Here is a 55,125-nt window from a genome sequence, read left to right as displayed (position 1 = left end):
CACCCGCCCTGAACCCGGCCGCTTCGGATCGTCTTCCTTGGCCGCGATGGTGGTGCGCGTGCGGATCGTGTCGCCGATGAACACCGGCTTGATGAAGCGCAGCCGATCATAGCCATAGGAAAACGCGACGGGGTTGATGACGGTTGCCGTCAGCCCGATGCCGACCGAGAACACCAGCGTGCCATGCGCAATGCGCTGGCCGAATGGCGTCGTCTTCATGAACTCGGCGTCCATGTGGTGCGGGAAGAAATCGCCGGTGTGGCCGGCATGGACGATGAAGTCGGTCTCGGTGATGGTGCGGCCGCCGGTGAGGCGCGAGGAGCCGATCTCGTAGTCCTCGAAATACTGGATCTGTTCCATCAGGGTCTTTCCGCGATCGGTGTCGCTGGTGCCGCACTCGACTGATAGGCGGCCTCGACCAGCGCCATCGTGCTCCACGCATCCTCAACTGGACTGATCAGCGTAGCATCTTCTCCGATAGCAAAACGCTGGACATTGGCCATGCGGCCAACGAAGGCGTCGGGGAACCACTCGCCGGCGAGCGGCACCGCGACCCAGTCCGTTCCGCCTTTCGGATGGATCTCCAGCACATCCGGTTCGCCTGTGGGATAGTCGAGATTGAGGCCGAGCTTGAGATAGGCGGCGCCCTCGGTGCCACAGATGCGGAACTCGCAGGCCTGGTGCCGGCGGCCGAACTTGTGGTCATGATTGATCGACAGGGCGCAGCGCACGGTGTCGCCATAGTCGAGAATGGCACTGGTGCGCGTCTGCGCCACGGCATGGTTGGGATGGCCAAGCGTCTTGGCGTGGACACCTCTGGGGTCGCCGAGCAACTGCCGGATCAAGTCGAGATAGTGGATTGAGTGCATGGCGATCTCGACGCGTGGCGCCTTGAGCAGGAATTCCCACAGCTCCCACGGCGTCGCCAGCGCCAGCCAGGCGTCGAAGTCGACGACCTCGCCGAGCCAACCCTTGGCGATGGCGTCCTTGAGCGCCAGCATCATCGGTGCGAAGCGCAGCTGGAAGTTCACCGCCGCATGCAGCTTCATGGCGCGGCAGATTTCGAGGATCGCCGTCGCCTCGGCAAGGTTGCTGCCCATCGGCTTCTGGATCAGCGCCACCGCGCCATTGGGCAAGGATTTCAGCACATCGGCATGACGCGACGGCGGCGTGGCGAGATCGAAGATCGCACCCTCGACGGCAGCAGCCTCCTCGGCCGAGCGAAAGGCTGTCACACCCCATTGGCTGGCCAGTTTTTCAGCTCTGGCGTGGTCCGGATCGTAGAGGCCGGCGACCGGAAAACCTGCTTTCCGGTAGGCCGGGAAATGCGCGTCGCCGACGATCGATCCGGCGCCGAAGGTGACTATCGGCCGGGGCTTGGAGGGTTTGGGCCAGGACTGGACGAGCAAGGCAGGGTCGAAACCGCCTTCAGTCATGATGGAAGACCTCATCCATCTCGGCCCACCACTCGCCTTCCTTGCGCGTCGCCAGCGGCTCCTGGCAAGGCATGCAGACAGCCCACCATTCTTGCGTCTTCGGGTCGGCCGCCATCTTGGCCATGTCGGCTTCGTAGTCGCTACCGTGGTATTCGAATGTGCTGAACAACAGGTTCTCCGGCCGCTTCAGGTAGATCGAATAATTCTTGATGTTGCAGGCCGAGATCATCGTCAGCACGTCAGGCCACACGGCGGCATGCAGGCGGACATACTCCTCGACCTTTTCCGGCTTCAGCCCCAGAACCATTCCCATCCGCCGCATGCCCGTCTCCTATCTGGTGATCGCCGTGGTGAATTCGGCGATGCTCATGGCCTTGACCGCGTCCCAGTCCCAGTCGATGCCGATGCCCGGCTCGTCGGGCGCCAGCGCCTGGCCATCCTCGATGCGCATATGCTTGCCAGTTAACTGGTCGAGTTGCGGAATGTACTCGACATATCGGCCGTTCTGAACAGCGCAGGTCAGGCTGACATGCAGCTCCATCAGGAAATGCGGACAGACCGGAATGTCGAAGGCCTCCGCCGCGTGCGCGATCTTGAGCCAGGGTGTGATGCCGCCGATGCGGCCGACATCGACCTGGACGATCGAGCAAGCGCCTTTCTGCATGTATTCACGGAAATGGCGGATGGAGTAGAGCGACTCGCCAATCGCAATCGGCGTCGGCGTCGAGTTCGACAATCGCACATGCCCGTCGATGTCGTCGGCCGGCAGCGGCTCCTCGATCCAGGCGAGGTCGAGCTCACGCAGCCTTGCGGCGCGCCGGATCGCCTCGTCGATCGAAAATCCCTGATTGGCGTCGGTCATGATCTCGTAGCCGTCGCCGACCGCCTTTCGCACCGCCGACAGGCGGGCAAGATCTTCCGAGCCGTGCGGCCTGCCGATCTTCACCTTCGAGCCGCGAAAGCCCTTGGCCTTTGCGCCCAGCGCGTCGTCGACCAGCGCCTGCGTCTCGATGTGCAGCCAGCCGCCCTCGGTCGTGTAGAGCGGGCAGCGATCCTTGGCGCCGCCGGCCAGCTTCCACAGCGGCAGGTTCTGCTTTTTCGCCCGCAGATCCCAAAGTGCGGTATCGATCGCCGCGATCGCGATGGCCGTGATCGCTCCGATGGTGGTGGCATGGGTGGCGAATTCGAGATCGTGCCAGATCGCCTCGATCATGTCGGGGTCGCGGCCGATCAGGCGCGGCACCAGATGATCGGACAGGAGCCGCATCACCGACGAACCGCCAGTGCCGATCGTGTAGCTGTAGCCGGTGCCGACCGCGCCGTCGGAATCGGTGATCGTGATGATCGGCGTTTCCTGGCTGACGAAGCTCTGGATCGCGTCGGTGCGCTTGACCTTGGGCACAAGGTCCACCATCCGCAGTTCGACTTTCTCGATTCTGGCCATGCCGATCAGCTCCGCAATGTCTTTCCGGTCTCAGTGGCAAACAGGTGAGCCTGCGACATGTCGAGGCTCATGGCGATCCGCTCGCCCGGCCTCAGCGGTCTCGGGTTCAGCATGCGTGTCACCCAGTCTTCGCGGTTGAATTCGACGAATACCAGCGTCTCGTTGCCGAGCGGTTCGGTGACCGTGATCGGCAGTTCGATCTGATGGACATCGGCAGCACCCCCGGAGCTGATACCATGCCCGGTCGGATAGATGTCGTCCGGCCGCAGTCCGAACACGACCTTGTCGCCAGTCGCGACATTGGCCTTGAACTGGCCGGGCAGTGGCAGTCTTTCGCCGCTGGCGAAAACCATCTGGCCGTCATCGATCGTCGCCTCGTGCAGGTTCATCGGCGGCGAGCCGATGAAGCCGGCGACGAAGCGCGTCGCCGGCCGCCGAAAAACTTCGTCAGGCGTGCCGACCTGTTCGATATGGCCGTCGCGCATGATGACGATGCGGTCGGCAAGTGTCATCGCTTCGACCTGATCATGGGTGACGTAGATCACCGTCGACTGCACCTTGGCATGCAGCTTCTTGATCTCGGTGCGCATTTGCGTGCGCAATTTGGCGTCGAGGTTGGAAAGCGGCTCGTCGAACAGGAACACATCGGGGTCGCGCACGATGGCGCGGCCCATGGCGACGCGCTGGCGCTGGCCGCCCGACAGTTGCGACGGGCGGCGGTCCAGCAGCGTGTCGAGGCCGAGGATGGCCGAGGCCTCGGCGACCCGGCGCTCCATGTCTTCCTTGGCCGCCCCCGCGATCTTCAGCGAGAAGCCGAGATTCTCGCGCACCGTCATGTGCGGGTAGAGCGCGTAGGATTGGAACACCATCGAGATGTTTCGCGAGCGTGGCGGCAGGTCGTTGACGACGCGCCCGCCGATCTCTATCGAGCCGGCGCTGATCTCTTCCAGTCCGGCGATCATGCGCAACGTCGTCGACTTGCCGCAGCCGGACGGGCCGACCAGCGCGATGAACTCGCGGTCGGCAATATCGAGATCGATGCCGTGCACGATCCCGATGTTACCGTAGCGCTTGGTTAGCTTGGAGAGGGAGACGGTTGCCATTGGATCAGCCTTTCACCGCGCCGGAGGTCAGGCCCCCGACAAGGTGTTTCTGGACGATGTAGGTGAGGGTGAGCGCCGGGATGATCATCACCACGGCGAGCGCGCACATGCCGCGCCAGTCGATGGTGAACTCGGCGGTGTAGTCGAGCAGGCCGACCGGCAGCGTCTTGGCGCTTACCGACCGGGTCAGCTGCGAGGCCAGCGCGAACTCGTTCCAGCAGGTCAGGAAGGCGAAGATCGCGGCCGACGCGATGCCCGGCCCGGCGAGCGGAAACTCGACCTGCCAGAAAGCCTGCCAGCGCGTGCAGCCATCGATCTGTGCCGCTTCCGCGAGATCCTTAGGCACCTGACGGAAGAAGCCGTCGATCAGCCAGATGGTGAACGGCACGTTGAGCGCGACATAGGCAAGGATCAGCCCGAAATGCGTGTCGATGATGCCAAGCCGCACGTAGAGGAAGAACAGCGGCAGCGAGAGCGCGATGCCGGGCACCGTGCGCGTCAGCATCAGGCCAAGGAACACGCTGGACTTGCCGCGGAAGCGGTAGCGCGCGAAGGCATAGCCGCCGGCCATGCCGATGGCCACCGCAATGACCGTCGAGGTCACCGAGATGATCAGCGAGTTGCGGAAATATTCGATGACAGGGATGCCACCCTTGCCGATGCCGCTGAACATCGAGACATAGGCGTCGAACGAAATCTCCTGCGGGATCCACACCGGCGGCTTGGCCATGATCTCGACGGTCGGCCGCAGCGACGAGATGACGATCCACAGGCCCGGCAGGCAGATCGTCAGCATCGCCAGGAACAGGCCGATGCGATAGACCACGCTGAGCAGGCGGCGCTTCAGGCGGGCGGAAGAATTCTCGTCCATCTTCACCACTCCGCACCGATCTGCGTGCGCGCCGCGGCGAGCTTGTTGAAGAAGTAGACGGTGAAGGCGATCGACAGCAGGATCGAGAAATAGGCCATGGCGTTGGCCATACCCATGCGCCCGTCGCTGTAGGCGGTGCGCGCCACCAGCGTCCACAACAGCTCTGTGCGGCCCGCCGGTCCACCATCGGTCATGATCTTGACGATGTCATAGGCGCGCGCCACGTCGAGCGAGCGGATGGTCATGGCGATGTAGGCGAAAGGCATGACGAACGGCCACGTCACATAGCGGAACGTCTGCCACGGCGTGCAGCCGTCGACCCGCGCCGCCTCGATCGGCTCCTTGGGCATGGCGAGCAGACCGGCGAGGATCAGGATGGCGAAGATCGCGGTCGACGACCATATCTCGGCGATCGAGATGGCGATGAAGGCGAGATGGCCCTCGATCAGCCACGGTATGGCGTCTTGCGTGATGCCGAGCGACTGCAGGGCATTGTTCACCAGGCCAATATTGTCATTGAACATGAACTTGAACTGGAAGCCGACGAGGATCGGCGAGAACATCATCGGAAACATCATCAGCGTGCGCAGGATGCGCTGGCCGCGCGTCGCCTTCTCGACCAGCATCGCGAGGCCGAGGCCGAGCAGCATTTCAAGATTGAGCGCGATGGTCAGCAGCAGCACCGTGCGGCCGAAGGCCCACCAGAAATCGGTGTTGGACAGGATCGAAATATAGTTCCGGATGCCGATGAAGACGTAGAACGTTTCGGGTCGCGTCAGGCGGAAAGGCGTGAAGCTGGAATAGAGCGATAGCAACAGCGGGATCACGACAACCGCCGCCAGCACGATCGTGGCCGGAAGCAGCAGCAGGAATGGCGCGGATGGCTTGAAGCCCTTCATCAGAATCCTTGAGGTGCTTGCATTTGGACGGCGCTGCGTGGGCCGGGAGCGAAGGTTAGCGTAAACCGCCTGCATCCCGCGAAACGCGATCACCTCCCCCATTCATGATGGGGGAGGCAGCCTCGGGAGTGGTTTCTACAGCTTGCCTGCGTCCTGGAGGATTTGCGTCGCCTTGACGGCAGCTTCATCCAGTGCCTGCTTCGACGTCTTGTCGCCGAGGATCGCCGCCTGTAGCTCGGGATAGACGGCGTTCGAGATCTCGATCCATTCAGGCGTCTGCGGCACGGCAAAGGCGTGCTTGGCCTCCTCCTGGAAGGCGGTAAGAACCTCCTTCTTGTAAGGATCGTTTTCGGCCTGCTTCAGGTCCCAGTCCCAGACCGCGGTGCGGGTCGGCAGCGGACCTGCGGCGGCCTCCAACTTCTGGCTGTCTTCGTTGGTCAGCCACCAAACCAGGGAAGCCGCGGCCTCCTTGTGGGGGCAGTTCTCGGTCACCGAGAAGCCATGGAAACCGGACCAGCCGGTGCGCTTGCCCGAAGAGCCCTTAGGCGCGACCTTGACGCCGACATTGCCGGCGACCTTCGACGATTTCGGATCGTTGAAGAAGCCGGCCCATCCCGGCCAGTCGAGATTGATGGCGACGGTGCCCGAAGCAAAGCCCTGGCCGAGATCGTCCCAGAGATAATTGGTGGTTCCGGCTGGCACGGCCTTGGCCTTGTAGAGGTTGACGAACCAGTCGAGCGCCCGGACGCCAGCCTCGGAATTGAAGACCGGCTTGCCGTCCTTGTCGAGATACTCGCCGCCCTCGGCGACGACCATCTCGAAGAAGCGGCCGTTGATCGCCTCTTCCTTGCCGGCGAACTGCGTGCCGTAGAAATTGGGCGGATTGGCGAAGAACTCGGCCTGGTCGGTGACTTCCTTCCACGTGTCCGGCGGCACCAGGTCATAGCCGTATTTCGCCTTGAACTTGGTCTTGTTGTCGGCGTTCTCGTACAGGCTTTTCTGGTAGTAGAGCGCTGAAACGTCGAACTGGGCGCGCGGCAGCATCTCCAGCTTGCCGTCGATGGTAGCCGACTTGATGGTCGACGGCACGAAGGCGTCTATCTCTGCCTTGGGCAGCAATTTGCTCAGGTCGGTGTAGAGGCCCGTATATTGCGGCGCGAAGGATGAATGGTTCCAGCCGACGCACCAGTTGGTGCTGCCCGAAGCGATGTCGGACTTGAGCTCCTTGTCGATGTCGAAGCCGTTCTTCTTGGTCAGGATGTTGACCTTGGCGCCGGTCGCCTTTTCCCATTCGGGAATGCGCTCGTAGAGTTTTTCATATTGCTGGCCGCCGATCAGCTTCACGTCGACGGTCACGCCTTCGAACTTACCGGGCAGGTCGCCGGCAAGGGCAGCGCTTGCACTGAATGCAAGCAACAATGCGCCGGCGGACACGCCGGAAAGCAGTCTGTTCATTGGTATCCTCCCTTGGTGCGCCTCAGCGGCGACCGCAACTCGTCTGATGACAAGAAGTGCTACATTCATATACAAACAAAACATTCATGGATACGTCAAGGCGAAATTTGTTTCCGCCGGACGCGTTGCTGCGTATATGAAGGGTGAAATTCACTGGAGGGATGAGTCATGGACGACAGCGAAGACGAGCGTTATCGCGCGCCGGCGCTCGACAAGGGGCTCGATATCCTCGAACTGCTGGCGGGCGTTGATGGCGGTCTGACGCAGGCCGAAATCGCCAAGAAACTCGACCGCAGCCCCAACGAATTCTACCGCATGCTGGACCGGCTGGTGCGGCGCGGCTACGTCACCAGGCTCGACGGCGACCGCTATTCGCTGACGCTCAAGCTGTTCGGCCTGGCGCAGTTGCATGCTCCGGTGCGGCGGCTGGTTTCCTACGCCACGCCGCTGATGCGCGAACTGGCCGAGACTTCGCAGCAGGCCAACCAACTCGTTGTTTTTGATCGTGGTTCTGCCGTCGTCATCGGTCAGCAGGAGGCGCCGAACTATTGGGGCATATCGATCCGGGTCGGCTCGCACATCAGCCTGTTCGACACCGGGTCGGGGCACGTGCTGCTTGCCTTCCGCTCGCCGGAAGAGCGGCAGATGATGATATCGGAGCATGTCCGCAGCACCGACAAGACGGCGCAATCGGCCGAGTTCTTCACCCGTCTCGACCAGATCCGCGACCGCGGCTACGAGATGATGGCTTCGATGCAGACCGCCGGCGTCTTCAACCTCTCCGCCCCGGTGCGCAGTTCCGACGGCAAGGCGATCGCCGCGCTGTCGATTCCCTACATCACCGTCGTCAACGCGCCTTCGGCGCCCGACATCACAAGGACGATCGAACTGCTGCTGGTCACGGCTGGAAAGCTGTCGCACCTTGCCGGCTCCGCAGTCGGCTCATCGGCATAAATTCTTATTTGAATGAAGAATTCTTCCGTGAGATGATTTGAAAAGCCGGAGGAGAAGCCAGCCATGATAATCGACACCCATCTGCATCTCATCGATCGCTCGGCCCTGCGCTATCCCTGGCTCGCCGGTGTGCCCGCGCTCAATCGCGATTTCTCCTATGAGGACTACGCCGTGGAGGCGCAGCGTGTCGGCATCGAGCGCGTGCTGCATATGGAGGTCGATGTCGATCCGGCCGACATCGAGGCCGAAACCGTTCGGGTCGAGGGGCTGTCACGGCAGCCCGGCAGCATGCTGGCCGGAGTGATCGCGTCCTGCCGGCCCGAAGAGGCGGACTTTCCCGCCTATCTCGAAAGGCAGCGAGCAAACCCATTCGTCAAGGGCTTCCGCCGCGTCCTCCATGTGATGCCCGACGAGCTCTCGGACGGCGCCGTGTTTCGCGACAACATCAAGCGGCTTGGCGGCACCGGCCTGACCTTCGATCTCGTCGTGCTGCCGCACCAGATTCCCAAGGCGATCGCGCTTGCCGACCTGGCGCCCGACGTGCAGTTCGTCCTCGACCATTGCGGTGTGCCCGACATCAAGGGCAACAGCGAACATCCGTGGCGCGAACACATGAGCGAGATCGCGCGGCGCCCGAATGTGGTGGCCAAGATTTCCGGTGTCGTCGCCTATGCCGATGCCGGCAACTGGGCGGTTGAGACGCTGCGCCCTTACGTTGAGCACACAATCGGTGCGTTCGGCTGGGACCGCGTTGTCTGGGGCAGTGACTGGCCGGTCTGCACGCTTGGCGGCGGGCTGTCGACCTGGGTGGCGGCGACCCATGCGCTGCTTGTCGGTTGCAGCATTGCGGAGCGCGACAAGCTCCTGTCCGCGAATGCCCGCAAGCTGTGGCGGCTCGACTAGCCCAGTTGCGTCGCCGTCGCGTCAGATCGTCGTCGAGACGTGCCGTTCGCGGCCATAGAGCGAGACCAGCAGCACGATGATGACGCCGAGCGCGGCCTGCACCGCGGACGGCTGGAAACCGAGGCCGATCAGCAGCGTGTTGATCTCGGTCAGCACCAATACGCCGGCGATCGTACCGAGATAGCTGCCCCGGCCACCGACAAGTGCTGCGCCTCCTACGACGACCGCTGCGATGGTCTGGAACAGATAAGGCTGGCCGACATCGCCATAGGCCGAGCCGGTGAAACCGAGCAGCAGCACGCCTGCCACGGCGGCGAAGAAGGCGCTCGCCGCATAGGTGACGACCCACATGCGAACCGGATCGATCAGCGCCAGCGGTGCCGCGCCCGGATTGCTGCCCAGCGCGTAGAGCCGCCGACCATAGGGCGTCCGCTCAAGCACCAGCACGACGAGCGCCGCCAGCACGACCAGGCTTGGCACCAGCCACGGAACCGGCAGTGGCCCGGCCGATCCGCCGATCGACACGAAGCTGGAAACCGCTTGCGGCGCGGAGCCTGAGGGGAAGCCGGCTGTCCACAGCAGCACCAGCCCTTGCACGACCATGCCGATGCCGAGCGTGACGATCAGCGGCTGTATGTCGAGGCTGCGCGAGATCAGCCCGTTCAGCCCGCCGATGACGAGCGCCAGCACGCCGACGAGGCCGCAGACCAGGACAAAATTCCAGCCATCGCCATAGAGCTGCGCGGCCACGACATTGGCAAAGCCGATGACGAAAGGTATCGACAGGTCGATGCCACCCATGATGACGACCAGCGTCTGCCCGATCGAGGCCACGGCGAGCAGCGAAGCGAGCACAAGCATGGCGCGTATCGCAAACGGCGCCGAGTAGCCGGGAATGAGAACTGTGCCGGCGAGATGCAGAAGGGCAGCGACACAGAAGGCCCCGACGACGCGGGCGTTGGATGTGGCGAACAGGTTTCGGCGCAAAACCATGTCAGCGACCCCTCATGGAAAAACGTTCCTGAAGCGCGGTCAGCATCACGGCCAGCACCAGTATCGCGCCATAGGCGATCTGCAGCACGAAGGTCGAGACATTGAATGTCGTCAGCACGCTTTGCAGGAGGAAGATGTCGATGGCGCCAATGGCGGCACCGGCGACGCCGCCACGGCCGCCGGCCAGGCTGACGCCGCCAAGCGCGACGGCGGCGATGGCGATCAGCGTGTAGGTCGGCCCGATATTGGGGTCGGCGGAGCCGATGAGCGCGGTTAGCATCAGTCCGGCGCATCCGCTGAAGATGCCGGTCATGACATAGGCGATGAAGCGCACGCGCGTGACATCGACGCCGGCGGTGTAGGCGGCACGGTCGTCGCTGCCGACTGCCATCAGTTGGTCGTAGTAAGGGGTGCGCCGCACCAGCCACCAGGCAATGAACATCAATGCCAGCGGCAGCATCGACAGCGAGCCGGACAGTGCCTTGAGCCAGGCCGGCGCCGGGCCGATCGGCGCTGGCAGGATCGTCAGCGTCACACCGGTCAGGATCAGATAGGTGCCGAGCGTGGCGACGATCGGCTGGATGCGCACGATGGTCGCCAGAAAGCCGTTCGCGGCACCTACCAGCGCGCCGACGAGCAGCGCCGCCGGAACGAGCACCAGGGGCGATGAGATGCCGGCGCCGAGGAACAGCAACTGGATCGCAAAAGCGTTGACGAAGCCCATCAGCGGCCCGACCGAAATGTCGATACCGCCACGGCCAGCGAGGATGACAGGCGTGGAGGCGATGGCCGCGCCGATCAAGGGCGCAGCCAAGCCGACCAGTGCACCCCAGGAGCCCGGCTGGAACCGCCCCGGGCTGAGGATGAGATTGACCGCGAGCAGAATGACCAGCAGCACGACCGCGAAGCCGACGTTTCGCCCAAGGGACAGGAGACGCGCAACAGGGCTCATGCCGCACGTCCGAACATGGCTGATATGACGCTGTCAGTGGTGAGCAGGTCGCCGGCGATCTCGGCCGCGACCTCGTTTTCGCGGAACACCAGCACGCGATGGCACAGGAGAAGAATCTCCTCGATCTCGCTGGACAGGATGACGAGCCCCATACCGTCGGCGGCTAGCGCGCGAAAGACGTCGTAGAGAACGTGCCGCGTCGCCACGTCGACGCCGCGCGTAGGATCGTTGAGAAGCAGGATCGCGGGCTCCAGCGCCAGCGCGCGTGCCAGCAGCACCTTCTGCTGGTTGCCGCCCGACAGGGTGGTGATCGGCGCATCGGGCCGGGGGGCGACGATCGACAATTTTTCACGGTAGATATCGTAGCGCGCCTTGCGCGCCGCCGGGCTGATCAGCCCAAGCCGCGTATCGCGCGGCAGTGTCGAGACGGCGAAATTGTCGAGCACCGACTGCGTCGGAAAAATGCCGTTCGCACGCCGGTCGCGCGGCAGGTAGGCGATGCCGCTGGAGACGGCCTTGCGGAAGCCGGTGATCTTGCGAGGCTCACCGGGCAGGTCGAGTATGATCGAGCCCCCATGCGGCGGCTCCAGGCCAGCCAGCATCTTGAGGAACAGTTCCTGGCCGTGGCCGTCGAGGCCGGCAAGGCCGACGATCTCGCCCGGAGCGATCGCCTGCGTGATCGAGCTGGCGCCGGGCGCAATAATGAGGTCACGAACTGTGAGGGCAGCGCGATCAGCCATGCGCCAGCTCCGCCGCCGTGCGTGGCGCCATTGCCTTGAGAAGTTCCGCAGGTGTCGAGGCGCCGCGCTCTTCGGTGCGCACGACGCTGCCGCCACGCAGGATCGAGATGCGATCCGAAAGCGACATCACCTCATCCATGCGATGGGTGATGAACAGGATGAGGCAACCTTCGCCGGCCAGCGCGCGCATCAGGGAAAACACGGATTCGCGATCGGCGAAGTCGAGCGCGGCGGTGACCTCGTCGAGGATCAGGATTTTTGGATTGCGCACGATCGCACGAGCGAGAACGACAAGCTGTTGTGCTGCGAGCGGCAACAGGCCGGCTGGCATGTCGAGAGACACGTCGGTGACGGCGAAGCGTTTCAGCGCGGCGGCGGCCCGGTCGCGGCGCTCGTTGCGGGGAACGACGCGCTGGACCAGTCGGTCGAGGCCGAGCAGGATGTTGTCCATCACGCTGCGGTCCGGTGCGATCAGCACCTCCTGGAACACCGTGGCGAAGCCTTGCGCCTGGAACGCCGACGGGCTGGCGCAAAAAAACGGCTTGCCCTGCAGCAGGATCGCGCCGCTGTCCGGCTGGACGATGCCGGACAGGAGCTTGACCATGGTGCTTTTGCCCGAACCGTTCTCGCCCAGGATCGTGTGGATCGTCCCCGCCCGGAACGCGATCGACGCGTCCGCGAGCGCGACCGTCTCGCCGTAGCGTTTGGATATGTTTTTGATTTCAAGCATGTCGTGTTTCGATGCTGGCAAGCCGGCTCCGCGAAGGGAACCGGCTTGCTGAGAGGCTGGTTCGCGCAGGCGTCACTTTGCGCAGGGGTCTGGCACCTTCGAGTAATCCCATCCCTTGGTCGGCGCCGGGTTCGAGAAATAGGCATCGAGCCATTCCTCCGGCATCGGATCTTTTGGCGGGATCGGGAAGATCGAGACGGCATCGGTCGTCATGCAGTCCTTGTACCAGGCGCCGAGATCGGCGCTGTGCACCGGCGGGATCGGGATCAGCAGCGTGTTCAGCTTCGGCTTCTGGCCGTCGAGCATGCGCTCGCCGACGCGGAACAGCGTCTCGGCGGTCCAGTGCGGCAGCACCGCATGGCCTTCGAAGCGGTACTTGTCGGGGTTGGCCTTCCAGTAGCCCAGCGCATCGCCGGTGATCGAGCCGGTGATCAATGGCGCCGGCCGGCCGGCTTCAGCGAAGGCCTCGGCGACGACGCGGCTTTCGCTGCCGGTCGTCCACACCGCATCGATCGGCGCCGGATTGGTGGCGATCGCCTGCAGCACCACCGTCTTGGTGACGTTGGCCGTCCAGTTGCCGTTGACGTTGCGCGAGATCTTCAGCTTTGGATTTTCGGCCAGCGCCTTGTCCGCGCCCTGGCGCTCCTGCACCACGATCGGGTGACCGGCAATGCCTTCGACGAGCAGGATGCTGGCACCGTCCGGCTGCGCCTTGCCGATCGCCGTCATCATGTCATAGCCCCAGCGCGCATAGTTGGAATCGACATTGATCGCGTTCGGGCTGGTCACCGAACCGGCCGCGGTGATGAACGGAATGCCGGCCTTGGCGGCGGCATCAATGGCATCATCGAGTGCCGTCGCCGAGCCCGGGATCGAGGTGATGATCGAGCACTTCTTGTCGATAAAGGCGCGGATCTGGTTGATCTGCTGGCTGGCGTCGTTGTTGGAATCCGACACCTCGAAGCTGGACACCGTTCCGTCTGCGATCAGCCCGTCGACAAGGCGCTTCAGCTCCTTGGTCACCGTCACCCGCCATGGATTGCCCTGGTAGGATTCCGAGTGGCACCATTTCCACGGCTTCGGCGGCGCGGTGAAATTGTCCCAGGCCGAGGGCAGCACCTTCTGCGGCGCGCCGTCATACTGCGCCTTGAGTTCGGTCGGCAGCCCGCCGATGACCCCTTGCACATCCTGCGCAAAGGCGGTCGTTGCAAGCGAGGCAAGCGCCGTTGCGGCCAGCAGGCCGCGGATCATTCCTGTCATCTTGTTCTCCTCCGTTCGGTTTCGTTCAGGCTCCTCCACCGGCAGCGCCGGACACCTGCGTCGGAGAACTTTCCCGAAACAGGCGATTGAGATCGGCAACGACCTCGGCGGCTTTGTGCCGGGAGGTCATGCCGGAAAGGATGCGGTCGGACGCCGCCTGCTGAAACGCCATGTAGCCATCATGGCGTGGCCGCACCCATGCGCCTTCCAGCGTCGCGCGCGTATCCCGATAGAAATTGCCGGTCGCTTCATTGACGGTCTGGTCCTCCCAGGCCGCGGCATGGCCGGGCTGACCGCCGGCAGCGGCATAGGCGCCGCGCTGGACGTCGCCGCTCGCGGCCCAGTAGGCGAAATCGATCGCGGCATCTCTGGCCTTGGAAAAGGCTGATACGGCTATCCCGGTGCCGCCGAGCGCTGAGCCGATGGGGCCGCTATAGCCAACGACCGGGATGTCGGCGAACGCCAGCCGGTTCGCGCGAAAACCCGCCATTGCATAGGAAACGTAACCGTAGATCAGCGGTGCACAGACGATGCGGGAGCCAGCCTCCGCCATGCGCTCCGAGACGGCAATCGGATCCATCTCGAAACACGCAGGTTCGACCAGCGATGCGATCTCGCGCATCGTCTCCAACACTTCACTGCCGGCCTCAAGATCAATGAGATCGTGGGACGGATCGGTTGTGCAGGAATGCCCGAGATTGCCGGCAAGCGTGTAGAATACCATCAGCACATGAGGGGGGCGCAACGGCAGCAGCACGCCGCCTTGCCGGGCGAGATCGAGCACCTCGCTCCAGCGCGCCGGCGGCGCATCGAGCGCATCCGGCCGCCATGCCTGGACTTGGGCCGCCGCGTCGATAGGAAACGCCCATTGCCGTCCCTGCCATGTGTAGCTTGGATAGGACCGGCCGACACTGCCGGAACTGAGGGCAGCACGCTCCGCCTCGCGGCCGGCTATATCCAGCGGCTCGAGGCAGCGCTCAGCCGTGATCTGGCCGACATGCGGATGGTCGATGACGATCAGGTCATAGGCGCGCGCCAGCTCTTCGACCGGGAAGGATTCGAAATCCTGCAGCGAGCGCTTGTCCCATTCGATGGCAATACCGGTCTTCTGCTCCCAGAGAGAGGAGCAGGCGACCATCGGATCGTAGCCGCGCGGATGGCTCCAGGTCATGCCTTTGAGCTTGGGCGAACTCACAGGCCGAACTCCGCGCGGATTGCAGCACTGTGCTCGCCGATGCGCGGTGCCGCCCGATCGACCTTGGCTCTGACGCCATCGACCCTGAGCGGCGAACTGGTGGTGAGGATCGAGACATCGTCTTCGCGCGTCACCGTCTGCAGCATGTCGAGCGACTGGAAGCCCTCGCTTGCCAGCATCTCCGGCCAGGTCAGCACCTTGGCGCACCAGATGTCGGCGGGTTCGAGGATGGCAAGCCATTCGTCGATGGTCTTGGTGGCGATCCTCTGCGCGATGATCGCCTTGATGTCGTCGCGCGCCGTGAACCACGATGCGGGCTTGTCGCGATAGGGTGCCAGCGCGCTGAGCGACAGCAGATCGGCCAGCTTGGGGATCGGCGTCATGGCGATGGCGAGATAGCCGTCCTTGGCCGGGTAGACACCGTAAGGCGCCGACAGATAGGCATGCGCGCTGCGGAAGTTGGAGCGCTTGGGCAGGCGGCGGCCATCGTTGAGATGCGTCGTCAGCACCTCGAACTGGAAATCGACCAGTGCTTCCAGCAGGCTGGTCTCGATATGGCTGCCCTGGCTGGTAATGCCGCGCCGCACCAGTGCTGCCAGAATGCCTTGCGCGCAGGCCGCACCCGCCAGCATGTCGCCGATGGCAAGTCCGAACGGCACCGGCCCCTGGTCCTCGTCGCCATTCAGCCACATCACGCCGGAGCGCGACTGCGCCAGCAGGTCCTGGCCAGGGCGTTTGACCCAAGGACCGTCCTCGCCATAGCCGCTGATCGAGGCATAGACCAGCCGCGGATTGATCTTGCGGACCGCCCCATAGTCCAGGCCGAGCCGTTCGATGACGCCCGGCCGGAAATTCTGGATCAGCACGTCAGCCTTGGCCAGAAGGCCGCGCAGTACCGCAAGATCCGCCTCGTTCTTGAGGTCGATAGCGAGACTTTCCTTGGCCCGGTTGATGGCATGGAAGATGGTGGAATCGCCGCCGATCTCGGTGTCGCTGAGATAGAGCCGGCGCGACAGGTCGCCGCCATCCGGACGCTCGATCTTGATCACACGGGCGCCGAGATCGAGCAGCCTGAGTGAGCAATAGGGCCCGGACAAGAACTGGCTCATGTCGACGACGACGAGACCGGCGAGCGGCAATTCGGCTGCTGCCGGCATCTTCACTTCTCCGTCTTGCCGACGAAGTCGGCCGGGTTGCGGTACTTCACCGTCTGCAGATGCTCGCAATAGAGAACGAGCTCGCCCTCGCCCTTGAACACTTCATAGCTGGCACGGATCAGGCCCATCTCCTTGTAGCGGGGCTTCTTGTCGAGGTTGGAGCGGATCGAATAGATCGTATCGCCAATGAAGACAGGCTTTATGAAGCGGAGCTTGTCGTAGCCGTAGGAAAAGGCGTTGACGCAGTTGGTGGCGACCAGCCCCAGGCCGGCTGAAAAGACGAAGGCGCCGGCGATCAGTCGCTTGCCGAAAATACCTTCGCTTTCGGCAAACATCTGGTCCTGCACATAGGGGTGGATGTCCAGCACCAGCGTGTTGAACAAATGGCTGTCGCCTTCAGCCATGGTCCGTCGCAACGACCGGATTTTCTGGCCGACCGGCCAATCCTCGTAGAACCAGTTCTCGGCATTCCACACCGGCAGCGCGGCATGGTCCTCGGGCATGTCTTTTGGGTGCGTCGAGGCGACGCCGACGGTGGGCGCAAGATCGTTCATGGCCGACACCGCCAGCCCTGCGTGGAGCGCGTCTTAGCTGTCGGAGAACGCATCAAGGCGTCGAAATGCAAGACGTTTCCTCCCGTCAATCTTCTTTTGTAAATAGTATTTTCACATATGGGGTTGCGTTGCAAGCGTGAACAGGCGAAATTTTGGCTGGTCCCGCGCCCCGAAGCGGCGGCGGGGCAGGGGAGGAAATCATGCGTGCCTGTCTGGTCTTTGTCGGCAGCCTGAACCGGGAAGCGCCGTATTTTCAGGGCGCGCGGGGCGTCGGTCTCGGCGTCTACAGCTTTGACGAGACGACGCTGGAAACACGAAAACTGGCCGAGACCAATGAGGTCGACAACCCGACCTTCCTGTCGGTGACGCCGGACGGCTCGCATCTCTATGCCAATTCGGAAGTCTTCAACTGGCGCGAGGGCACCGTCTCCGCCTACAGCTTCGATCGAGCTTCGGGGACACTCATTTATCTGAACAAGCAGCCTTCGCTCGGCAGCATCACCGCCCATAACACCATCACCCGTGATGGCACGAAGCTGCTGGTCGCCAACTATGGCATGGGCGAGGGCGGCCCGGATCGAGCCGTGGCTGTCTATGGCTTCGACAAGAGTGGCGCGCTGTCGGCGCCGCTGGCCAGCGTTTCGCATTCCGGCACCGGCCCGAATGCGGCGCGGCAGGAGCGCTCGCATGCCCACAGCGTCACCGAAACCATTGCCGGTGGCATGGCCATCGTCGCCGACCTCGGCATCGATCGGCTGGTATCCTACCGTATCGGGCACGATGGCAGCCTGAGCAAATCAGCCGAATCCGCTTTGCCGCCGGGTGCCGGCCCGCGTCATCTTGCCTTGCATCCGAACGGTCGCTTCGTCTTTGTCATGAACGAGCTGGATTCGACCATCGTGTCGATGGCGCTGGACGAAGCCACCGGCAAGCTGTCGATCATCGATGCAAAGCCGGCGGTGCCGGCCGAGGCGCGCGACAGCAATCATTGCGCCGATATCCAGATCGCTTCGGACGGCCGTTTCGTCTACGGCTCCAACCGTGGCCACGACAGCGTGGTCATCATGGCGGTCGACCAGAACACCGGCGCGCTGAGCCTGGTCGGCTATGTCCCTTGCGGGGGTGCGACGCCGCGCAACCTGGCGCTGACGCCGTCAGGCGGCCATCTGTTCTCGGCCAACCAGAATGGCGACCGCATCTCGATCTTCGCGCGCGACGCCGACAGCGGCATGCTCACAGACACCGGGCGCGCCATCGAGATCGGCACGCCGATGTGCGTCAAGATCGCGCGTTGAACGACCGCAACTCCGCATCGAAGCCTCGGACATAACCGGCCGGGGCTCAAGCCTGTTGTATTGCCGAGAGCTTCCAGCTCGATCCATTCTCACGCACGAATGTCCACAGCTCAGTCGTCTCTGTCGGATGGTCCTCGTCGCCCGCGACGACTTTGCCACTGGCCCGTTCGCGCATCACGTCACGAGACTCGTAGCGCAATGCGGCCGTGGCGTAGTCGCGCTCATCCTCGCGCCAGCTTTCCGCGATGTCGGCCTGCAGCAAAGTAATGTCCGTTACCTCGTTCCTGAGACCTTTCTGGGCATTGTCTGCCAGCTCTTCCGACAGATAGGACACCATTTCGGGGGTCGTCGCCCGGCGCAGAGCGGCATGGTCTTCGCGCCCGAATGCTTCCTGGACATCGGTCAAAAGCTGCTGGAATGCGTCGAGGTCGGTCTGAGCCAGCGTGATCTCCTCAGAGCCGGTGGCCGGAGAGCCTCCGCCCGAACCGCCGCCGAAGCCGGGAATTGTGAAGGAGCCTGCAGTCTGCTGCTGTGCCGTTGCGCGGTTCTCAAATCGCGAAGCCTGGGCATTGCCGGCACCGGCGAGCGCCGGGGCAGGACCACGGGCCGATTGCGAGCGGAAGAACCTGATAGCCAGCATGATCGCACCACCGATGAGCAGCGCCTGAAGCAAGAAGCCGAACATGCCGGCGAGGCCGCCGAAGCCTTGGCCCACAAGCAGGCCGATCAGGCCGCCGAGCAGCAGACCGCGCATCATTGTTCCACCGAAGCCGCTCATGAAGCCGGGTCTCTGCAAGCCGGCCGGTTGCCGGGCCGCGTTGTTCACACCGGTGTTGGGCGTCATCGAACGCTCGACCGGAGCGGTCGGCGCTGGCGCGGTCCTGGTCGGCGGTGCCGATTGGAACGTACGCATGCCACGACTGCCGAAACTGCCGCCGCGACGAGCCTCGGCATGATCCATCGCGACCATCGAGAATGCCAGGAACAGTCCTGCAAAGAGGGCGGTAAATCGGCTTGTGCGAGTCATCATCGGGATGGACCTTATCCATGTGGTTTCGGAAATCTTCTGTAAACGCCCGCACGCGTATCGGGCGTCATGCGGTCAATCGAACAATTCTTCGAAGAATGATTTCTTGCGCTTCGGATAACGGTGGCCCTGCGAGCGGGAATAATCGTCATCGCGGCCCTGCCCATGTTGCGGCTGGGAGAATGCTGCCGGCTGCGGCGCGGGCGACGCCCCCCTGCCGGAACGCTCGATGATCTTGTCGAGTTCGCCTCGATCAAGCCAGACGCCGCGGCACTGCGGGCAGTAATCGATCTCGATACCCTGGCGTTCGCTCATCACGAGCGCGACGCGGCAGGAGGGGCAAACCAAACCAGGGAGGGAAGATGTCATATGGGGCTCCAAACCAAAGGAATGAGCCCGCTTGACCGAAAAGGATGGAAACGGGCCCGTTAAAGCGGTCCGACATCACAATCACCAGAAGCGATCGTCAGAGGGGCCCGGCCCGCACGAGACAGTTAGGAATGCGGAGCCGCGCCTTCAAGGGCGATCTTGCCGGCAAGAATGAATTGTTCGCCATCGCGGCTGGTGTCTGAAGACGAGGATGGTTGCTGCTTAAAGCGTCACCACGATCTTGCCGAACTGCTCGTTCGATTCCAGATAGCGATGCGCCTCGACGATCTGGTCGAACGCAAAGGTCCGGTCGATGATCGGCCTTAGGGTCCCGGTCTCAAGTCCTTCGAAGATGAACGCCTTGGCGGCCTCCAGTTTGGTCGGGTCGCTAGTGATCTCGTGGACGAGGTAGCCGCGCAGCGTCAGCCTCTTGGCCAGCACGGCTGACAGCGGGAACGGCGTCGGCTCGCGGCTGAGGCCGCCATATTCGATGAGGATGCCGCCACGCGACATCGCCGCTGTCAGGGACTCGAAGATCGGGCCGCCGATCGGATCGAACACGACGCGCACGCCTTCAGGCCCTGCGATCTCATTCAGCCGTGCCGTCAGACCCTCCTCAGCCAGGACCACGACTTCAGCCGCACCGGCGTCGAGCAGCGTCTGCTTCTTCGCCGAAGTCCGCGTCACCGCGATCGCGGTCGCGCCGACCCTGTTGGCGATCTGGATCGCGGCAAGCCCGACACTGCTCGATGCCGCGGTGATGACGACATGGTCTCCGCTGTGCAGCTTCGCGATGTCGATCAGGGCGCCATAGGCGGTGAGATACTGCATCCAGACGGCCGCCGCCGCTTGCCAATCAAGTGACGGGGGATTCCTCACGACGAGTCCGGCGGGATAGGTCGCAAGCTCGCCATAAGCCGGCCAGCGGATCATCGATTGCGGTGGGATGACACTGACGCTGTCGCCTGGCGCGAAATCCTCAACACCTTCGCCCACCGTCTCGATGACACCCGCCGCCTCGAGGCCAAGCCCCGAGGGCAGCTTCGGCGTCTCGATATAGGCGCCAGCACGCAGCAGCGCTTCGGCGCGATTGAGGCCGAGCGCCTTGACGCGGATTTGAACTTCGCCGGGACCCGGTCGGGGAACTTCGACATCCTCGATGCACAGAACCTCGGGGCCGCCATGCTGGTGAAAGCGAATCATGCGTGTCATTCGGGATACTCCAAATCATCTGAACCGAATGAGCTATGCAGCTGGGCTTTCCGGGGATAAATGGCAGTAGGAGGAGAACAATAGAAACCAGGAGTTCTGAATATGGATCGGCTTGAGAGCATGGCCGTGTTCGTCAGGGCCGTTGACCTCGGTTCGTTCGCGGCCGCGGCAGTCGCACTCGATCTGTCCGGACCGATGGTCGGCAAGCATGTCCGGTTTCTCGAGGAACGGCTGGGCGTGCGGCTGCTCAACCGGACCACGCGCCGGCAGAGCCTGACCGACTTCGGCTGTGCCTACTATGAACGCTGCCGCGTGGTGCTGGCCGAGGCCGAGGCCGCCGACGCGCTCGCCGCCGACCAGTTCTCCGAACCGCGTGGCAAACTGCGCGTCACCATGCCGGCGCATTTCGGTCGCCACTGCGTGACCCCAGTGCTGCTGGGGCTGGCGCGGCAATATCCGATGCTGGAACTGGACCTTTCGCTCAGCGACCGCTTCGCCGACCTTGCCGAGGATGGCTACGATCTGGCGATCCGGACCGGCACCCTTGACGACAAGGCAGGCGTGATCGCGCGCCGCGTCGCGCGCCAGGGCATGGTCGTTTGCGCCGCGCCCTCCTATCTGGAAACCCATGGCGAACCGCGGCGGATCGAGGATCTCGCCGACCATCACGCCATCGTCTACCGCCGGCTTGGCCAGATCGTTCAGCCGTGGCTGTTTGCGCGCGAAATGCAGCCAGCTCTGGAGATCATGCCGGTCGGTCGGATACGCCTCGATGATCTCGATGCCATCGCCGATGCGGCCGTCGACGGCATGGGACTTGCCTGGCTACCCTATTGGCTGGTCCGCGATCGCCTTCAGGTCGGCGCATTGGTGGCGCTGTTGCCGGATGAGCCGCGCTTTCTCTACGACTGCTACGCGCTTTGGCTGAAGACGCCACATCTGCCGCTGAAGGTGCGGCTTGCCGTCGACGCGCTGGCGGCTGCCTTGCAGAAATCGATGGCCTAACCTTGGCGTCCGCCTCTCGGTGAGGATCGCGCCGATATTCCTTGACCTTGGCACGGTCAACGATCAGTTCATCGCCGCCATCACCCGTCGACAACAAGGACACAATTCGGGTTTCTTCTGCAAAGCCGGTAAAAGAGTGCACACTTCGGGTCTTTGAGGCGTCGCGTTCCAGTGCCATATGAAAGTGGCTGACGGATTGAGCGCATTGCGGGAGAGACGGTCTATGACCAAAGGTTCGGATCTGTTCGTCGCGGCCCTCGAAAACGAAGGGGTCGAACGGATTTTCGGCATTCCGGGCGAAGAAAATCTCGATATCGTCGAATCCATCCGCCGCTCCTCGATCCAGCTGATCCTGACCCGCCACGAGCAGGCGGCGGCCTTCATGGCCGCCACCTATGGCAGGCTCACCGGCAAGCCGGGTGTCTGCATCACCACACTTGGCCCCGGCGCGCTCAATCTGACAACCGGTTCGGCCTATGCGCTGCTCGGCGCGATGCCGATGATCATGATCACCGGCCAGAAGGGCATCCTGTCATCCCGGCAGGCGCGCTTCCAGATCGTCGACATCGTCGCGGCGATGAAGCCGCTGACCAAGCTGTCGCGTCAGATCGTCTCGCCGAAGATGATCCCGTCGCTGGTGCGCGAAGCCTTCCGTGTCGCCCAGGAAGAACGCCCAGGCCCCGTGCATCTGGAGCTGCCGGAAGACATTGCAGCGGCGGAGTGCGAATCGGTCGCGCTCGTGCCGACGCATCCCGTCGAACTGCCCCTGGCCAGTGCGGCCGCGCTCGATCGCGCGGCCCGGATGATCATGAAGGCCAAGCGTCCGCTGTTGATGTTCGGCGCGGCGGCGTCGCGGCCGCGCTCGACCTCCGACCTCGCGCAGTTCGTGTTGCGCACGCAAATTCCCTACTTCACCACGCAGATGGGCAAGGGCACCGTGCCTGGCGGAACCGAGCTCTACATGGGAACGGCGGCACTTTCGGAGCGCGACTATGTGCACGAGGCCATAGAGCAGGCCGATCTGATCATCACCATCGGCCACGACACGGTCGAGAAACCGCCCTTCATCATGGGCGCCAAGGAGCCTGAAGTCATCCATGTCGGCTATCAGTCCGCGGATGTCGAGCAGGTCTATTTCCCGCAAGCGGAGATTGTCGGCGACCTCGGGCCTTCGCTCAAGCTGCTGGCGGACCGCATCGAGGGCAACATCCCCAACGCGCAGGCTTTGCTGCCGCTGCGTGAAGGTATTTTGAGTCGGATCGCCGCGCGCGCCACCGAAGATCGCTTCACGCCGCAGCGCATTGTGCATGACGTGCGCGCCGTGATGCCGGCCGACGGGATCCTCGCCCTCGACAACGGCATGTACAAGATCTGGTTCGCGCGCAACTACCGGACGCGCATGGCAAACACGATCCTGCTCGACAATGCGCTGGCCACCATGGGCGCGGGCTTGCCGTCCGCGATGATGGCGGCACTGCTCTATCCGCAGCGCCGTGTCATGGCGATCTGCGGCGATGGCGGCTTCATGATGAACAGCCAGGAATTGGAGACCGCCGTCAGGCTCAAGCTCAACCTCGTCGTCCTGCTGCTCGAGGACCACGCCTACGGCATGATACGCTGGAAGCAGGCGGTCGACGAGTTTCCGGATTTCGGCATGACCTTCGGCAATCCGGATTTCGTCAAATATGCCGAGGCCTATGGCGCCAAGGGGACCAGAGTTGGCGCGATCGCCGAATTGCGGCCAACGTTGGAACAGGCCTTCACCGGCGGCGGCGTGCATCTCGTCGTCGTGCCGATCGACTATTCCGAGAACACCAGGGTGCTTGTCGACGAGTTGCGCGAGCGGCTCCCTGCGCCCCAGGCATCCTGACGGCGGCAACAATGCCGCCGTCAGGGTTGCCTGGAACTGGTGCCGAAGCGCCTAGACCTTGCAGTAGGGCGTTACCGGGGCGATGGTGCCGAAATCCTTGACGATCTCGTAGCCGATGCCGTCGGCCGCCGCCTTGCCGACATAGGAATGGCACAGCGTGTGGTTGTTGGTGGCGTCGACGCGGATCTTGCCTTGCGGTGCGTCGAACTCGATCGACGGCAGCGCGGCCAGCACATCGTCGTCCTTCAGCGATCCGGCCTTCTCTGCGGCCAGCGCGTAGAGATGAAGGCCGTTGTAGCCGGCCTCGCCGATGCCGTTGACCATCTTTTCCTGGCCGAACTTCTCCCGGAAGCTCGAGATGAACTTCTTGTTGACCGGGTTGTCGAGCGCCATCCAGTAGGGCTGCGGCGCGTAGGTGCCGGCGGCCACGCCCGGCGGCAGCGCGTCCTTGTTGAAGACCTCGTCGAGTGGCGCGATCAGCGGCTGCTTGATGTCGAAGCTGCGATACTGCTTGAGCTGGGTGACGGCGTCGTTGCCGACCACCATCGACCAGACGACATCGGGCTTCAGCGACTTGATCTTCTGGAAGGCCGGGCCGAAATCGGTGGTGCCGAACGGATAGTAGTCGGCACCGATGATCTTGCCGCCGGCCTTCTCATAGGCCGCCGTGATCGCCTCGGTCATCTTCTGCGGCCATGCATAGTCCGAAGCCATGACATAGATCGTCTTGCCCAGGGTCTCGGCCACCCATGGCATCATCGGGTCGACCTGCTGCATCGGGATCGGTCCGGTGGCGACGAAGTAGCGGTTGCATTCACCACCTTCGAAATTGGTCGGGTAGAAGAACAGCTTCTTGGCCTTCGAGGTGACCGACAGCGTCGCGCTGCGCTCCGGCGAAATGATCGTGCCCATGATCACGTCGACCTTGTCTTCGTTGATGAGCTTGCGCGCCTTGTCGATGGAGCCCTTGGTCGTGGTCTGGTTGTCTTCGATGATGAGTTCGACCTGGCGCCCGCCAATACCGTTCGCGGCGTTGAGCTCGGCGGCGGCGAGCTTGTAGCAATTGAGCAGCGTCTCGCCGAGGATCGCCTGCAGCCCGGTGATCGGGATCGACAGGCCGACCTTGACTGTGTCTGCGGCGCGCAGGATCGACGGCGCGCCGACGATGGCGAAGGCGGCTGCAGCGCCGCCGGATTTCAAGACAGTTCTTCTGCTTATCATTGTTGTGTTCCTTCCAGTCCCAGGCGCGCCCCATGCACGCCTTACAAAGCCAACAGGTCCTTCAGCAGGGTTTCGTCGGCGAACGCTTCCGGTGCGCCTTCATGGACAATCCTGCCCTTCTCCATCACCAGGCAGCGGTCCGCCGCCTTGAGAACGAGATCGAGATTCTGCTCGACGAGAACGATCGCGATGCCGCGCTCGCGGGCGATGCGCGGCACCAGTTCGGCGATCGACTGCACGATGTTCGGCTGAATGCCTTCCGAGGGCTCGTCGAGCAGCAGCACCGAGGGCAGGCCGCACAGCGCGCGGCCGATCGCCAGCATCTGCTGCTGGCCGCCCGAAAGCGTGCCGGCGACCTGCGCTTCGCGTTCGCGCAGGATCGGAAAATAGCCGAAGATGTCGGCCGGAATGCCGCCGTCGCCACGGTCCTTGGCGGCGCGGGTGCCGACTTCGAGGTTTTGCCGCACCGTCAGCTGGTTGAAGATGCCGCGCCCCTGCGGCACATGCGCGATGCCTGCCCGCGCACGGCGGAAGGCCGGAGCGTTGGTTAGGTTCTGGTCGCCGAGGATTATCGCGCCACCGCTCGCCCGCAAGGCCCCGGCGATGACGCGCAACAGCGTCGTCTTGCCGGCGCCGTTGCGGCCAAGCAGGCCAACGACTTCGCCGGGCGCGACACTGAGGTCGATGCCGTTCAGCACCGGGAGCAGACCGTAGCCGGCGGAGACCGCCATTGTCCGGAGCATGGTCAGCGCCTCCCCAAATAGACGTCGCGGACCATTTCGTCGGTCTCGATGTCATGGAAAGGGCCGTTGCGCAGCCGGCGTCCCTGATGCAGCACCAATGTCTCGCAGTTCAGCGCCCGCACGAAGCGGATGTCGTGCTCGACGGCGACGATCGAGAATTCGCCCTTGAGTCGCAGCAGCATGTCGGCCGTCGCCAACGTCTCTTGCGGTGTCATGCCGGCGGTCGGCTCGTCGAGCAAAAGCAACCGTGGCTCGATTGCCAGCGCCATGCCGATCTCCAGCCATTGCTTCTGGCCGTGTGCGAGTTCGCCCGCCAGCGTAGCGGCACGGTTGGTGAGCGCGACCAGTTCCAGCAGTTCGCCAACCGAGCGCACAGGCGAGGGCGCGCCCCAGCGCGCGACCTTCAGATTGTCCTCAACCGAGAGGCTCGGGAAGACAGACGGGATCTGGAACTTGCGGGCGATGCCGAGCCGGGCGATGCGGTGCAACGGCAGGCCGGCTATGTCTTGGCCGAGGAAGCGCACGCTGCCGCTGGTCGGGCGAAGCGTGCCGGTCAGCACATTGAGGAACGTGCTCTTGCCGGCACCGTTCGGCCCGATGATGCAGCAAAGCTCCTTGTCTCGTACGGTGAGGTTCAAGGCTTCCAGCGCCTGCAGCCCGCCAAAGCGGATGCCGACATTTTCGGCCTGGAGCAGGATGTCGCTCATTGCGCGCGCCTCCCGCCTTTGAACAGGCCTTTCAGCCGCGCGTAGATCGACAGGATGCCGTCCGGCAGGACGAAGACGATGATGACGAAGACGCAGCCGAGCAATAGCGGCCATAGGCTCGGGTTGAAGCTGCTGATCGTCTGCTGCGCCCGTTGGATGAAGATGGCGCCGAGCACCGGCCCAAGCAGCGTGCCGCGCCCGCCGACCGCCACCCAGACGATGACTTCCGTCGACAGCAGCAGTCCGGACAGATCGGGCGCCACCAGCCCTGCCATGCAGACGTAAAGGGCGCCGGCAAGTCCGGCGATCGCCGCCGACAGGACGAAGGTCACGAGCAGCCGCAACGGCGCATTGTGGCCGAGCGCTGCCGCGCGGACTTCATTGTCCTGGATGGCGGTCAGCACCGTGCCCCAGTGGCCGCGGCTGATCGACCACAGCGCCAGCACGGCCACCGCGACGATGGCCGAGACGAAAATGTAGCTGGGCAAGTCCTGGCTCAGATCGACATGCAGCCCGCCGAGATCGAACTCGATCGGCGGGATCCCGATCAACCCGCTATCGCCGCCGGTGACCGAACTCCACGAGACTGCAGCCTGCTGGCAAATGACGCCCATCGCCAGCGTGACGATGGTGAAATAGCTGCCCCGAATGCCGCCGAAGAACAGGAAGTAGCCGATGATGGCGGCGACGAAAGCAGCACCAGTGACTGCGCCGGCAAGGCCGAGCAGGCTTCCGAAGGGAATGGCGTCGTTGAGCGTGACCAGCGCCATGATGTAGCCGCCAATGCCGAAAAAGGCGGCGTGGCCGAAACACAGGATCCCGGTGCGGCCCCAGAAGAAGTCGAGGCTCGCCGCGAACAGGCCGAAGATCAGCGCGTCGCGGATCACCGTTAGCTGGTAGCCATCGGCGAACAGGGGATAGACGACCGCGAGCACCACGCAGACAACGAAGACCAGCAGCCAGTTGCGGTCGCGGGCGATCATCGCGACGCTCCGTTGAACAGGCCGTTGGGCCGCAGACGGACAGCGACGATGGCCGCGAGCAGCACGATCGCCTGCGCCAGTGATGGCGAGATCTGGTAGTTGAGGACGCTGGTCAGCCCGCCGACGAAGACGCTGCCGGCGACGAGGCCGCCGATCGAGCCGACGCCGCCGACAATGACGACGAAGAAGGCGTTGGCGAGATAGTTCACCCCCATCTGCGGCAGCACGATCGCCAGCGGCGCGACCAGTCCGCCGGCAAGCCCTGCGATGGCCGCGCCGAAGGTGAAGGCGATGGCGTAGGTGCGTCGCGTGTTGATGCCGACGCCCTCGGCCATCTCGCGGTTCTGGATGACGGTGCGGATGTCGAGCCCGAAGGATGTCCGGCTGATCAGCAGGATGACTCCAAGCAAGGTCAGCATGGCGATGCCGATCAGGATCAGCCGGTAAGCCGGATAGACGGTGAAGAAGAGATCGAGCGTGCCCTCGATCGGCGGCGTCACCGGTTTGGCACCGAGACCGAAGGTCAGTTCCAGCCCTTGCTGCAGGATCAGGCTGACGCCCCAGGTGGCAAGCACGGTCGAGACTGGCCTGGAATAGAGATGGCGGATGATGGCGAACTCGAGGATGCAGCCGACTACCGCGCCGGCGATGGGCGCCGCGGCCAGGCCCAGCCAGAACGAGCCACCCACGCTCTGGACGAAATAGACCGCGAAGGCGCCGACGGTGACGAACTCGCCATGCGCTAGGTTGGTCACGTTCATCAGCCCGAAGCTGATCGCCAGCCCGAGCCCGACCAGCATAAGGATGCTGATCAGCGTCAGCGCATTGAGAAGCGTGGTGATGACAAAATCCATCGCGTCAGGCCGCACTGGCGAGGCGTTGGCGCAGGCCGGCGAGCAGCCCCTCTGCGGCGTCGATCACCGCGGCCTGGTGCGGCTGCAAATCTTGCCCGGCCCATTCGTCGATATGCTCCGACAGCGGGTCGACCACCTCGGTGCGGTGATTGGCCAGCGTCTCGATCACGGCATGGCCGCAGAACGGCACATAGCCTTCTGAGTAACCGCCTTCATGGGTCATGATCAATCGACCGTTCGATGTTTCGGCGGCCAGCGCCACCATCCGCGCGGCGAGCCGCCGGAAGCACTCGCTGTTGAGCATCATGCGGCCGAGCGGATCAAAGCCGGACGCATCGAAGCCGGAGGCGACGATGACGAAATCCGGCCTGTAGGCGCGCAACGCCGGGGCGACGACGCGGTCGAAGGTCGCTTCATAGGCGCCGGTCCCGCTGCCGGCGGGCAGCGGGATATTGATGTTGTAGCCTTCGCCGGCGCCCGTGCCGTTGTCGGCCAGCGCGCCCCGCCCGGTCGGGTAGAGATTGTCCTGATGCAGGGAAATGGTCAGCACCGACGGGTCGGAATAAAACACCCTCTCGGTGCCGTTGCCGTGGTGTACATCCCAGTCGACCACGGCGGCGCGGCCGAGCAGGCCTTCGTGCTGCAGCCGGCGCACGGAGACGCCGATGTTGGAGAACAGGCAGTTGCCCATCGCCTGCTCGGGTTCGGCATGGTGCCCCGGCGGCCGCGCCAGCGCATAGGCATTGTCGACGCGGCCGGTCAGAACGGCGCGCATGGCGGCGTAGGTGGTGCCGGCCGACAGCAGGGCGATGTCGAAACTGTTGAGGCCGATGGGCGCCTGCGGCCCGGCGAAACCGGAGCCGCGCTCGCTGAGCATGCGGATATCGTCGACATGGCGTTGCGTGTGCACGCGCAGCAGGTCCTCGACCGAGACCGGCTCCGGGATGATCGGCACCAGATGGCGCGACAGGCCGCTGACCTGGATCAAATTGTTCAGCCGGCGCTTCGAGCCGGGCGATTCCAGATGGCGGCCGGGTTCCACGAAACGGCCGGGAGGCATCATGTCGGCGCTGGAGCCGGTGTCATGCCACATCAGCTGTTCGTGAAAAACGTAGCCTGTCGCCATCCGCAGCGTCCTCTGAAAACTCGGTGACGCTAGCAGGCTAACGATCATGTGGCCCGACCCGAAAGAGGGGTTAAGCCTGTTATCTATGCCCCTCCTTTCGGAGGGGTATGGGCGCCTGCGGACCCTTGCGTGGCGCGCACCGCCTGGACTCGGTTGGTCACCGCCAGCTTGCCGAAAATGTTCTTCAAATGCCATTTCACCGTGGTTTCGCTCACCGACAATGCAAGGGCGATATCGCGATTGGACATGCCCTCGGCGAGATAGCGCAGCAATTCGGCCTCGCGCTGGGTGAGCTGTTCCTTCTCAACGGCTGGTGCGGCCAGCTTGCGTGTCGCCACGGGCATCGCCTGCGCAGCGTCGATGATGCGCGTCGCATAGGCTGACAGTGCGGGATCGGTCTTTGCCTGAGCCGCACGCAGGCGCATCAACCCTTCGACCACAGACCTTCCCTCGTCGACGAAGGAACGGATGAAGCCGGAGGGCTGGGCAAGGCGCAGCGCGCCGAGCAGAGTGCGGTCGGCCTCGCGTTGGTCATGGGCGGCGCTGGCTGCCTTGGCGCTCAGGATCAGCGCCAATATATGGCGGCGCATGCGCCCGCTGCTTCGCGTTCGCTCCAGCAGCGCGTCGAAGACCCGCGCGGCATCGGCATAGGATTTCTCAGCGGTCAGCAGGCGGCCCTCGGCAAAGAACTCGAACTCGTTGGCGGTGGTGATGATGGTCGACGCGTCGGCCTCTCCGCCGCGATGCTCGGCCAGCAGCGCGCGCGCCTCGGCATTGCGGTTCTGGTCGAGCAGCACGCGTATGCGATCATGCATGATCATCGATGCCAGGCGGCGATACACCGTGCCGCGCACGCGTTGATAGACGCGCTCCAGCATATCCAGTGCTGCTTCGGTGCGACCGGTCAACTGCAGCACGCGGGCGTAGGTCGGCACGCTGGCCAAGGGATAGACGATGACCGCCGCGCCTTCGATCTGCGGGCCGAGATTCTCGACCAGGGTCAGCGCCTCGCCCGATGCATTGGTTTCATAGGCAAGCTCGGCAAGCAGCGTTCCGGCCAGGGCCTCGGCATAGGAGTTTGCACCGATCCGCGCCCTGGCCTCGATGATGGCGTTGCGCAGCAGCCGCTCTGCGGCGGGCAGGCGGCCCGCCGAACGCTCGACGACGGCCATGTAGCAATTGGCAATGGTGACGCCGAGCAGGCTACCGCTTCGCTCATGCGCCCGTCGCGCCGCATCGATCGCGGCGCGCGCACCTTCGAGGTCGCCCAGCGCATAGAGATTGTAGCCAATGACATTGGCGGTCGCGCCCTCCATGAACCAGGCATCGGGCGCGATGACGCGCAGGGCCGCAAGTGCCGTGTCGCGCGCCTGATCGAACTGCTCCAGCGTGCTGTGCACGGCAGCGGCGAGAACCACGAGCTCGGCCTCGATCGTGGTTCCGGTCATGGTGCCTGGGTCACTGCTGTCAGCCGGTCCGGTCTCGACCAGCTTGCGCGCATTGCTGAGCGTCTGTTGGGCAATCTCGGGCTGGCTGCTGTGCACCGCCAGCCACAGCACGACGAGCTGCAGCCGGATGCGCTGGTCGATCAGTTGCCTCGGCAGCAGCGCCAGCAACTGGCGTACGTAAAGAAGCTGGCACTGGGCGATGAGGTCGAGCGCATTGTTCTCCACGAACACCGCCGCGCGAGCCTGGTCGCCGGCGGCCAGCGCGTGCCCGATCGCCTCGGTCAGCATCTTGCGCTCGCCGAACCATTCGGCGGCCGCCAGATGCAGCGGCGCGATCATTTCCGGTTCGCGCCGTTCCATTTCGCGGGTGAGGAAATCGTGGAACAGATGATGATAGCGGAACCAGCGCCGTTCTTCGTCGAGCGGCACCAGGAACAGGTTGCGCGTCTCGATTTCGGTTATCGCCGCCTCGGCGTCGGCCGCCCGCATCACCGCCCGGCAGGCCTCCGCGCTGAAGCGTTCGAAGATCGAACTGTAGAGCAGAAACTTCGCGATCGCCGGCGGCAGTTCCAGGAACACTTCGCCCATCAGGAAGTCTGCGACGTTGCGGTTGGCGCCGGTGAAATTGCCGATGACGGTTTCAGGTGCATGCGCGGCACTCAGTGACAGCGAGGCCAGTTGCAGGCCGGCGGCCCATCCTTCTGTCCGTGAACACAAGGTTTCCACCGTGCCGCTGCTGACGCTCAGGCCCAGCTTCTCGTTGAAGAAAGCTTCGGCTTCGGACGAGGCGAAACGCAGATCGTCGGGACCGATTTCGAAAACGTCGCCAAGCACCCGGAGCTTGCCGAGCTGCAGGTCGGGCAGGCTGCGCGAGCCGATGACGAAGGCGACGTTGGCCGGCGCCTGCCGGGTCAGGCGCTCCATGAACCGCTTCACCGCCGGCGCCTCGACAGCGTGGTAGTCGTCGAAGAACACGGTGATGTCGGCCTCGCGCGCCGCCAGACCCGCCACCAATGCTGCGAGCACGACATCGAGTTGCGGTATCGGGCTCGACTGGAAGGCGAGGTCGAGCTCGGCAGGGCTCTGGACCAGATGGCGCAGCGCACCCACCAGATGCGACAGGAAGGCGCCCTCATCATTGTCCGTCGCCTCGCACGACAGCCATGCCGTCAACCGGCCGTGGCGCGCGACTTCCGCAGCCCATTGCGCCATCGTCGTCGACTTGCCGAAGCCCGCCGGCGCGGCGAACAGCACGATGCGCGTGTCGATATGGCGCTCCAGCATCGACAGAATGGTCTCGCGGCGCACCCATCGGCGATGCTGCGGCGACGCTTGGCTGACGGATTGCGGACCTGTTCTCATCTAGGTCCGCGCAACCTGTCGGTTCTCCGAGGAGAGCGAGGCTCCTTTGCCATTGCTCCACTCCGCTTCGATCAGGGGAATCTGCGGTGCGGCATCGCGCGGCAAGGTTCCCTTGATCCGGGGATCGTCGACTATTTCAAATCCGGTCGCGAAGGGCACGAACCCGCAGGCACTGTAGAAGCCGATGACGCTGTGATGATCGAAGCTGCTTGTATGCAGCCAGATACGGTTAGGGTTAAGGCGCCAAGCGAGATCCAGAGCGCCGGCCATCAGCCGCTTGCCGAAACCTTTGCCGGTCAGGGACGGGAACAGGCCGAAATAGGTGATCTCGATCTCGCTGCTGTCAGCGACGACGAATTCGACCATGCCGAGATGGGCGCCGGTCTCGTCATGGCCGTAGTAGAGATGCTGGCGCGGGTCGGCAAAATGCGCCGCAATCTCGGCGTCAGACATTTCGGAAACGCGATCCCACAGCCAGGGCGCGCCGATCTCGAGAAAGATCGCCCGATACGAAGCGCAGTCGGGCATGGTGATCCGGGTCATGGCCAAGGGCTTTGCGAGACCGGGCTGCGGCGCGCGCGCCTCCATCCACGTCACTGCATTGGCGAGCTTGCCCGCCGGCAGGCGCCAGTAGCCAGTGGCGAGATCGGTGATGTCGGCCGGCATCGTGTCTTCGCTGATCAAGTCATTCCTCGTCATGTCTTCCAGACAGCAGTATCGGCTTGCTGCATCCGATGCCAACTCCCCAGCAGCGTGGCGGCATCGAACGGCAAGCTCTGGCCTGACGTTTCGGCCCATATGCCTCTTGTAATTCCCAGGAATGGCATATGAGATATGATACACCACCCAGACGAAAGTGAAATGTCATGCCTGAACGGATTGCGGACGAGGCCATTCTCAGCGCGGTCGATGACGGCTTCGCGCGACAGGTAGCGTTCCTGCAAGACCTCGTGCGCTTTCCCTCCCAGCGTGGCGAGGAACACGCCGCGCAATCGTTCATGGCGGCTGCCTACGAGGCTGACGGCTATGCGGTCGACATGTGGCGTGTCGATGTCGACGCGATTCGCGACCTGCCGGGTTTTTCACCCGTGGCGGTTTCCTATGACGACGCCTTCAATGTCGTTGCCACCCACACACCGAGAAACGCGACCGGCCGCTCGCTGATCCTCAACGGCCATATCGATGTCGTGCCGACAGGGCCATCCGACCGCTGGCTGCGCGATCCCTACGATCCGGCGATCGAGGATGGCTGGATGCATGGCCGAGGTGCCGGCGACATGAAGGCAGGTCTGTCCGCCTGCCTCTATGCGCTGACCGCCTTGCGCTGTCTCGGCTATCAGCCGGCCGCGAACGTCTACCTCCAGTCGGTGGTCGAGGAAGAATGCACCGGCAATGGTGCGCTCGCCTGCCTGCAGCGCGGCTACCACGCCGATGCCGCCTTCATTCCCGAACCGCTGGAGCCGAGACTGATGCGGGCACAGGTCGGGCCGATCTGGTTCCGGGTCGAGGTCGACGGCGATCCGCAGCATGCGTCGGGCGCTTTCTCGGCCGGCGCCAACGCCATCGAAAAGGCGTTCGTCATCATCCAGGCGCTGAAGCAGCTCGAAATCGTCTGGAACGCGCGCAAGGTTGATGACAAGCATTTCCGCGATCACCCGCACCCGATCCGCTTCAACCTCGGCAAGATCGAAGGCGGCGAGTGGACATCGAGCGTTCCGGCGCGCTGTGTCTTCGAGATGCGGGTCGCAACCTATCCCGGTCAGAGTCTCGAAGACGCCAGGGCCGAGCTCGAGGCATGCATCGCCGATGCAGCGCGTGCCGACCCGTTCCTGGCCAACCGCCCGCCGAGCCTCACCTACAACGGCTTCATGGCCGAGGGTTATGTTCTGGAGGGTGCCGACGAGATGGAAGCCGTGCTGCGGCGCAGCCACACCGCCGTCTGGGGCGAACCGCTGACGGAACACGTCACCTCGGCGACCACGGATGCGCGTTTCTTTGGCCTCTACGCCGACACGCCGGCGATCGTCTATGGCCCGATCTGCCGCATGCCGCATGGCTATGACGAGGCCGTCGATCTGGATTCTGTGCGCAAGGTTACCCAGACCATAGCGCTGTTCATCGCCGACTGGTGCGGTCTTGAGCCGCTCGATCCGGAGGCGAGCTCATGAATGCAGCCGTGCCCGACGGTTTCGGCGAAACGCTCGCCGAGGACGCGCCTGACGTTTCGATCGCCGACGCGCTGGCCATCTTGCGCCGGCACTACGGGCTCACCGGCACTGCGCGTCCGTTGCCTGGCGAGCGCGATCATAACTTCCACATCCAGGCCGACGCCGAGGGCGAGTTCGTCCTGAAGATCTCGCACCCGGCGGAAGAGGCCGGCTTCACCGATTTCCAGAACAAGGCGCTCGACCACATTTTTGCAGTCGACCCCACCTTGCCGGTTCCCTCGGTGCGCAAAAGCCTTGAGGGCGAGGCGCAGTTCGCGGTCAGTGTCGGTGGATCGGCACCGCGCATCATCCGGTTGGTGACCTATCTGCCAGGCCAGTTGCTGTCGCGCTCGCCGACTTCCGAAGCGCAGGATCGCAACCTCGGCATCTTCCTCGCCCGCCTTGGCCGGGCGCTGAGCGGCTTCTTCCATCCCGCCGCCGGCAGCGACCTGCTCTGGGATATCCGAAAGGTCGCCAAGACGCGGCCGATGATGGCGCATATCGCCGATGCCCATCACCGGGCCATGGTCGAGCGCGCGATCGACTCCTTCGAGGAGCATGCGGCGCCGGTCATCCCGACCCTGCGCGCGCAGATCGTCCACAACGACATGAATTCCTACAATGTGGTCATGGACGCGTCGCGGCCGGAGGTCGTGAGCGGCATTCTCGATTTCGGCGATATGATCCATTCGCCGCTGATCTGCGATCTTGCCATCGGCGCCGTGTACCGCTGGCCGGCGGAAGGCCATCCGCTGGCACCGGCCGCGCGCTTTGTCGCCGGCTATCAATCGGTCCAGCGGCTTGAGGAGCAAGAGATCGGCATTCTCTTCGATCTGATCCGCGCCCGCATTGCTCTGATCGCCAACATCGCCAGCTGGCAAGCCGAGCGCTTTCCGGCCAAGCGCGACTACGTGCTCCGGCTCATCACCGAGGTCTGGGCGTCACTCGAACGGCTGGACGAGCTTTCGTCCGTGGATGCCCGCCGCTATTTTCTCGACCATTCCAATCCGGAGTAGATGCGTGTCCCAGTCTTCGCCTTATCCTGCAAATGCCGACGCGGCTGCGTCGGAGCACGCGCTGCTCGAGCGCCGCGCCAGGCTGCTCGGGCCGACCTACCGCGCCTTTTATCGCAACCCGATCCATCTGGTGCGCGGCAGCGGTGTGTGGCTCTACGATGCACAGGGCCGCAAGTTCCTCGACGCCTACAACAACGTCGCCTCGGTCGGGCACTGCCACCCGCGCGTCGTCGAGGCGCTTGCGGGGCAGGCCGCCGCGCTGAACACCCACACGCGCTATCTCAGCGAGATCATCCTCGACTACGCGGAGAAACTTCTCGGCACCGTTCCAGCCCATCTCGGCCACGCCATGTTCACCTGCACCGGCAGCGAGGCCAATGATCTTGCCATCCGCATCGCCCAGCACTCCAGCGGCGGCGCCGGGGTGATCATCACAGACTTTGCCTATCATGGCGCTACGATCGCGACGGCGCAGCTGTCGCCGGCGGCGGTCGGAGCAAAGGGCGTGCCCGCGCAGCACCGCACCGTGTCGGCGCCGGACACATTCCGAGACCATGGCCGAGCCGCGCATGATTTCGCCAGGAATGTCGCCGCCGCGATCGAGGACATGCGCGCGCAAAACATCCGGCCGGCCGCGCTGCTTCTCGACTCAGCCTTTTCCAGCGACGGCATCTTCTTTCCGGATGCCGCGGTCATGCGCGAGGCTGCCGACCACGTGAAAAAGGCCGGCGGCATCGTCATTGCCGATGAGGTCCAGTCCGGCTTCGGACGGCTTGGCCAGGGCATGTGGGGATTCGCCAATTATGGCATCGAGCCCGACATCGTCACGATGGGCAAGCCGATCGGCGACGGGCATCCGATGGGCGCGGTGCTCGTGCGGCCGCAGCTTGTTGCCTCCTTCGGCTCAAACACGGGCTACTTCAACACATTCGGCGGCAATCCGGTCGCGGCCGCAGTCGGCCTCGCCGTTCTCGAGGTGATCGAAGGCGAAGGACTGATCGAGAATGCCCGCAACGTCGGTGCCTACACAAGTGAGCTGCTGTGCGCGGTGCAGAGCCGGCATGCCATGGTCGCTGACGTCAGGCACAACGGCCTTTATTTCGGCGTCGAGCTGACGGCGGACGGCGACGAGGCTCTGGCCGCCACCAAGACATCGGCGGTCGTCGAAGCCATGCGAGAGGACGGCGTGCTGATCTCGTCCTGCGGTCCGCGCGGCAATGTGCTGAAGATCAGGCCACCTCTGCCGTTTGCCAGGGACAATGCCGAGCAACTGGCCGAGACACTCGATCGCGCATTGTCGAACTGGTGATCGGAGCGGGCCGCGTATGCTGAAGCTTGAACATCAAACCCTGAATGACCGCGCCTATGGCGCGCTCAAGCAGGAGTTGATTTCAGGTGGCTTCAGCCCAGGGCAGACGCTGGTCATTCGCAAGCTCGCCGAGACGTTCGGCATCTCGACGACGCCGATCCGCGAGGCGCTGCAGCGGCTGGTCGCTGAACGGCTGCTCGAGATGCAGAACAACCGCTCGGTCATCGTGCCGTTGCTGTCCGCGCCAGCCTTCGAGGAACTGACCCGCATCCGTATCGCCGTCGAGGGACTGGCGGGCGAGATGGCGGCGTCGCGGATGACAGAGAGCGGGCTCGTTGACATACAGGGCACGCTCACCGGCATGCAGTGCGCCATCGAGGCCGGCGACGCCAGAGCCTACCTGACACTGAACCAGGCGTTCCACTTCGCCATCTACCAGCAAGCGGGCGCGCCGATCCTGCTCAACATGATCCGCGACCTCTGGGGGCGGGTTGGGCCCTATCTCAAGCTGCTGATGCAGGCCGATCGCTACATCCCGCAGTCGAACGACGCGCATCGCAAGATCGTCGCCGCACTGGAGCAGCGTAGCGGCCCCACTGTGCGGACTTTCATAGAAGAGGATATCGCTATGGCGGCCGCCGTGCTGTCGGCAAACCTGGGCAAGGTGAAGTGACCGCCTAGCTCGTCCCGTCCAGCCGGTCGCGCAGCATGCTCCAGCCCAGCAGCAGGTTTGGTGCATGCCGCAGCACGGTATGGAACGGGATTGGCGCCGGCGCAGCAAAGGACAGCGGCAGGTCGCGCGCGTCGGTTCCAGCGGCCCAGTCCGCCAGCACCTTGCCCATCGCCGTGGTCATGGCGATGCCCCGGCCGTTGCAGGCGCGCCCGGCGATCAGGCCCGGCCCGAGGTCGATCAGGTGCGGCAGGAAATCAGGTTCGACCGCTGCCATTCCCGACCAGCTATAGGCAAGCGGCGGCAAGTCGGGCAGACCAAGATGCCGGCCAAGCCGCCGCCAGATCGTCTGCGGTACACGCGAGTCGGCGCCAGCGCCGAGAATATGCATGCCGCCGCTGATTAGACGGTTGTCCGCGTCGAAGCGGAAGGTGAAGAGATTTCGCCTGGTGTCGCCGACACCTTGCCCGCCGGGAAGCAACCCGCTGCGCACGTCACGAGGCAGTGGCGCTGTGGCGATCTGGAAAACCCTCAACGGAAAATAGGTTCGTTGCAATGACGGGTTGAGGGACCAGCCATAGGCGTTGGTGGCAATCAACACCTTTGCGGCGCGCACCGAACCCGTAGGCGTCTTCAGCACCCAGCCACCGGCCATGCGATCGACCGAGGTGACGCGCGTCTGCTCGAAGATCTTCGCGCCGGCCTTCTCCGCCGCATCGGCGAGCCCGCGCGCATAGGCGACCGGATTGAGCACGCCGCCGGAACGATCCATCCAGCCGCCGACATAGCCTGGCACACCCGTCAGTGCTTCGATTTCCTGCCGATCCAATGTGGCTGCCGGCCGGCCACGCTGTGCCCATTGACCGGCACGTGACTTGACCTTCTCGAAGGCGGCAGGCGAATGCGCCGGCTGGATCCATCCGTTCTGGACCGCGTCGCAGTCGATGCCGTGCTGCCGGATCAGGCGGAAGACCAGGTCGGCGCTGCCAGCGGCGAAATCGATAAGCCTTTCGCCGCGCGAAGGTCCGAGGTGGGCCAGTATGTCGGCCGGGTCCATCTTGGCGAAGTTCGGCACGACGAAGCCCGCATTCCTGCCGGTCGCGCCCCAGGCGATGAATTCGGCTTCGAGAAGGGCGACGGAAAGTCCTTTCCCGGCGGCGTGCAGCGCGGTTGAAAGGCCGGAAAAGCCGCCACCGACGATGGCCAGGTCGACATCGAGGTCGTCCTGCAGCGTCGGACGCTCGCGGCGGTTGCGGCTGACAGCATGCCACAGCGAAGCGCCTTGTGCCTCCTGCCGGACCACGGCATTCATGACCCGGAACTGCTCTCGCCCGCAGCGATCTTCGCCCGCTTGCTGAAGCGTGGCCGTCGCGGCCTGTCGCCGAACAGGCCGTTCGGCCGGATCAGCAGGATGACGCAGAGCATGACGCCGATGGCGGCGATCTGCAGCGCGGCGGCGCGAGCCTGTTGTTCCGGCGGGAACAGGATGCTGGTCAGCGTGCCCGATCCGGCCCATATCGCCCACACCAGGATGCTGCCGATGACGGCGCCGAGATTGCTGCCCGAGCCGCCGACGATCAGCATCACCCAGACCTGGAAGGTCAGGATCGGCAAATAATTGTCCGGCGCGATGAAGCCGGTGAAATGCGCCTGCAGCGCGCCGGCCAGCGCCATGATGGCGCCGCCGACGGCAAATGCCTGGACGCGGTAGAAACGCGCGCTCTTGCCAAGCGAGATCGCCGCCCGCTCATCCTCGCGCAGCGCCTTCAGGACACGTCCCCATGGACTGCGCGAAAGATGTTCCAGAGCGAGATAGGCGACCAGCGTGACCACCGAAACGACGGCGAGGTTCGACAAGTTGAACAGCAGCGGCGTCTCGGCAAGGCCGCCGAACGGGCGCGGGATGAAACCGATGCCGAATGGTCCGCCCGTCAGCTTCTGCGCATTGAGCGCGACCAGTTGCACGACGACTGCAACACCGAATGTGGTGATCGCCAGATAGTCGGATCTGAGCCGCAGCGTCGCCATGCCGGTAAGGGCTGCGGCGATGCCGCCGACGACCATGGCGCCGAGCCAGCCGACAAGGATCGGCAGGCCGAAGCCGCCAAGCCGTGCGGCATCGTCCGGTGTCGTCAGCAGCGCCGATGTATAGGCGCCAATGGCGACAAAGCCGGCAAGGCCGACATTGAACAGGCCGGTCAGACCCCATTGCAGATTGAGCCCCAGCGTGACCAGCGAGAAGATCAGCGCGGTGGTCAGGAAGAAGGCGCCGTAGCCGAGCAGGTCCATCAGCGTTCCCTCACACCAAACAAGCCGATCGGCCGCACGAACAGCACCGCCATCAGGATGATGAAGGAGACGGCGGCGCGCCATTCGGCGCCGATCAGCTGCACCGCACCGGCTTCGGCGAGCCCGATGATCAGGCCGCCGAGCACGGCGCCGGGGATGCTGCCGATGCCGCCGAGAATGGCGGCGGCGAACATCGGCAGCAGCATGTCGAAGCCCATGAACGGGCGGATCTGCACCAGAATGCCGATCATCACGCCGGCCACGCAGGCGAGCGCCCCGCCGATGACCCAGGTGACGCGCACCACGCTGGCGACGTCGATGCCGACGATGCGGGCCAGTGCCGCGTTCTGGCTCAAGGCCTGCATCGAGCGGCCGGTCTGCGTACGCGTCATCAACAGATGCACGCCGAGCACCAGCACCGCGGTCAGCAGCAGCAAGGCGATCTGGTCAGGCGTGATGCGGATGCCGAAGCCGACCGGCATGGCGATCTGGATCGCCCGGCTGAAATAGGTCGGCCGCGAGGTGAAGGTGAATTCGAGCAGGCTTCTCAGCGCCATCGAGGCGCCGAAGCTCGCCATCACCACGATGATCGCCTGCCCTTGCGAACGCAGCCGCGCGAACAGCACCTTGTCGAGCAGCAGCGCCAGGAGCGCGGTGAAGGCCATGCCGACGACCAGCGCGACAATCAGCGGCCAGCCAAAGGAGAGCGGTGCGATCGGCGCCACCTTGCCGAAGGTCGCGCCGATGGCGCTGACGACGGCCAGCGTCGCATAGGTGCCCCAGGCCATGAAGTCGCCATGGGCAAAGTTCGAGAAACGCAGGATCGAATAGGTAAGCGTCACGCCGATGGCGCCGAGGCCGATCATCGAACCCGTCAGCAATCCGTCGACGACAAATTGCAGGCTCATGCCGTGCCTCCTTTGCCGGCGTGCCCCGTCTTCTCTGCACCAAGCGGGCGCTGGCCGAGATAGAGTTCGGCGACGACCGGGTCGTTCCACAGTTCGGCGGCGATGCCCTCGTGCCGGTCCTTGCCCTCGACCAGCACATAGGCGCGGTCGCCGATGGCGAGCGCTGCTTTGGCGTTCTGTTCGACCAGTAGGATGGTGACGCCGGACTTGCGGATGCCGGCCAGCATCTCGAACACCGTCGAGACGAATTTCGGCGACAGGCCGGCCGACGGCTCGTCCAGCACCAGCACTTTGGGGTGGACGATCAGCGCTCGTGCGACGGCCAGCATCTGCCGCTGTCCGCCCGAGAGGTTGCCGGCGGCGGTGCGACGCTGGCGGACGAGGTCGGGGAAGGCTGCATACATCTCCTCGATGCGGGCAGGGATTTCGCGCCGTTCGAGGATGCCGCAGGCGACTTTCAGATTGTCCTCGACCGACATCAGCGGAAAGATGTTTTCGGTCTGTGGAACGAAAGCCAGCCCAAGCCGCACCATGGTGTGCGCGGGGGCGGCGGTGATGTCCTTGCCGTCCAGAAACACCGAGCCGCCGGTGATCGGGACGAGGCCGGCGATGGCCTTGATGAAGCTCGACTTGCCGGCGCCGTTGGGGCCGAGGACGACGACGATCTCGCCCTTTTTGACGGTGATCGAGGCGCCGCGCACGATCGGTACGCCGGGCTCGTAACCGGCTTCGAGGTCGCGGACATCGAGAACGATCTCGCTCATGCCGCGCCTCCAAGATAGGCCTCGATGACGCGCGGGTCGCGAGCGACTTCTTCGGCCGTGCCTTCGCTGAGCAGCTGGCCGCTCGCCATGACCAGGACGCGGTGGCAGAGCCGCGTCACCATGTCGATGTTGTGCTCGATCAGCAGGAAGGTGATGCCGCGCGCGTTGATGTCGCGGATGCGGTCGATGATGACTTCGAGCAGCGTCGCGTTGACGCCCGCGGCCGGTTCGTCGAGCAGGATGATCGCCGGATCGGCCATCACGACGCGGGCGAGTTCGAGCAGCTTGCGCTGGCCGCCGGAAAGCACGCGCGCCGGCTCATGTGCAAGGTGGGTGAGGGTAACCAACTCAAGCAGTTCGAGCGCCTTTGTCCTGGCGGCTCTTTCCTGTGCGGCGACGCGCCATGGCCTGACGAAATTTGCGAGCAGCTTCTCGCCGGCCTGACCCTGTGCCGCCAGCATGATGTTTTCGATCAGCGTCAGATTGGGCAGCGGGCGCGGGATCTGGAAGGTGCGGCCAAGGCCACGGCCGATGCGCAGATGTGCAGCTTCGCCCGAGACAGACGTGCCGTTGAGAAGAATCTCGCCGCTGGTCGGCAGGATGCTGCCGGCGAGCAGATCGAACATCGTCGTCTTGCCGGCGCCATTGGGGCCGATCAGGCCGAGGATTTCTCCCGCTTTGACGTCAAACGAGACGTTGTTGACCGCGACAAGGCCGCCGAACCGCCTGACGACATTCCTTGCCGTCAGAACCGGCGCGCGGGTTTCCCCTTGCCGCTTGGTTGCCTCGCTCATCAAACCCTCTGGCCGAAGACGATCGTTGCCGTCTCCTGATTATGATTTGTGATCACACTTGCTTTGATCACGCTATTCGGCTTTAATTTCATCCGCAAGCCGAAAACCGGCCAAGAACGGAATTCCATGCAAAAGGCTGCCATCGAAAAGAACAACGAGGCGATCGCGGCCCAGCTTGCGCCGGTCGGCCGCGAGACAGTGCAGGATCGTGTGTATTCCGAACTGCGCCGCGCCCTGATCGGCGGCCTGTTCGAGCCGAGTCAGGTGCTGACCATCCGGGGTTTGGCTGACGCCTTGGTCACCTCGACCATGCCGGTGCGCGAGGCGCTCGGCCGGCTGATCACGGAAAAGGCGCTGGAGGCGCTGCCCAACCGTTCGGTGCGCGTGCCGCCGATCACACTGGAACGCCTCGATGATCTCTTGCGTGCCCGCATCCTGATCGAGGGCGAGGCGATCGCGCTGGCCGCCGCCCGCATGGGTCCGCGCCAGATCGCCACCATCGAAACCATTCTGGGCGAATGGGACGAGATGCGGGCGCTGAAGCACAAGAAGGACGTCGATCGCGAAGTGACGCTCAACCAGAGCTTTCATTTCGAGATCTACCGCTCCTGCGGTTCGGCCGTGCTGATCCCGATGATCGAGAGCCTGTGGCTGCAATCGGGTCCCTGTATTCGTGTCGCCATCTATGCCTTCTCGGAAGCCGGCGAGGTAGACACCGCCCAGTACCACCGCCGCATCGTCACGGCGCTGGCCACGGGGGATGCGCAGGCGGCGCGCGAGTCGCTGGTCGCCGACATCAGCCGGCCCTTCACCTTCCTGCGCAGCAAGCTGCAGGCTGCCGCCGCGAAAGACCAGACATGACCTCCATCAGGATCACCGAGCCGCGCTCGAAGCTTTCCGTCACGGCGCTGTTGCTGCCCGGGAAAGCGCCGGAAAACGCTGCCTTCCTCAAGGCGTATCTCGGCACGCCACGTGTCGTGCCAGGCATCCATGCGATGTGGACGGGGCCGGAAATCTCCTGTCCGGTTCCCGCCGCCGATATTGAGGGCCAGGCCTATGCCAGGCCCTTGCCGGCCGAGAACGCGACGCTGACGCCGCAGCCAGGCGACATCGTGCTGTCCTATGTGCCGCCACGCATGTGGGGCGGCAACCCCAATGCGATCTTCGACATCGGCCTGTATTACGGGCAGGGTGCGCGGCTGCTGTTTCCGATCGGTTGGCTGGCCGGCAGCGTGGTGGCGCAGGTACGGGTCGAAGAGCGTGATCAGTTCGCCGCCGCTTGCGGTGTCATCCGCCGCAACGGCGCCTGCGATGTCACCTTCAGCCTGGTGGAGGCCTGAAATGGCCGACGACAGTTTCGAGCTGTTCGACCTTCGCGTCGAGGCGGTCATCCCTGAGGGCAAACCGATCTATTGCGGCGCCAAGGCCGGCGACTATTTCGAGCTCAAGGGCGAGATGCTGTCGATGCCTGCAGGGCAGGGGTTTTCGATTTATTCGATCTCCGCCGTGTTGCCGCTGCTGGCGGCCAAGCAGCGTCCTACCCACCCGAACGACTGGATGACCTCGGACGCCGAGATCGCCTGTCCCGATCCCAATTGCGCCAGCCGGCTGAGGATCGTCAGGCTGGCCAAGCGGCGGTTCAGCCACGCCGATACCACGGCCGTGCCGTTGCCGGAGGAGAATGACCTGAAATGACTGCCAAGACCTTCGAACTCGGCCCCGGCTACACCATCTCGCGCGTCATTCGCGGCGGCTGGCAACTGGCCGGTGGCCACGGCGCCATCGACCGCAGCCAAGCGGTGGCCGATCTGATCGCCACCTTCGATGCCGGCATCTGGACTTATGATTGCGCCGACATCTACACCGGCGTCGAGGAACTGATCGGCGCCGCTCGTCTGCGACTGGCCAGCGAGCGCGGCCTCGACGTTGCGGCCAGGATGAAGGTGCACACCAAGCTGGTGCCCGACCTTGAACGGCTGGCCACCATCAGCCGCGATTACATCAGGGGCATCGTCGACCAGTCGTTGCGGCGGCTGAAGACCGAGCGGCTCGATCTCGTCCAGTTCCACTGGTGGGATTATGACCAGCCTCGCTACGTCGAGGCCATGGGCTGGCTCAACGAGCTTCGGCTGGAAGGCAAGGTGCGCAATCTCGGCACCACCAATTTCGACACGCCGCGGCTTGCCGAAATCCTCGCCGCCGGCATCCCGCTGGTCAGCCAGCAACTGCAATATTCGGTGCTCGATCAGCGGCCGGGCACCAGCCTGGCGGCGCTGGCAAAACAGAACGGCGTCAGCTTCCTCTGTTACGGCTCGGTGGCCGGCGGCTTCCTCAGCGACAAATGGCTCGGTGTGGCGGAACCGGCCACGCCGCTCGAAAACCGCTCGCTGGTCAAATACAAGCTGATCATCGATGATTTCGGCGGCTGGGACTTGTTCCAGCAGTTGCTTCAGGCGCTGAAGGCCGTTGGCGACCGTCACGGCGTCGACCTTGCCACCATCGCCAGCGCCTGGGTGCTGGAGCAGCCGCAAGTGGCGGCCGTTATTGTCGGCGCCCGCAATCAGGCGCATGCGCTGGCCAATGCGGGCATCATGGACGTTGCGCTCGATGCCGAGGACCGGGCGCGGATAGCGGCCATCATCGCGCAAGGCGCCGGCCTCGAAGGCGATGTCTACACGCTGGAGCGCGACCGCCACGGCCGCCACGGTTCGATCATGCATTACAACCTCAATGCGGGGAAGAAATGAGCGGCGAACCCTCCCTGTTTTCGCGCGCCAGCGCCGAGGTCATCGACCTGCATCGCTTCTTCGTCGACTGGTTCGTCGCCGCGCGAGCCAACACGGTGGACTTCGGCCGCTTCGAAGGCGCCATGGGCGAAGACTTCGGCATGGTCGCGCCGGATGGGCAGATCCTCGATCGCCAAGCGGTCGTCGATCATGTTCGCACCAGCCGCGCCTCTTGTGACGACGGTTTCGCGATTTCGATCGAGGACATCCGGCCCGGCTGGCAGGACGCCGACACGATCGTCGTCTTCTACGTCGAGGCGCAGCTGCGCGCAGGCAAGCATAGCCGCCGCCAGTCGAGCGCCGTCTTCACCACCAGTTCATCGGCGCCCAACGGCGTCGAATGGCGACATCTGCATGAAACCTGGCTGCAGGTGCCGGAACGCTGAACAGGCTCCAGAGATCAGATACAGTTGAGTAACGAAAGGGGAACAACAATGACAAAGACGATACTCCAACTCACCACCGCGCTCGCCCTCGTGACGATGGCGGGTGCCGCGCAAGCCGCCGATTGCAAGATCACCGTCGGCCTCGTCATGGAACTGACCGGGCCTGCCGGCGAATACGGCCAGGCCGGCGCCAAGTCGGTCGAGATGGCCTTCCGTGACATCAACGCCGCCGGCGGCGTGCGCGGCTGCGATCTCGTCACCGACACGCGCGACAGCCAGAGCCAGGGCAACATCGCGGTCGATGCCGCCACGCAGCTGGTTCAGGTCAAAAAGGTCCCGGTCATCATCGGCGGCATCATCTCGTCGGTGTCGATCCCGATCCTGACCTCGGTCACGGCACCGGCCAAGATCGTCCAGGTCTCGCCGGCTTCGTCCTCGCCGACGCTGACGGCGCTCGGCCGCGACGGCAAGACCAACGGCATCTTCTTCCGCACCATCACCTCGGATGCGCTGCAGGGCGTCGCCGCCGCCAAATACGCCATCGACAAGGGCTTCAAGAAATTGTCGATCATCCATGTCAACAACGATTTCGGCGTCAACATGGTGGCCGAATTCTCGCGCGCCTACAAAGCGCTCGGCGGCACCATCGTCTCCGACACGCCTTACAATGAAAAGCAGTCGAGCTATGCCTCGGAAGTCACGGCGGCGATGGCCGGCGAACCGGACGGGCTCTATCTCGTCAGCACGCCGGTCGATGGCGCTACGGTTGCCCGCACCTGGATCTCGCAGGGCGGCGTGCAGAAATTCCTGCTCAACGACGGCATGAACAGCCCTGATTTCATCGAGTCCGTCGGCGCCGACTATCTGAAGGAAGCTTACGGCACCTCCTCCGGGACCAGCCCGACGGCCTCGACGGAGTATTTCACCAAGAACTACAAGGAATTCTCCGGCATCGAGCCGTCCAATCCGGCGGCCGACCGTTCCTATGATGCCGGCGCGATTGTTGGTCTCGCCATCGCCATTGCCGGCTCGGAGGATCCGGCCAAGATCAAGGACGCGATGTACAAGGCGGTCGATCCGGCCGGCACGCCGATCTTTGCCGGCAAGGAAGAGTTCACCAAGGCGCTCGGCCTCATCAAGGAGGGCAAGCCGATCCGCTACGAAGGCGTCATCGGCCCGGTCGCCTTCGATAAATATGGCGACATCACCGGCCCGTTCCGGCTGTGGAAGATCGTCGACGGCAAGGTGGCGACCGATGGCGAAATGACCACCGATGACGTCAACGCGTTGCAGGCGAAACTTCAGTAAGACAACGTATTCCCCGGTATCGATCACGATCCCATCGTGGTCGATACCGGACGATTGTCCTGTTTCGCATTACTGCGGACACGGACGACGTCGCTTTGCGTGGACGAGCGTTTGACCGGCAGGCGATCATCGATAGGATCGGCCGATGTCGCCTGAAATCCAACAGCTCCTGTCTGTTCTCGACAACCGGCTAGGTGCGGGCGGCGTGCTCGCTGGCGCGGATGTGGACCAGCGCTATCGTGACGATCCCGACGGCAAGCTGGGTGCGCTTCCCGAAGCGGTGCTGCGCCCGCGCGACACACAAGGCGTCGCGGCAGCACTCGCCGCATGCAACGATCTCGGACAGCCACTTGCCGTGCAGGGCGGACGCACCGGGCTGACAGGTGCTGCGCGTGTGCAGCCGGGTGAGGTGGTGCTGTCGCTGGAGCGGATGACCAGCCTCGCCGTTCCGGATCGCCGGGCTGCGAGCATCGTCGCTGAAGCGGGCGCGACATTGCAGGTAGTGCAGGAAGCAGCCGACGGCGCCGGGCTGATGTTCGGCATCGATATCGGCGCACGCGGTTCGGCCACGATCGGCGGCAATATCGCCACCAATGCCGGCGGTATCCGCGTGCTGCGCTATGGCATGTGCCGGGCGCAGGTTCTGGGGCTGGAAGCCGTGCTTGCCGACGGCAGCGTGCTGACGTCGCTCAAGGCCCTGCCCAAGGACAATTCCGGCTACGACCTCAACCAGTTCTTCATCGGCACGGAAGGGACGCTCGGCGTCGTCACACGCGCCGCGCTCAGGCTGCATCCCAAGCCGGCGTCCGAGGTCAACGCTTTCTGCGCGCTCTCCTCGCTCGATGCGGCGATCGCGCTGCTTGGGTTGCTGCGGCAAAAGCTCGGCCCGCTCCTGTCCGCCTATGAGGTCAATTTCGCACCGCTCTATGACTTTATGGTCGCCAGCATGGCCATGCCGGCGCCGCTGCCGGCCGGCTCGCCCGTCTATGTGCTGGCCGAGATCCAGGGCAGCGAGCCCGAACGTGACGGCGAGCGCTTCGCCGAGGTACTGATGCAGGGGGTCGAAGACGGTGTCATCGATGATGTGGTGGTCTCGCAGTCACCGCGCGAATTCCGGGCGCTGTGGGACGTGCGCGAAGACGCCAATCGCGTCCTGTTTTCGATCAAGGGTCTGATCAGCGTCGACGTCAGCATCCCGTTGGCCCGCATGGGAGCATTCCTGCGGGAAGCGGATATCGCCATCCATGCCGTGGATCCCGGCGCCGACATCTATGTCTTTGGCCATCTCGGCGACGGCAATCTGCACTATCAAGTCCTGACGGTCGATCCGGCGGTGGCATATGACATCGTCTATCGCGGCGTGGCAGCTGCCGGAGGTGGTGTTTCGGCCGAACATGGCATCGGCATCGACAAGAAGAAGTGGCTGCATCTGGTCCGCAGTGATGCCGAAATCGCCACGATGCGGCGGCTGAAGGCAGCGCTTGACCCCAGAAACATCCTCAATCGGGGACGGGTCTTCGACCTCAACCCAATCGCCTTCTCCCGATGACGATTGCCCGGCAACTCAAGTCCGTTCCGTCGCGACTTGCCTGGGGATGAGAAAACGGGCGGCGAGCACGCAGAGCAGCACGGTGAACATCAGGATCAGCGCCACCAGCGCATTGATGTCGGGTGAGAAACCAAGCCGCATCATCGCCCACAGCCTGACCGGCAGCGTGCTTTGCGTGCCGGTGACCAGGATGGTGATCATGGTCTCGTCGAACGACAGGGCGAAGGCCAGGATGGCGCCGCCGACGATGGCGCTCGACAGGTTTGGCAGGATAATGCGCCAGAACGTCTGCCAGCCCGTGGCACCGAGATCGTAGGACGCTTCGATCAGCGTGCGGCTCATCGACTGCAGCCGCATCAGCACCGTGCGGTAGACGATCGCCAGCACGAAAACCGTATGGCCGATGACGACCGTCAAAAGCGAACGTTCGAGGCCGATTTCGCGGAAGAAGATCAGCAGCGCCAGACCGCTGATGATCGGCGGCATCAGGAACGGCAGGAAGATGATGAACTGCAGCAGCGACCGTCCGGAGCGGCGACCGTGATAGTAGAGCGCCAGCAGCGTTCCGCTGACCACCGACAGGATGACGGTGCAGACACCGACGATCAGCGTGGTGCGCAAGGCAACCAATATGTCGTGATTTTCGGCCAGCGCGACATAGGTCGAAAGGGTCGGAGACGACCAGTCGACATTGCCATGCGAAATGGTGAAGAACGACGACACGATCGGTACGAACAGCGGGCTGTAGAGCAGCAGCGCAACCAGTGTCGTGATCGCGGCCAGAAAGATGGTGGACAGCCGGGGCAGGGCGCTCATACCGAAATCCCCCGATTGCGCCCGAAGCGTTCACCGATGAGGATCGCCGCGATCACCACGACTGCCAGCGCCACCGACAGCGCTGCGCCGAACGGCCAGTTGTAGGCCGTGCCGAACTGGCTGTAGAGGATGCGGCCGAAGGTGAAGCCGCTGATCCCGCCGACCATTTGCGGCGTCAGGAAATCGCCGATCGCCAGCACGAAGACGAAGCTCGCCGCAGAAGCGACGCCGGGCAGGCTGAGCGGCAAGGTGATGCGCAGGAAGGTCTGCAAGCCGCTTGCTCCGAGATCGTCGGACGCCCGCAGCAGCACCTGCGGAATCCGCTCCAGCGACAGGAAGATCGGCAGGATGGCGAAAGGGATCAAGAGCAGCGTCAGCGTCAGCAGGATGGCGTTCATGTTGAACACGAAAAGCGTCGACGGCTCCTGCAGGATGCCGAGCGCCACCAGCGCCTTGTTGAGGAAGCCGTTGAGGCCGAGGATGCTGCGGATCGCATAGATCTTGATGACGTAGCTCATCAGCAGGGGAACCAGCAGCAACATCAGTAAGGCATAACGCCACCGCCCTTTCAGCGTCGTCAGGAAATAGGCGGCGGGATAGGCAAGCAGGATGCAGATGATGGCCACCGAGACGCACAGCACGATGGTATTCCAGAACACCGGGAGAAAGATCGGATCGGTGAAGAACCTGATATAGTTGCCCAGGGACAAGCCGTAGACGATCGTGCCCTGGTCGACGCTGAAGAAACTGTAGCCGAGGAAGATCGCCAGCGGCACCAGGACGAAGATCACCGGCAACGCAAACGCCAGCACTGTCACCAGCAGCGACAGCCGTCTTTCGGCAGGCAGTGTCGAGCCGGTTTCGCTCATGCCAGCACCAGATGGCCTTCATGCGGCGCAAACGAGAGCGATACAGCCTCGCCGGATTTGAGCGCGCTGCCGTCGACCCGGCTCGGCACGCGCAGCCGCAAGCGTTGCGCGGCATTGTCGGCGCCAGCCGCGATGGTGACGACGGTCGACGAGCCAGCAAAGGCCATGTCGGAGATCGTGCCGGAAAAACGGTTGTCGGTGTCCTTTGCATCCGCAAGATGCAACGCTTCTGGACGGAACGCAGCGTAGGCGCCGGCGCCTTCCGCTGCGACCTTCAAATGCGGCTGGTCGCTGATCGAACAAATCAGGTGCCCGAGCGGTGTCTCGATCGATCTCAGCTCGCCCTGGATCGGTCCGAGTTTCCCGGCCACCAGATTGTTCTCGCCGAAGAAGCGCGCGACGAACTCGCAATTCGGCTTGTAGTAAAGGTCGTGCGGCGTGCCGAGCTGGCGGATATGGCCGGCCTCCATCACGCAGATCCGATCGGCCATGCCGATGGCTTCTTCCTGGTCATGGGTGACGAACAGGAAGGTGGTCTTGATTTCGCGCTGGATGGATTTCAGGAACTCCTGCATCTGCCGGCGCAGTTCGAGGTCGAGTGCGGCGAGCGGCTCATCGAGCAGGATCAGGCGCGGCTGGCAGATCAGCGCACGGGCGAGCGCGACACGCTGGCGCTGGCCGCCGGAGAGCTGCGCCGGAAAGCGGTCGGCGAAACGCCCGAGCTGGACCAACTCCAGCGCCTCCGCGACACGGCGCGCAATCTCCTTGCGCTGGATATGGCGAACCGAAAGCCCGTAGCCGACATTGCCGGAAACGGTCAGGTGCGGGAACAGCGCATAGTCCTGGAACACGGTGTTGAACGGCCGTCGGTTGATCGGCATGCGGCCGATGTCTTGCCCGTCAAGCCGGATCTCGCCTGACGTCAGCGGCTCCAGTCCGCCGATCAGCCGTAGCACCGTGGTCTTGCCGGAGCCCGAAGGCCCGAGCACGGTGAGGAACTCACCGTCCCGGATCGACAGGTCGATGTCGTGCAGCACAGGGACCGTGCCGTAGGATTTCGAGACGGACCGCAGCGTCAGCAGGTCGGTGTTTTGGTTCATGAGATACTCTCGCATACGCTTCGGCGGTCCGGAACCTCCGGACCGCCGGGTCCTTCGAAGGCACAGTGCGGAAATATCAGGGCGTCGCCTTGACCTCGTTCCACATGTCCGAACGCTTGAGCGGGTCCTCGACATTGTTGAGCCAGACCAGCTTGTCGTTGCCGCCGGCGCTGCCGGTTTCCGTCACCGTGTTGCCGAAGCCGGTGCGCTCGGAAAGCTCGCCGCCGACCTTCTTGCTCAGCATGAAGTCGATCCATTTCTCGGCCGCCGCATTGTCGCGGACACCCTTGGAAATGACCCAGTTGTCGAGCCAGGCAAGCGCGCCCTCGCTTGGATTGACGTAGGCGACATGGGCGCCGATCTTCTGCAGCGCCTTGACCTGCTGCTGGCCGTAATTGGCCCAGATCAGGGCCACATCATTGTTCTGGTAGATCTGCTGCGCCTCGTCGGCGGTGGTGTAGAAGCTCAGCACGTTGCGCTTGAGTTCGACCAGCTTGGCCTTGACCGCGGCCATCTGCTCTTCGTTGAGGTTGAACGGATCCTTGTAGCCAAGTGTCAGCGCGGTGAAGGAGAAATTGTGCTCGCCATTGTCGTATGCCAGCACCTTGCCCTTGTAGGCCGGGTCCCACAGAACCGACATCGAGGTCGGCGCCGGCTTGACCTTGTCGGTGTCGTAGATCAGGCCGATGGAGTCGAAGCAGAACGGAATGCCGTAGACCTTGCCATCCTTGGTGACGCCGCTCACCGCCGTCAGATCGCGGAAGCGCGGCAGCACTTCTTTCTGGTTGGCGAGCTTCGTGACGTCGATCGGCGACACCAGGTCGGCCTTGATATAGCGCTGCAGCTGGGCGGTGTTGACGGCGAAGACGTCGAAGTCCTGGCCTTCGCTGCCCTTGATCTTGGCCCAGATCTCGTCATCGCTGCCGATGAAGACGACATCGACGCCGATGCCGGTTGCAGCGGTGAAGTCCTTGACCCAGTCGGCATCGGCGTAGCCGTCCCAGGCCAGAACCCGCAGGTTCGCGGCGAGCGCCGCCGATGTCATCAGGCCGATGCCAAGCCCGATCGTTGCCATTCTCAGAAACAGTTTTTTCAGTCCCATTTTCAATCTCCCATTATCATTCTGGTGGACCGCACTTTCCGGACTTTCGCCGTCACAGCTGGGTGACAGCGACCAGTCCCTCGTCCGGCACCGACACCATCCGGTTGCGCAGTGGCTTGCCGAATGTCTGTGCCTGGATTTCATATTCGTCGCCGGAGGCCGTCTTGACGCCGGAGGCGTAGCTCATCACCGCGGCGCCGAAGAAATAGGCATGCAGGTCGCCCGCCCTGCGGTGCATCGGGTAGCGGAAATGGAAATGTTCGAGATTGGCGATCGAGTGCGACATGTGCGCTTCGCCCGACAGGAACTCCTGCTCCCAGATAACAGCACCGTCGCGCAGGATGCGCGAATGGCCGCGCACTTCGTCGGGCAGGTCGCCGATCAGCAGCTCCGGCCCGATCGAGCAGGAGCGCAGCTTGGAATGGGCGAGATAGAGGTAGTTCTCGGCCTCCGTCACATGGTCGGAATATTCGTTTCCGAGCGCATAGCCGATGCGGTAGGGACGGCCGTCCGGCCCATTGAGATAGAGGCCGACGATCTCGGCTTCTTCGGCGCCGGCGCGCGCGAAAGCGGGCATCGGCAGCGGCGCACCGGGCGGTACGACACAGGTGCCGACGCCCTTGAAGAACCATTCGGGCTGGATTCCGATCTGCCCGGCGGCGGGCTTGCCGCCTTCCAGGCCCATGCGGAAGATCTTCAGCGAGTCGGACTCCTCGGCGTCTTCGCCATGGGTCAGCACATGCATCTTGTCGCGTGCGGCGGCACTGCCGGTATGGGTCAGGCCCGTGCCAGTGACGAGGAAGCGCGCCGGTTCCGGGTGGTCGACCGGGGCCAGCACACGGCCATCGCGCAACAGTTGGTCGTAGTCGATCGTCGCTGTGCCGGTCCGCTTCTCGACCAGCGCTGCGATCGACGCGCTCTGGGCGATCGCCGCTTCGGCCAACTCCAGCACGGTGCTGGTCTTTTCGAGCGGGTGCAGATGATTGCCGTCATCCGAGACACGGCCAACCCGTCTCTTGCCGTCGGCCATTTTGAACTGAACAAGACGCATGAACTAACCTTCTTTCTTTGAAGCCGTACGGGTCACACCCAGCCCGCATCAACGATGAACTGCTGGCTCGTGCACATGCGGCTGTCGTCGGCGGCGAGGAACAGCGCCATGCGCGCGATATCGGAGGGTTGCAGCCGGTCGGGCAGGCACTGCCTTTCCGCGATCTGGCGTTCGCCGGCCGGGTTCAGCCAAAGGCGCATCTGGCGCTCTGTCATCACCCAGCCCGGCACCATGCAGTTAACGCGGATGCGTTCGGGGCCAAGCTCGCGGGCCAGCGCCCGCGTCATGCCGTAAACAGCGGCTTTCGCGGTGACATAGGCTGGGCAATCAGGATCGCCGACCATCCAGGTGATGGAGCCGAAATTGATGATCGACCCGCCGCCCAGCGTGCTCATCTGCGGACGCACCGCCTGCGCCGCGAAGAACTGGTGGCGCAGATTGACCGCCATGCGGTCGTCCCAGTAGGCAACCGTCACGTCCTTGGTCTGATGACGGTCGTCATTCCCGGCATTGTTGCACAGGGCCTGGATCGGGCCGTTGTGCTGCATCGCCTGCACGGTTGCCGCCTGCAACTCTTCGACGTTGCGCAGGTCGCAGGGAATGAACAGCGGTGTGGCATGTCCCTCGGCCGCGATCGCGTCGACCAGACGCCGTGAAGGCTCCTCGGCCATGTCGACGAAGGCGACGCGGCTGCCTTGCGCGCAGAAATGGCGCACCAGGCTTTCGCCGATGCCGCTGCCGCCGCCAGTTATAAAGACGCTGCGGCCCTTGAGGCTTGGATAGATCGCGTAGCCGATTTCATCAGTCATCGCGCGCCTCTCTAGTGCGAATGCCGAGGAATGCCGGCATCGCGCCGGCCGACGAGAAAGTCGAAATCGCAGCCCTTGTCGGCCTGCAGCACCCGCTCGACATAGAGGCTCTGATAGCCGCCTTCCGGCGGCGCCGGCGGCTTCCAGTCACGCCGGCGGATTGCGAGCTCTTCATCCGATACCAAAAGCTCCAGCCGGCGGCCGGCGACGTCGAGCTCGATAAGATCGCCGTCGCGCACCAGCGCCAGGGCGCCACCCGCGGCGGCTTCCGGCGCCACATGCAGCACCACGGTGCCGTAGGCGGTGCCGCTCATGCGCGCGTCCGAAATGCGAACCATGTCGGAGATGCCTTGCTTCAGCAGTTTGGCCGGCAGCGGCATGTTGCCGACCTCGGCCATTCCGGGATAACCGCGGGGCCCGCAGTTCTTGAGCACCATCACCGAGGAGGCGTCGATGTCCAACTCCGGATCGTCGATGCGGGTGTAGTAGTGCTCGATGTTCTCGAACACCACCGCCTTGCCGCGATGCTGCATCAGTTCGGGCGTTGCCGCCGACGGTTTGATGACCGCCCCGTCAGGCGCCAGATTGCCGCGCAGGATCGAGATGCCGCCCTCCTTGGTCAGCGGCTGGCTCAGCGGCCGGATCACCTCGCTGTTGTAGTTGGGCGCGCCGTCGATCAATTCACCGATGGTCTTGGCGCTGACGGTCATGGCGTCGCGATGAAGAAGCCCCACTTCATCAAGCGACGCCATGACCGCAGCTAGCCCCCCGGCGTAGTAGAAATCTTCCATCAGGAACCGGCCCGACGGCATCAAATCGACAATCGTTGGAACGTCACGGCCAAGGCGATCCCAGTCGTCGAGGCTGAGATCGACACCGACCCGGTTGGCGATGGCGATCAGATGCAGCACCGCGTTGGTCGAGCCGCCGATCGCGCCGTTTACGCGAATGGCGTTCTCGAACGCTTGCCTGGTGAGGATCTGCGCGATCGTAACGTCCCTGCGGACCAGATCGACGATCTGGCGTCCGGCCATCTGGGCGAGCACGCCACGGCGCGAATCCACCGCCGGGATCGCGGCATTGTCCGGCATGCCGATGCCCAGCGCCTCGACCATGCTGGCCATGGTCGAAGCCGTCCCCATCGTCATGCAGCTGCCGGCCGATCGACTCTGGCCCTGCTCGGCGGCGAGGAAGTCGGCGACCGGCATCCGGCCGGCCTTCACTTCTTCGGCGAATTTCCAGACATGCGTGCCCGAGCCGATATCCTGTCCGCGGAACTTGCCGTTGAGCATTGGCCCGCCGGAAACCGCGATGGTCGGCAGGTTGCACGACGCAGCGCCCATCAAGAGTGCAGGCGTGGTCTTGTCGCAACCGACCAGCAGGATGACGCCGTCGATAGGATTGCCGCGGATGGACTCTTCGACATCCATGCTGGCCAGATTGCGAAACAGCATGGCGGTGGGGCGCATGTTGCTCTCGCCCAGTGACATCACAGGGAATTCGAGCGGCAAGCCGCCGGCTTCA

Annotated in this window: 55 protein-coding genes (2 of these 55 running past the window's edge); 16 read left to right on the top strand and 39 right to left on the bottom strand. The window is 64.0% G+C overall.

Translation table 11 applies throughout. The features are described 5' to 3' along the window. The 8 genes from ASD12_RS02660 to ASD12_RS02625 all read right to left on the bottom strand — a co-directional run. A protein-coding gene (locus ASD12_RS02660) for a MaoC/PaaZ C-terminal domain-containing protein (RefSeq protein ID WP_056581932.1) crosses the window boundary here: on the bottom strand, window positions 1–363 show its 5' portion. It extends 93 nt beyond the left edge of the window; the window shows 363 of its 456 coding nt (coding positions 1–363); its start codon is at window positions 361–363; its stop codon lies off the left edge, out of view. Continuing rightward, the gene (locus tag ASD12_RS02655; RefSeq protein WP_056581740.1) at window positions 360–1,436 is read right to left on the bottom strand and encodes a Gfo/Idh/MocA family oxidoreductase; all 1,077 of its coding nucleotides are present in this window, start codon (window positions 1,434–1,436) and stop codon (window positions 360–362) included. Before ASD12_RS02655 ends, ASD12_RS02660 begins: the two co-directional genes overlap by 4 nt. Further along, window positions 1,429–1,758, bottom strand: coding sequence for an L-rhamnose mutarotase (locus ASD12_RS02650; protein WP_056581739.1), 330 nt, complete (start codon window positions 1,756–1,758; stop codon window positions 1,429–1,431). Before ASD12_RS02650 ends, ASD12_RS02655 begins: the two co-directional genes overlap by 8 nt. Window positions 1,759–1,767: 9 nt before the next feature. After that, a complete protein-coding gene (locus ASD12_RS02645) occupies window positions 1,768–2,880 on the bottom strand; it encodes a mandelate racemase/muconate lactonizing enzyme family protein (RefSeq protein WP_056581737.1) in 1,113 nt (370 codons plus the stop codon). 5 nt (window positions 2,881–2,885) lie between these two features. Then, on the bottom strand, window positions 2,886–3,983 hold the full coding sequence (gene ugpC, locus ASD12_RS02640; protein WP_056581735.1) for a sn-glycerol-3-phosphate ABC transporter ATP-binding protein UgpC: 1,098 nt from the start codon (window positions 3,981–3,983) through the stop codon (window positions 2,886–2,888). Window positions 3,984–3,987: 4 nt separating this feature from the next. Continuing rightward, window positions 3,988–4,854, bottom strand: coding sequence for a carbohydrate ABC transporter permease (locus tag ASD12_RS02635; protein WP_056581733.1), 867 nt, complete (start codon window positions 4,852–4,854; stop codon window positions 3,988–3,990). A 2-nt stretch (window positions 4,855–4,856) separates the two neighbouring features. After that, window positions 4,857–5,753, bottom strand: a complete 897-nt coding sequence (locus tag ASD12_RS02630) for a sugar ABC transporter permease (protein WP_056581724.1) — start codon at window positions 5,751–5,753, stop codon at window positions 4,857–4,859. Window positions 5,754–5,888: 135 nt separating this feature from the next. Continuing rightward, window positions 5,889–7,208 (bottom strand): sugar ABC transporter substrate-binding protein, encoded by a 1,320-nt coding sequence (locus ASD12_RS02625; RefSeq protein WP_056581721.1) that lies wholly within the window; start codon window positions 7,206–7,208, stop codon window positions 5,889–5,891. Between the two features lie 168 nt (window positions 7,209–7,376). On the opposite strand from ASD12_RS02625, the gene ASD12_RS02620 reads away from it, so the two are divergent. After that, window positions 7,377–8,162 (top strand): IclR family transcriptional regulator, encoded by a 786-nt coding sequence (locus tag ASD12_RS02620; RefSeq protein WP_056581718.1) that lies wholly within the window; start codon window positions 7,377–7,379, stop codon window positions 8,160–8,162. 63 nt (window positions 8,163–8,225) lie between these two features. After that, on the top strand, window positions 8,226–9,065 hold the full coding sequence (locus ASD12_RS02615; protein ID WP_056581712.1) for an amidohydrolase: 840 nt from the start codon (window positions 8,226–8,228) through the stop codon (window positions 9,063–9,065). A gap of 21 nt (window positions 9,066–9,086) precedes the next feature. Here ASD12_RS02615 and ASD12_RS02610 read toward each other — a convergent pair whose 3' ends face one another. The 8 genes from ASD12_RS02610 to ASD12_RS02575 form a co-directional block, all read right to left on the bottom strand. Continuing rightward, entirely contained in the window at window positions 9,087–10,058 is a 972-nt protein-coding gene (locus tag ASD12_RS02610) for an ABC transporter permease (RefSeq protein ID WP_056581709.1), read from the bottom strand. Window position 10,059: 1 nt separating this feature from the next. Continuing rightward, window positions 10,060–11,010: an ABC transporter permease gene (locus tag ASD12_RS02605; protein ID WP_056581704.1), complete on the bottom strand. Its 951-nt coding sequence runs from the start codon at window positions 11,008–11,010 to the stop codon at window positions 10,060–10,062. Beyond that, window positions 11,007–11,750, bottom strand: coding sequence for an ATP-binding cassette domain-containing protein (locus ASD12_RS02600; protein WP_056581697.1), 744 nt, complete (start codon window positions 11,748–11,750; stop codon window positions 11,007–11,009). The genes ASD12_RS02605 and ASD12_RS02600 overlap by 4 nt, the downstream gene beginning before the upstream one ends. Continuing rightward, complete coding sequence (locus ASD12_RS02595) at window positions 11,743–12,480, bottom strand: ATP-binding cassette domain-containing protein (RefSeq protein ID WP_056581694.1); 738 nt, start codon at window positions 12,478–12,480, stop codon at window positions 11,743–11,745. The genes ASD12_RS02600 and ASD12_RS02595 overlap by 8 nt, the downstream gene beginning before the upstream one ends. A 72-nt stretch (window positions 12,481–12,552) precedes the next feature. After that, a complete protein-coding gene (locus tag ASD12_RS02590; RefSeq protein WP_056581691.1) occupies window positions 12,553–13,740 on the bottom strand; it encodes an ABC transporter substrate-binding protein in 1,188 nt (395 codons plus the stop codon). Between the two features lie 25 nt (window positions 13,741–13,765). After that, window positions 13,766–14,911 carry an extracellular solute-binding protein gene (locus tag ASD12_RS02585; RefSeq protein ID WP_200953680.1) on the bottom strand — a complete coding sequence of 382 codons (1,146 nt, stop codon included), beginning with the start codon at window positions 14,909–14,911 and terminating at the stop codon, window positions 13,766–13,768. Window positions 14,912–14,931: 20 nt separating this feature from the next. Continuing rightward, window positions 14,932–16,092 (bottom strand): CaiB/BaiF CoA-transferase family protein, encoded by a 1,161-nt coding sequence (locus ASD12_RS02580; protein WP_056581684.1) that lies wholly within the window; start codon window positions 16,090–16,092, stop codon window positions 14,932–14,934. A 2-nt stretch (window positions 16,093–16,094) separates the two neighbouring features. Continuing rightward, window positions 16,095–16,646, bottom strand: a complete 552-nt coding sequence (locus ASD12_RS02575; RefSeq protein ID WP_056581681.1) for a MaoC family dehydratase — start codon at window positions 16,644–16,646, stop codon at window positions 16,095–16,097. A 197-nt stretch (window positions 16,647–16,843) separates the two neighbouring features. On the opposite strand from ASD12_RS02575, the gene ASD12_RS02570 reads away from it, so the two are divergent. Further along, on the top strand, window positions 16,844–17,941 hold the full coding sequence (locus tag ASD12_RS02570; RefSeq protein WP_156388988.1) for a lactonase family protein: 1,098 nt from the start codon (window positions 16,844–16,846) through the stop codon (window positions 17,939–17,941). Window positions 17,942–17,987: 46 nt separating this feature from the next. On the opposite strand, the gene ASD12_RS02565 is transcribed toward ASD12_RS02570, so the two are convergent. The 3 genes from ASD12_RS02565 to ASD12_RS02555 all read right to left on the bottom strand — a co-directional run bounded on the left by ASD12_RS02565 (window position 17,988) and on the right by ASD12_RS02555 (window position 20,549). Then, the gene (locus ASD12_RS02565) at window positions 17,988–18,971 is read right to left on the bottom strand and encodes a Tim44 domain-containing protein (RefSeq protein WP_056581675.1); all 984 of its coding nucleotides are present in this window, start codon (window positions 18,969–18,971) and stop codon (window positions 17,988–17,990) included. 72 nt (window positions 18,972–19,043) lie between these two features. Further along, entirely contained in the window at window positions 19,044–19,337 is a 294-nt protein-coding gene (locus ASD12_RS02560) for a zf-TFIIB domain-containing protein (RefSeq protein WP_056581674.1), read from the bottom strand. Between the two features lie 222 nt (window positions 19,338–19,559). After that, the gene (locus tag ASD12_RS02555; protein ID WP_056581672.1) at window positions 19,560–20,549 is read right to left on the bottom strand and encodes a zinc-dependent alcohol dehydrogenase family protein; all 990 of its coding nucleotides are present in this window, start codon (window positions 20,547–20,549) and stop codon (window positions 19,560–19,562) included. A gap of 102 nt (window positions 20,550–20,651) precedes the next feature. On the opposite strand from ASD12_RS02555, the gene ASD12_RS02550 reads away from it, so the two are divergent. Together ASD12_RS02550 and ASD12_RS02545 are read left to right on the top strand one after the other, a co-directional pair. Next, window positions 20,652–21,554, top strand: coding sequence for a LysR family transcriptional regulator (locus ASD12_RS02550; protein WP_056581669.1), 903 nt, complete (start codon window positions 20,652–20,654; stop codon window positions 21,552–21,554). 223 nt (window positions 21,555–21,777) lie between these two features. Continuing rightward, window positions 21,778–23,424, top strand: coding sequence for an acetolactate synthase large subunit (locus tag ASD12_RS02545; protein ID WP_056581664.1), 1,647 nt, complete (start codon window positions 21,778–21,780; stop codon window positions 23,422–23,424). Between the two features lie 51 nt (window positions 23,425–23,475). Here the strand turns inward: ASD12_RS02545 and ASD12_RS02540 are convergent, their stop codons facing one another. The 8 genes from ASD12_RS02540 to ASD12_RS02505 form a co-directional block, all read right to left on the bottom strand. After that, window positions 23,476–24,645, bottom strand: coding sequence for a substrate-binding protein (locus tag ASD12_RS02540; protein ID WP_027036162.1), 1,170 nt, complete (start codon window positions 24,643–24,645; stop codon window positions 23,476–23,478). Between the two features lie 41 nt (window positions 24,646–24,686). After that, window positions 24,687–25,388: an ABC transporter ATP-binding protein gene (locus ASD12_RS02535; RefSeq protein WP_056581662.1), complete on the bottom strand. Its 702-nt coding sequence runs from the start codon at window positions 25,386–25,388 to the stop codon at window positions 24,687–24,689. 2 nt (window positions 25,389–25,390) lie between these two features. Further along, window positions 25,391–26,095 (bottom strand): ATP-binding cassette domain-containing protein, encoded by a 705-nt coding sequence (locus tag ASD12_RS02530; protein WP_056581654.1) that lies wholly within the window; start codon window positions 26,093–26,095, stop codon window positions 25,391–25,393. Further along, window positions 26,092–27,078: a branched-chain amino acid ABC transporter permease gene (locus tag ASD12_RS02525; protein ID WP_056581652.1), complete on the bottom strand. Its 987-nt coding sequence runs from the start codon at window positions 27,076–27,078 to the stop codon at window positions 26,092–26,094. The genes ASD12_RS02530 and ASD12_RS02525 overlap by 4 nt, the downstream gene beginning before the upstream one ends. Continuing rightward, on the bottom strand, window positions 27,075–27,932 hold the full coding sequence (gene urtB / locus ASD12_RS02520) for an urea ABC transporter permease subunit UrtB (protein WP_056581649.1): 858 nt from the start codon (window positions 27,930–27,932) through the stop codon (window positions 27,075–27,077). Before urtB ends, ASD12_RS02525 begins: the two co-directional genes overlap by 4 nt. Before the next feature lie 4 nt (window positions 27,933–27,936). Beyond that, window positions 27,937–29,058, bottom strand: a complete 1,122-nt coding sequence (locus tag ASD12_RS02515) for a class II histone deacetylase (RefSeq protein WP_056581646.1) — start codon at window positions 29,056–29,058, stop codon at window positions 27,937–27,939. 83 nt (window positions 29,059–29,141) lie between these two features. After that, on the bottom strand, window positions 29,142–31,868 hold the full coding sequence (locus tag ASD12_RS02510; RefSeq protein ID WP_056581643.1) for a LuxR C-terminal-related transcriptional regulator: 2,727 nt from the start codon (window positions 31,866–31,868) through the stop codon (window positions 29,142–29,144). Next, window positions 31,869–32,552 carry a GNAT family N-acetyltransferase gene (locus tag ASD12_RS02505; RefSeq protein WP_244482710.1) on the bottom strand — a complete coding sequence of 228 codons (684 nt, stop codon included), beginning with the start codon at window positions 32,550–32,552 and terminating at the stop codon, window positions 31,869–31,871. Between the two features lie 182 nt (window positions 32,553–32,734). Between ASD12_RS02505 and ASD12_RS02500 the strand changes: the two genes are divergently transcribed. Genes ASD12_RS02500 through ASD12_RS02485 form a run of 4 tightly spaced genes read left to right on the top strand, consistent with a single transcriptional unit; the run spans window position 32,735 to window position 37,073 of the window. Next, complete coding sequence (locus tag ASD12_RS02500) at window positions 32,735–34,036, top strand: ArgE/DapE family deacylase (protein ID WP_056581636.1); 1,302 nt, start codon at window positions 32,735–32,737, stop codon at window positions 34,034–34,036. Further along, a complete protein-coding gene (locus ASD12_RS02495) occupies window positions 34,033–35,091 on the top strand; it encodes a phosphotransferase (protein WP_056581630.1) in 1,059 nt (352 codons plus the stop codon). The genes ASD12_RS02500 and ASD12_RS02495 overlap by 4 nt, the downstream gene beginning before the upstream one ends. A gap of 4 nt (window positions 35,092–35,095) precedes the next feature. Continuing rightward, window positions 35,096–36,400, top strand: coding sequence for an aspartate aminotransferase family protein (locus ASD12_RS02490; RefSeq protein WP_056581627.1), 1,305 nt, complete (start codon window positions 35,096–35,098; stop codon window positions 36,398–36,400). A 16-nt stretch (window positions 36,401–36,416) separates the two neighbouring features. Next, on the top strand, window positions 36,417–37,073 hold the full coding sequence (locus ASD12_RS02485) for a GntR family transcriptional regulator (RefSeq protein WP_056581622.1): 657 nt from the start codon (window positions 36,417–36,419) through the stop codon (window positions 37,071–37,073). 4 nt (window positions 37,074–37,077) lie between these two features. Here the strand turns inward: ASD12_RS02485 and ASD12_RS02480 are convergent, their stop codons facing one another. Genes ASD12_RS02480 through ASD12_RS02460 form a run of 5 tightly spaced genes read right to left on the bottom strand, consistent with a single transcriptional unit; the run spans window position 37,078 to window position 41,825 of the window. Beyond that, the gene (locus ASD12_RS02480) at window positions 37,078–38,382 is read right to left on the bottom strand and encodes an FAD-dependent oxidoreductase (RefSeq protein ID WP_056581619.1); all 1,305 of its coding nucleotides are present in this window, start codon (window positions 38,380–38,382) and stop codon (window positions 37,078–37,080) included. After that, window positions 38,379–39,362, bottom strand: coding sequence for a branched-chain amino acid ABC transporter permease (locus ASD12_RS02475; RefSeq protein ID WP_056581931.1), 984 nt, complete (start codon window positions 39,360–39,362; stop codon window positions 38,379–38,381). The genes ASD12_RS02480 and ASD12_RS02475 overlap by 4 nt, the downstream gene beginning before the upstream one ends. Beyond that, window positions 39,359–40,267 carry a branched-chain amino acid ABC transporter permease gene (locus ASD12_RS02470; RefSeq protein ID WP_056581615.1) on the bottom strand — a complete coding sequence of 303 codons (909 nt, stop codon included), beginning with the start codon at window positions 40,265–40,267 and terminating at the stop codon, window positions 39,359–39,361. Before ASD12_RS02470 ends, ASD12_RS02475 begins: the two co-directional genes overlap by 4 nt. Next, window positions 40,264–41,031, bottom strand: a complete 768-nt coding sequence (locus ASD12_RS02465) for an ABC transporter ATP-binding protein (protein WP_056581612.1) — start codon at window positions 41,029–41,031, stop codon at window positions 40,264–40,266. Before ASD12_RS02465 ends, ASD12_RS02470 begins: the two co-directional genes overlap by 4 nt. Continuing rightward, window positions 41,028–41,825, bottom strand: coding sequence for an ABC transporter ATP-binding protein (locus tag ASD12_RS02460; protein WP_056581609.1), 798 nt, complete (start codon window positions 41,823–41,825; stop codon window positions 41,028–41,030). Before ASD12_RS02460 ends, ASD12_RS02465 begins: the two co-directional genes overlap by 4 nt. Before the next feature lie 126 nt (window positions 41,826–41,951). Between ASD12_RS02460 and ASD12_RS02455 the strand changes: the two genes are divergently transcribed. From ASD12_RS02455 to ASD12_RS02425, 7 genes are all read left to right on the top strand, one after another. Then, entirely contained in the window at window positions 41,952–42,686 is a 735-nt protein-coding gene (locus ASD12_RS02455; protein WP_082525230.1) for a GntR family transcriptional regulator, read from the top strand. Next, window positions 42,683–43,165, top strand: coding sequence for a DUF3830 family protein (locus ASD12_RS02450; RefSeq protein WP_056581606.1), 483 nt, complete (start codon window positions 42,683–42,685; stop codon window positions 43,163–43,165). The genes ASD12_RS02455 and ASD12_RS02450 overlap by 4 nt, the downstream gene beginning before the upstream one ends. A gap of 1 nt (window position 43,166) precedes the next feature. Then, window positions 43,167–43,520, top strand: coding sequence for a TIGR04076 family protein (locus tag ASD12_RS02445; protein WP_056581605.1), 354 nt, complete (start codon window positions 43,167–43,169; stop codon window positions 43,518–43,520). After that, a complete protein-coding gene (locus ASD12_RS02440) occupies window positions 43,517–44,572 on the top strand; it encodes an aldo/keto reductase (RefSeq protein WP_056581604.1) in 1,056 nt (351 codons plus the stop codon). The genes ASD12_RS02445 and ASD12_RS02440 overlap by 4 nt, the downstream gene beginning before the upstream one ends. Beyond that, on the top strand, window positions 44,569–44,997 hold the full coding sequence (locus ASD12_RS02435) for a hypothetical protein (RefSeq protein WP_056581601.1): 429 nt from the start codon (window positions 44,569–44,571) through the stop codon (window positions 44,995–44,997). The genes ASD12_RS02440 and ASD12_RS02435 overlap by 4 nt, the downstream gene beginning before the upstream one ends. A 48-nt stretch (window positions 44,998–45,045) precedes the next feature. After that, complete coding sequence (locus tag ASD12_RS02430) at window positions 45,046–46,305, top strand: ABC transporter substrate-binding protein (RefSeq protein WP_056581599.1); 1,260 nt, start codon at window positions 45,046–45,048, stop codon at window positions 46,303–46,305. A 145-nt stretch (window positions 46,306–46,450) separates the two neighbouring features. Next, window positions 46,451–47,854 (top strand): FAD-binding oxidoreductase, encoded by a 1,404-nt coding sequence (locus ASD12_RS02425; RefSeq protein ID WP_056581596.1) that lies wholly within the window; start codon window positions 46,451–46,453, stop codon window positions 47,852–47,854. Window positions 47,855–47,869: 15 nt separating this feature from the next. On the opposite strand, the gene ASD12_RS02420 is transcribed toward ASD12_RS02425, so the two are convergent. The 7 genes from ASD12_RS02420 to ASD12_RS02390 all read right to left on the bottom strand — a co-directional run. Continuing rightward, window positions 47,870–48,670, bottom strand: a complete 801-nt coding sequence (locus tag ASD12_RS02420; RefSeq protein ID WP_056581592.1) for an ABC transporter permease — start codon at window positions 48,668–48,670, stop codon at window positions 47,870–47,872. After that, entirely contained in the window at window positions 48,667–49,539 is an 873-nt protein-coding gene (locus ASD12_RS02415; RefSeq protein ID WP_056581591.1) for an ABC transporter permease, read from the bottom strand. Before ASD12_RS02415 ends, ASD12_RS02420 begins: the two co-directional genes overlap by 4 nt. After that, window positions 49,536–50,639 (bottom strand): ABC transporter ATP-binding protein, encoded by a 1,104-nt coding sequence (locus ASD12_RS02410; protein WP_056581590.1) that lies wholly within the window; start codon window positions 50,637–50,639, stop codon window positions 49,536–49,538. Before ASD12_RS02410 ends, ASD12_RS02415 begins: the two co-directional genes overlap by 4 nt. A gap of 76 nt (window positions 50,640–50,715) precedes the next feature. After that, window positions 50,716–51,741, bottom strand: coding sequence for an ABC transporter substrate-binding protein (locus tag ASD12_RS02405; RefSeq protein WP_056581589.1), 1,026 nt, complete (start codon window positions 51,739–51,741; stop codon window positions 50,716–50,718). A 52-nt stretch (window positions 51,742–51,793) separates the two neighbouring features. Next, window positions 51,794–52,792, bottom strand: coding sequence for an AraD1 family protein (araD1, locus tag ASD12_RS02400; RefSeq protein WP_056581587.1), 999 nt, complete (start codon window positions 52,790–52,792; stop codon window positions 51,794–51,796). A gap of 32 nt (window positions 52,793–52,824) precedes the next feature. After that, window positions 52,825–53,601, bottom strand: coding sequence for an SDR family oxidoreductase (locus tag ASD12_RS02395; protein ID WP_056581585.1), 777 nt, complete (start codon window positions 53,599–53,601; stop codon window positions 52,825–52,827). An 11-nt stretch (window positions 53,602–53,612) separates the two neighbouring features. Then, a protein-coding gene (locus ASD12_RS02390) for an IlvD/Edd family dehydratase (RefSeq protein ID WP_056581582.1) crosses the window boundary here: on the bottom strand, window positions 53,613–55,125 show its 3' portion. 215 nt of this gene lie beyond the right edge of the window; 1,513 of the gene's 1,728 nt are visible here — the last part of the coding sequence; the start codon falls outside the window, past its right edge — the gene reads right to left on this strand; the stop codon is at window positions 53,613–53,615.

This window comes from Mesorhizobium sp. Root102, assembly GCF_001425625.1.
Classification (GTDB): Bacteria; Pseudomonadota; Alphaproteobacteria; order Rhizobiales; family Rhizobiaceae; genus Mesorhizobium.
The sequence above is the reverse complement of the archived record's forward strand: the minus strand, read 5'-3'. Positions and strand labels throughout refer to the sequence as shown.

What these genes read in the sequence shown, in the direction of transcription:
- ASD12_RS02655 (WP_056581740.1), bottom strand. Translation starts at nt 1,436, where the DNA reads ATGACTGAAGGCGGTTTCGACCCTGCCTTGCTCGTCCAGTCCTGGCCC.
- ASD12_RS02565 (WP_056581675.1), bottom strand. Translation starts at nt 18,971, where the DNA reads ATGATGACTCGCACAAGCCGATTTACCGCCCTCTTTGCAGGACTGTTC.
- ASD12_RS02630 (WP_056581724.1), bottom strand. Translation starts at nt 5,753, where the DNA reads ATGAAGGGCTTCAAGCCATCCGCGCCATTCCTGCTGCTGCTTCCGGCC.
- ASD12_RS02605 (WP_056581704.1), bottom strand. Translation starts at nt 11,010, where the DNA reads ATGAGCCCTGTTGCGCGTCTCCTGTCCCTTGGGCGAAACGTCGGCTTC.
- ASD12_RS02610 (WP_056581709.1), bottom strand. Translation starts at nt 10,058, where the DNA reads ATGGTTTTGCGCCGAAACCTGTTCGCCACATCCAACGCCCGCGTCGTC.
- ASD12_RS02530 (WP_056581654.1), bottom strand. Translation starts at nt 26,095, where the DNA reads ATGAGCGACATCCTGCTCCAGGCCGAAAATGTCGGCATCCGCTTTGGC.
- ASD12_RS02415 (WP_056581591.1), bottom strand. Translation starts at nt 49,539, where the DNA reads ATGAGCGAAACCGGCTCGACACTGCCTGCCGAAAGACGGCTGTCGCTG.
- ASD12_RS02635 (WP_056581733.1), bottom strand. Translation starts at nt 4,854, where the DNA reads ATGGACGAGAATTCTTCCGCCCGCCTGAAGCGCCGCCTGCTCAGCGTG.
- ASD12_RS02625 (WP_056581721.1), bottom strand. Translation starts at nt 7,208, where the DNA reads ATGAACAGACTGCTTTCCGGCGTGTCCGCCGGCGCATTGTTGCTTGCA.
- ASD12_RS02395 (WP_056581585.1), bottom strand. Translation starts at nt 53,601, where the DNA reads ATGACTGATGAAATCGGCTACGCGATCTATCCAAGCCTCAAGGGCCGC.
- ASD12_RS02465 (WP_056581612.1), bottom strand. Translation starts at nt 41,031, where the DNA reads ATGAGCGAGATCGTTCTCGATGTCCGCGACCTCGAAGCCGGTTACGAG.
- ASD12_RS02575 (WP_056581681.1), bottom strand. Translation starts at nt 16,646, where the DNA reads ATGAACGATCTTGCGCCCACCGTCGGCGTCGCCTCGACGCACCCAAAA.
- ASD12_RS02425 (WP_056581596.1), top strand. Translation starts at nt 46,451, where the DNA reads ATGTCGCCTGAAATCCAACAGCTCCTGTCTGTTCTCGACAACCGGCTA.
- ASD12_RS02515 (WP_056581646.1), bottom strand. Translation starts at nt 29,058, where the DNA reads ATGGCGACAGGCTACGTTTTTCACGAACAGCTGATGTGGCATGACACC.
- urtB (WP_056581649.1), bottom strand. Translation starts at nt 27,932, where the DNA reads ATGGATTTTGTCATCACCACGCTTCTCAATGCGCTGACGCTGATCAGC.
- ASD12_RS02585 (WP_200953680.1), bottom strand. Translation starts at nt 14,911, where the DNA reads ATGACCTGGAGCCATCCGCGCGGCTACGATCCGATGGTCGCCTGCTCC.
- ASD12_RS02650 (WP_056581739.1), bottom strand. Translation starts at nt 1,758, where the DNA reads ATGCGGCGGATGGGAATGGTTCTGGGGCTGAAGCCGGAAAAGGTCGAG.
- ASD12_RS02600 (WP_056581697.1), bottom strand. Translation starts at nt 11,750, where the DNA reads ATGGCTGATCGCGCTGCCCTCACAGTTCGTGACCTCATTATTGCGCCC.
- ASD12_RS02590 (WP_056581691.1), bottom strand. Translation starts at nt 13,740, where the DNA reads ATGACAGGAATGATCCGCGGCCTGCTGGCCGCAACGGCGCTTGCCTCG.
- ASD12_RS02545 (WP_056581664.1), top strand. Translation starts at nt 21,778, where the DNA reads ATGACCAAAGGTTCGGATCTGTTCGTCGCGGCCCTCGAAAACGAAGGG.
- ASD12_RS02480 (WP_056581619.1), bottom strand. Translation starts at nt 38,382, where the DNA reads ATGAATGCCGTGGTCCGGCAGGAGGCACAAGGCGCTTCGCTGTGGCAT.
- ASD12_RS02645 (WP_056581737.1), bottom strand. Translation starts at nt 2,880, where the DNA reads ATGGCCAGAATCGAGAAAGTCGAACTGCGGATGGTGGACCTTGTGCCC.
- ASD12_RS02525 (WP_056581652.1), bottom strand. Translation starts at nt 27,078, where the DNA reads ATGATCGCCCGCGACCGCAACTGGCTGCTGGTCTTCGTTGTCTGCGTG.
- ASD12_RS02550 (WP_056581669.1), top strand. Translation starts at nt 20,652, where the DNA reads ATGGATCGGCTTGAGAGCATGGCCGTGTTCGTCAGGGCCGTTGACCTC.
- ASD12_RS02615 (WP_056581712.1), top strand. Translation starts at nt 8,226, where the DNA reads ATGATAATCGACACCCATCTGCATCTCATCGATCGCTCGGCCCTGCGC.
- ASD12_RS02580 (WP_056581684.1), bottom strand. Translation starts at nt 16,092, where the DNA reads ATGCCGGCAGCAGCCGAATTGCCGCTCGCCGGTCTCGTCGTCGTCGAC.
- ASD12_RS02440 (WP_056581604.1), top strand. Translation starts at nt 43,517, where the DNA reads ATGACTGCCAAGACCTTCGAACTCGGCCCCGGCTACACCATCTCGCGC.
- ASD12_RS02510 (WP_056581643.1), bottom strand. Translation starts at nt 31,868, where the DNA reads ATGAGAACAGGTCCGCAATCCGTCAGCCAAGCGTCGCCGCAGCATCGC.
- ASD12_RS02435 (WP_056581601.1), top strand. Translation starts at nt 44,569, where the DNA reads ATGAGCGGCGAACCCTCCCTGTTTTCGCGCGCCAGCGCCGAGGTCATC.
- ASD12_RS02445 (WP_056581605.1), top strand. Translation starts at nt 43,167, where the DNA reads ATGGCCGACGACAGTTTCGAGCTGTTCGACCTTCGCGTCGAGGCGGTC.
- ASD12_RS02535 (WP_056581662.1), bottom strand. Translation starts at nt 25,388, where the DNA reads ATGCTCCGGACAATGGCGGTCTCCGCCGGCTACGGTCTGCTCCCGGTG.
- ASD12_RS02420 (WP_056581592.1), bottom strand. Translation starts at nt 48,670, where the DNA reads ATGAGCGCCCTGCCCCGGCTGTCCACCATCTTTCTGGCCGCGATCACG.
- ASD12_RS02430 (WP_056581599.1), top strand. Translation starts at nt 45,046, where the DNA reads ATGACAAAGACGATACTCCAACTCACCACCGCGCTCGCCCTCGTGACG.
- ASD12_RS02410 (WP_056581590.1), bottom strand. Translation starts at nt 50,639, where the DNA reads ATGAACCAAAACACCGACCTGCTGACGCTGCGGTCCGTCTCGAAATCC.
- ASD12_RS02460 (WP_056581609.1), bottom strand. Translation starts at nt 41,825, where the DNA reads ATGAGCGAGGCAACCAAGCGGCAAGGGGAAACCCGCGCGCCGGTTCTG.
- ASD12_RS02470 (WP_056581615.1), bottom strand. Translation starts at nt 40,267, where the DNA reads ATGAGCCTGCAATTTGTCGTCGACGGATTGCTGACGGGTTCGATGATC.
- ASD12_RS02500 (WP_056581636.1), top strand. Translation starts at nt 32,735, where the DNA reads ATGCCTGAACGGATTGCGGACGAGGCCATTCTCAGCGCGGTCGATGAC.
- ASD12_RS02555 (WP_056581672.1), bottom strand. Translation starts at nt 20,549, where the DNA reads ATGACACGCATGATTCGCTTTCACCAGCATGGCGGCCCCGAGGTTCTG.
- ASD12_RS02405 (WP_056581589.1), bottom strand. Translation starts at nt 51,741, where the DNA reads ATGGGACTGAAAAAACTGTTTCTGAGAATGGCAACGATCGGGCTTGGC.
- ASD12_RS02560 (WP_056581674.1), bottom strand. Translation starts at nt 19,337, where the DNA reads ATGACATCTTCCCTCCCTGGTTTGGTTTGCCCCTCCTGCCGCGTCGCG.
- ugpC (WP_056581735.1), bottom strand. Translation starts at nt 3,983, where the DNA reads ATGGCAACCGTCTCCCTCTCCAAGCTAACCAAGCGCTACGGTAACATC.
- ASD12_RS02595 (WP_056581694.1), bottom strand. Translation starts at nt 12,480, where the DNA reads ATGCTTGAAATCAAAAACATATCCAAACGCTACGGCGAGACGGTCGCG.
- ASD12_RS02540 (WP_027036162.1), bottom strand. Translation starts at nt 24,645, where the DNA reads ATGATAAGCAGAAGAACTGTCTTGAAATCCGGCGGCGCTGCAGCCGCC.
- ASD12_RS02450 (WP_056581606.1), top strand. Translation starts at nt 42,683, where the DNA reads ATGACCTCCATCAGGATCACCGAGCCGCGCTCGAAGCTTTCCGTCACG.
- ASD12_RS02495 (WP_056581630.1), top strand. Translation starts at nt 34,033, where the DNA reads ATGAATGCAGCCGTGCCCGACGGTTTCGGCGAAACGCTCGCCGAGGAC.
- araD1 (WP_056581587.1), bottom strand. Translation starts at nt 52,792, where the DNA reads ATGCGTCTTGTTCAGTTCAAAATGGCCGACGGCAAGAGACGGGTTGGC.
- ASD12_RS02455 (WP_082525230.1), top strand. Translation starts at nt 41,952, where the DNA reads ATGCAAAAGGCTGCCATCGAAAAGAACAACGAGGCGATCGCGGCCCAG.
- ASD12_RS02485 (WP_056581622.1), top strand. Translation starts at nt 36,417, where the DNA reads ATGCTGAAGCTTGAACATCAAACCCTGAATGACCGCGCCTATGGCGCG.
- ASD12_RS02620 (WP_056581718.1), top strand. Translation starts at nt 7,377, where the DNA reads ATGGACGACAGCGAAGACGAGCGTTATCGCGCGCCGGCGCTCGACAAG.